This window comes from Streptomyces sp. NPDC001709 (assembly GCF_053596375.1).
On sequence record NZ_JBSFGB010000005.1, the window covers coordinates 169,518 to 225,882 of the forward strand.

General features: G+C 71.3%; 51 protein-coding genes and 3 pseudogenes (2 of these 54 only partly in view). 19 read left to right on the top strand and 35 right to left on the bottom strand.

Annotated elements, in window-relative coordinates; translation table 11 throughout:
• Together ACWC0C_RS09730 and ACWC0C_RS09735 are read left to right on the top strand one after the other, a co-directional pair.
• A protein-coding gene (locus tag ACWC0C_RS09730; protein WP_450862934.1) for an MFS transporter crosses the window boundary here: on the top strand, positions 1-1,454 show its 3' portion. Its footprint begins 58 nt before the window's first position; 1,454 of the gene's 1,512 nt are visible here — the last part of the coding sequence; its start codon lies off the left edge, out of view; its stop codon occupies positions 1,452-1,454.
• 275 nt (positions 1,455-1,729) lie between these two features.
• On the top strand, positions 1,730-2,905 hold the full coding sequence (locus ACWC0C_RS09735; RefSeq protein ID WP_450862936.1) for an epoxide hydrolase family protein: 1,176 nt from the start codon (positions 1,730-1,732) through the stop codon (positions 2,903-2,905).
• Positions 2,906-2,928: 23 nt separating this feature from the next.
• Here the strand turns inward: ACWC0C_RS09735 and ACWC0C_RS09740 are convergent, their stop codons facing one another.
• The 5 genes from ACWC0C_RS09740 to ACWC0C_RS09760 all read right to left on the bottom strand — a co-directional run bounded on the left by ACWC0C_RS09740 (position 2,929) and on the right by ACWC0C_RS09760 (position 11,796).
• Positions 2,929-3,945 carry a cytochrome c oxidase assembly protein gene (locus ACWC0C_RS09740; RefSeq protein ID WP_450862938.1) on the bottom strand — a complete coding sequence of 339 codons (1,017 nt, stop codon included), beginning with the start codon at positions 3,943-3,945 and terminating at the stop codon, positions 2,929-2,931.
• A gap of 130 nt (positions 3,946-4,075) precedes the next feature.
• Positions 4,076-8,221 carry a molybdopterin-dependent oxidoreductase gene (locus ACWC0C_RS09745; RefSeq protein ID WP_450862939.1) on the bottom strand — a complete coding sequence of 1,382 codons (4,146 nt, stop codon included), beginning with the start codon at positions 8,219-8,221 and terminating at the stop codon, positions 4,076-4,078.
• A gap of 297 nt (positions 8,222-8,518) precedes the next feature.
• Positions 8,519-9,115, bottom strand: a complete 597-nt coding sequence (locus tag ACWC0C_RS09750; RefSeq protein ID WP_450862940.1) for a lamin tail domain-containing protein — start codon at positions 9,113-9,115, stop codon at positions 8,519-8,521.
• Positions 9,116-9,317: 202 nt separating this feature from the next.
• A complete protein-coding gene (locus ACWC0C_RS09755) occupies positions 9,318-10,988 on the bottom strand; it encodes an alkaline phosphatase family protein (protein WP_450862941.1) in 1,671 nt (556 codons plus the stop codon).
• A gap of 184 nt (positions 10,989-11,172) precedes the next feature.
• Complete coding sequence (locus tag ACWC0C_RS09760; protein WP_450862942.1) at positions 11,173-11,796, bottom strand: TetR/AcrR family transcriptional regulator; 624 nt, start codon at positions 11,794-11,796, stop codon at positions 11,173-11,175.
• A gap of 124 nt (positions 11,797-11,920) precedes the next feature.
• On the opposite strand from ACWC0C_RS09760, the gene ACWC0C_RS09765 reads away from it, so the two are divergent.
• Entirely contained in the window at positions 11,921-12,379 is a 459-nt protein-coding gene (locus ACWC0C_RS09765; protein WP_449196470.1) for a cupin domain-containing protein, read from the top strand.
• Positions 12,380-12,426: 47 nt separating this feature from the next.
• Positions 12,427-13,209, top strand: coding sequence for an alpha/beta fold hydrolase (locus ACWC0C_RS09770; RefSeq protein ID WP_450862943.1), 783 nt, complete (start codon positions 12,427-12,429; stop codon positions 13,207-13,209).
• A 41-nt stretch (positions 13,210-13,250) separates the two neighbouring features.
• Here ACWC0C_RS09770 and ACWC0C_RS09775 read toward each other — a convergent pair whose 3' ends face one another.
• Entirely contained in the window at positions 13,251-13,604 is a 354-nt protein-coding gene (locus tag ACWC0C_RS09775) for a VOC family protein (RefSeq protein ID WP_449201872.1), read from the bottom strand.
• Positions 13,605-13,771: 167 nt separating this feature from the next.
• Between ACWC0C_RS09775 and dnaK the strand changes: the two genes are divergently transcribed.
• Both dnaK and grpE read left to right on the top strand, forming a co-directional pair.
• Positions 13,772-15,628 carry a molecular chaperone DnaK gene (gene dnaK / locus ACWC0C_RS09780; RefSeq protein WP_450862946.1) on the top strand — a complete coding sequence of 619 codons (1,857 nt, stop codon included), beginning with the start codon at positions 13,772-13,774 and terminating at the stop codon, positions 15,626-15,628.
• A 2-nt stretch (positions 15,629-15,630) separates the two neighbouring features.
• A complete protein-coding gene (gene grpE, locus ACWC0C_RS09785; RefSeq protein ID WP_450862948.1) occupies positions 15,631-16,155 on the top strand; it encodes a nucleotide exchange factor GrpE in 525 nt (174 codons plus the stop codon).
• A gap of 13 nt (positions 16,156-16,168) precedes the next feature.
• Here grpE and ACWC0C_RS09790 read toward each other — a convergent pair whose 3' ends face one another.
• Both ACWC0C_RS09790 and ACWC0C_RS09795 read right to left on the bottom strand, forming a co-directional pair.
• Positions 16,169-16,384 (bottom strand): hypothetical protein, encoded by a 216-nt coding sequence (locus ACWC0C_RS09790; protein ID WP_449201875.1) that lies wholly within the window; start codon positions 16,382-16,384, stop codon positions 16,169-16,171.
• Positions 16,385-16,452: 68 nt separating this feature from the next.
• On the bottom strand, positions 16,453-16,791 hold the full coding sequence (locus tag ACWC0C_RS09795; protein WP_449201876.1) for an antibiotic biosynthesis monooxygenase: 339 nt from the start codon (positions 16,789-16,791) through the stop codon (positions 16,453-16,455).
• A 170-nt stretch (positions 16,792-16,961) separates the two neighbouring features.
• Between ACWC0C_RS09795 and ACWC0C_RS09800 the strand changes: the two genes are divergently transcribed.
• The 4 genes and pseudogenes from ACWC0C_RS09800 (at position 16,962) to ACWC0C_RS09815 (ending at position 20,175) form a co-directional block, all read left to right on the top strand.
• The gene (locus tag ACWC0C_RS09800) at positions 16,962-17,804 is read left to right on the top strand and encodes a hypothetical protein (RefSeq protein WP_450862950.1); all 843 of its coding nucleotides are present in this window, start codon (positions 16,962-16,964) and stop codon (positions 17,802-17,804) included.
• Positions 17,805-17,966: 162 nt separating this feature from the next.
• A pseudogene (locus tag ACWC0C_RS09805) lies at positions 17,967-18,263 on the top strand (PAS domain-containing protein); the annotation flags it as partial.
• A 45-nt stretch (positions 18,264-18,308) separates the two neighbouring features.
• Positions 18,309-19,493, top strand: a pseudogene (locus ACWC0C_RS09810) (ATP-binding SpoIIE family protein phosphatase); the annotation flags it as partial.
• Positions 19,494-19,542: 49 nt separating this feature from the next.
• Complete coding sequence (locus tag ACWC0C_RS09815) at positions 19,543-20,175, top strand: MBL fold metallo-hydrolase (protein WP_450862952.1); 633 nt, start codon at positions 19,543-19,545, stop codon at positions 20,173-20,175.
• Between the two features lie 85 nt (positions 20,176-20,260).
• Here ACWC0C_RS09815 and argS read toward each other — a convergent pair whose 3' ends face one another.
• From argS to ACWC0C_RS09835, 4 genes are all read right to left on the bottom strand, one after another.
• Positions 20,261-21,922, bottom strand: a complete 1,662-nt coding sequence (gene argS, locus ACWC0C_RS09820) for an arginine--tRNA ligase (RefSeq protein ID WP_450862954.1) — start codon at positions 21,920-21,922, stop codon at positions 20,261-20,263.
• 85 nt (positions 21,923-22,007) lie between these two features.
• Positions 22,008-23,201, bottom strand: a complete 1,194-nt coding sequence (locus ACWC0C_RS09825; protein ID WP_450862956.1) for a DSD1 family PLP-dependent enzyme — start codon at positions 23,199-23,201, stop codon at positions 22,008-22,010.
• A 49-nt stretch (positions 23,202-23,250) separates the two neighbouring features.
• Positions 23,251-23,874 (bottom strand): helix-turn-helix transcriptional regulator, encoded by a 624-nt coding sequence (locus tag ACWC0C_RS09830; RefSeq protein WP_450862958.1) that lies wholly within the window; start codon positions 23,872-23,874, stop codon positions 23,251-23,253.
• Positions 23,875-23,893: 19 nt separating this feature from the next.
• A complete protein-coding gene (locus ACWC0C_RS09835; RefSeq protein ID WP_450862960.1) occupies positions 23,894-24,919 on the bottom strand; it encodes a helix-turn-helix transcriptional regulator in 1,026 nt (341 codons plus the stop codon).
• A gap of 164 nt (positions 24,920-25,083) precedes the next feature.
• On the opposite strand from ACWC0C_RS09835, the gene ACWC0C_RS09840 reads away from it, so the two are divergent.
• The gene (locus ACWC0C_RS09840) at positions 25,084-26,433 is read left to right on the top strand and encodes an APC family permease (RefSeq protein ID WP_450862962.1); all 1,350 of its coding nucleotides are present in this window, start codon (positions 25,084-25,086) and stop codon (positions 26,431-26,433) included.
• Between the two features lie 68 nt (positions 26,434-26,501).
• Here the strand turns inward: ACWC0C_RS09840 and htpG are convergent, their stop codons facing one another.
• Positions 26,502-28,412, bottom strand: a complete 1,911-nt coding sequence (gene htpG, locus ACWC0C_RS09845; protein ID WP_450862964.1) for a molecular chaperone HtpG — start codon at positions 28,410-28,412, stop codon at positions 26,502-26,504.
• 173 nt (positions 28,413-28,585) lie between these two features.
• Here htpG and ACWC0C_RS09850 point away from each other — a divergent pair, with 173 nt between their 5' ends.
• Complete coding sequence (locus ACWC0C_RS09850; protein WP_450862966.1) at positions 28,586-28,939, top strand: DUF1330 domain-containing protein; 354 nt, start codon at positions 28,586-28,588, stop codon at positions 28,937-28,939.
• A gap of 175 nt (positions 28,940-29,114) precedes the next feature.
• Here ACWC0C_RS09850 and ACWC0C_RS09855 read toward each other — a convergent pair whose 3' ends face one another.
• Entirely contained in the window at positions 29,115-29,672 is a 558-nt protein-coding gene (locus ACWC0C_RS09855; protein ID WP_450862968.1) for a HEAT repeat domain-containing protein, read from the bottom strand.
• An 82-nt stretch (positions 29,673-29,754) separates the two neighbouring features.
• Positions 29,755-30,201, bottom strand: coding sequence for an ester cyclase (locus tag ACWC0C_RS09860; RefSeq protein WP_450862970.1), 447 nt, complete (start codon positions 30,199-30,201; stop codon positions 29,755-29,757).
• A 184-nt stretch (positions 30,202-30,385) separates the two neighbouring features.
• Between ACWC0C_RS09860 and ACWC0C_RS09865 the strand changes: the two genes are divergently transcribed.
• Positions 30,386-30,706, top strand: coding sequence for a hypothetical protein (locus ACWC0C_RS09865; RefSeq protein ID WP_449201895.1), 321 nt, complete (start codon positions 30,386-30,388; stop codon positions 30,704-30,706).
• Between the two features lie 61 nt (positions 30,707-30,767).
• Here ACWC0C_RS09865 and ACWC0C_RS09870 read toward each other — a convergent pair whose 3' ends face one another.
• From ACWC0C_RS09870 to ACWC0C_RS09900, 7 genes and pseudogenes are all read right to left on the bottom strand, one after another.
• Positions 30,768-31,349: an NADPH-dependent FMN reductase gene (locus ACWC0C_RS09870; protein WP_450862971.1), complete on the bottom strand. Its 582-nt coding sequence runs from the start codon at positions 31,347-31,349 to the stop codon at positions 30,768-30,770.
• The gene (locus tag ACWC0C_RS09875; RefSeq protein WP_450862973.1) at positions 31,346-32,338 is read right to left on the bottom strand and encodes an RNA polymerase sigma-70 factor; all 993 of its coding nucleotides are present in this window, start codon (positions 32,336-32,338) and stop codon (positions 31,346-31,348) included. Before ACWC0C_RS09875 ends, ACWC0C_RS09870 begins: the two co-directional genes overlap by 4 nt.
• A complete protein-coding gene (locus ACWC0C_RS09880; protein ID WP_450863185.1) occupies positions 32,335-33,273 on the bottom strand; it encodes an NAD-dependent epimerase/dehydratase family protein in 939 nt (312 codons plus the stop codon). The genes ACWC0C_RS09875 and ACWC0C_RS09880 overlap by 4 nt, the downstream gene beginning before the upstream one ends.
• A gap of 741 nt (positions 33,274-34,014) precedes the next feature.
• Complete coding sequence (locus tag ACWC0C_RS09885; RefSeq protein ID WP_450862975.1) at positions 34,015-34,752, bottom strand: hypothetical protein; 738 nt, start codon at positions 34,750-34,752, stop codon at positions 34,015-34,017.
• A 156-nt stretch (positions 34,753-34,908) separates the two neighbouring features.
• A pseudogene (locus ACWC0C_RS09890) lies at positions 34,909-35,526 on the bottom strand (acetate uptake transporter); the annotation flags it as partial.
• A 184-nt stretch (positions 35,527-35,710) separates the two neighbouring features.
• Complete coding sequence (locus tag ACWC0C_RS09895) at positions 35,711-36,016, bottom strand: hypothetical protein (RefSeq protein WP_450862977.1); 306 nt, start codon at positions 36,014-36,016, stop codon at positions 35,711-35,713.
• Between the two features lie 40 nt (positions 36,017-36,056).
• Positions 36,057-37,181, bottom strand: coding sequence for a diaminopropionate ammonia-lyase (locus ACWC0C_RS09900; RefSeq protein ID WP_450862979.1), 1,125 nt, complete (start codon positions 37,179-37,181; stop codon positions 36,057-36,059).
• Positions 37,182-37,195: 14 nt separating this feature from the next.
• Here ACWC0C_RS09900 and ACWC0C_RS09905 point away from each other — a divergent pair, with 14 nt between their 5' ends.
• Positions 37,196-37,636, top strand: coding sequence for a LysR substrate-binding domain-containing protein (locus tag ACWC0C_RS09905; protein ID WP_450862981.1), 441 nt, complete (start codon positions 37,196-37,198; stop codon positions 37,634-37,636).
• An 11-nt stretch (positions 37,637-37,647) separates the two neighbouring features.
• Here the strand turns inward: ACWC0C_RS09905 and ACWC0C_RS09910 are convergent, their stop codons facing one another.
• The 5 genes from ACWC0C_RS09910 to ACWC0C_RS09930 form a co-directional block, all read right to left on the bottom strand.
• Positions 37,648-39,099 (bottom strand): purine-cytosine permease family protein, encoded by a 1,452-nt coding sequence (locus ACWC0C_RS09910; RefSeq protein ID WP_449201893.1) that lies wholly within the window; start codon positions 39,097-39,099, stop codon positions 37,648-37,650.
• A gap of 96 nt (positions 39,100-39,195) precedes the next feature.
• Positions 39,196-40,092, bottom strand: a complete 897-nt coding sequence (locus tag ACWC0C_RS09915; protein WP_450862983.1) for a polysaccharide deacetylase family protein — start codon at positions 40,090-40,092, stop codon at positions 39,196-39,198.
• A 187-nt stretch (positions 40,093-40,279) separates the two neighbouring features.
• The gene (locus ACWC0C_RS09920; protein ID WP_450862985.1) at positions 40,280-40,768 is read right to left on the bottom strand and encodes a hypothetical protein; all 489 of its coding nucleotides are present in this window, start codon (positions 40,766-40,768) and stop codon (positions 40,280-40,282) included.
• A gap of 186 nt (positions 40,769-40,954) precedes the next feature.
• Positions 40,955-41,776, bottom strand: a complete 822-nt coding sequence (locus tag ACWC0C_RS09925; RefSeq protein WP_450862987.1) for an ABC transporter permease — start codon at positions 41,774-41,776, stop codon at positions 40,955-40,957.
• Complete coding sequence (locus tag ACWC0C_RS09930) at positions 41,773-42,693, bottom strand: ABC transporter ATP-binding protein (protein WP_450862988.1); 921 nt, start codon at positions 42,691-42,693, stop codon at positions 41,773-41,775. Before ACWC0C_RS09930 ends, ACWC0C_RS09925 begins: the two co-directional genes overlap by 4 nt.
• A gap of 132 nt (positions 42,694-42,825) precedes the next feature.
• On the opposite strand from ACWC0C_RS09930, the gene ACWC0C_RS09935 reads away from it, so the two are divergent.
• From ACWC0C_RS09935 to ACWC0C_RS09950, 4 genes are all read left to right on the top strand, one after another.
• Positions 42,826-44,082 (top strand): sensor histidine kinase, encoded by a 1,257-nt coding sequence (locus ACWC0C_RS09935; protein WP_450862990.1) that lies wholly within the window; start codon positions 42,826-42,828, stop codon positions 44,080-44,082.
• Entirely contained in the window at positions 44,079-44,741 is a 663-nt protein-coding gene (locus ACWC0C_RS09940) for a response regulator (RefSeq protein WP_450862992.1), read from the top strand. The genes ACWC0C_RS09935 and ACWC0C_RS09940 overlap by 4 nt, the downstream gene beginning before the upstream one ends.
• Positions 44,742-44,852: 111 nt before the next feature.
• Complete coding sequence (locus ACWC0C_RS09945; RefSeq protein ID WP_450862993.1) at positions 44,853-45,767, top strand: dioxygenase family protein; 915 nt, start codon at positions 44,853-44,855, stop codon at positions 45,765-45,767.
• Positions 45,764-46,828 (top strand): maleylacetate reductase, encoded by a 1,065-nt coding sequence (locus tag ACWC0C_RS09950; protein ID WP_449194245.1) that lies wholly within the window; start codon positions 45,764-45,766, stop codon positions 46,826-46,828. The genes ACWC0C_RS09945 and ACWC0C_RS09950 overlap by 4 nt, the downstream gene beginning before the upstream one ends.
• A gap of 37 nt (positions 46,829-46,865) precedes the next feature.
• Here ACWC0C_RS09950 and ACWC0C_RS09955 read toward each other — a convergent pair whose 3' ends face one another.
• On the bottom strand, positions 46,866-47,642 hold the full coding sequence (locus tag ACWC0C_RS09955; RefSeq protein WP_450862995.1) for an AraC family transcriptional regulator: 777 nt from the start codon (positions 47,640-47,642) through the stop codon (positions 46,866-46,868).
• Between the two features lie 84 nt (positions 47,643-47,726).
• Here ACWC0C_RS09955 and ACWC0C_RS09960 point away from each other — a divergent pair, with 84 nt between their 5' ends.
• A complete protein-coding gene (locus tag ACWC0C_RS09960; protein WP_450862997.1) occupies positions 47,727-48,581 on the top strand; it encodes a TSUP family transporter in 855 nt (284 codons plus the stop codon).
• Between the two features lie 13 nt (positions 48,582-48,594).
• Here ACWC0C_RS09960 and ACWC0C_RS09965 read toward each other — a convergent pair whose 3' ends face one another.
• From ACWC0C_RS09965 to ACWC0C_RS09995, 7 genes are all read right to left on the bottom strand, one after another.
• On the bottom strand, positions 48,595-49,677 hold the full coding sequence (locus tag ACWC0C_RS09965; protein WP_450862998.1) for a fatty acid desaturase family protein: 1,083 nt from the start codon (positions 49,675-49,677) through the stop codon (positions 48,595-48,597).
• Positions 49,678-49,831: 154 nt separating this feature from the next.
• A complete protein-coding gene (gene gap, locus ACWC0C_RS09970; protein ID WP_450862999.1) occupies positions 49,832-50,830 on the bottom strand; it encodes a type I glyceraldehyde-3-phosphate dehydrogenase in 999 nt (332 codons plus the stop codon).
• Positions 50,831-50,939: 109 nt separating this feature from the next.
• On the bottom strand, positions 50,940-51,896 hold the full coding sequence (locus ACWC0C_RS09975; RefSeq protein ID WP_449194240.1) for a GlxA family transcriptional regulator: 957 nt from the start codon (positions 51,894-51,896) through the stop codon (positions 50,940-50,942).
• A gap of 103 nt (positions 51,897-51,999) precedes the next feature.
• Positions 52,000-53,448 carry an argininosuccinate synthase gene (argG, locus tag ACWC0C_RS09980; protein ID WP_450863001.1) on the bottom strand — a complete coding sequence of 483 codons (1,449 nt, stop codon included), beginning with the start codon at positions 53,446-53,448 and terminating at the stop codon, positions 52,000-52,002.
• Between the two features lie 79 nt (positions 53,449-53,527).
• Complete coding sequence (locus ACWC0C_RS09985; protein WP_450863002.1) at positions 53,528-54,085, bottom strand: YciI family protein; 558 nt, start codon at positions 54,083-54,085, stop codon at positions 53,528-53,530.
• 97 nt (positions 54,086-54,182) lie between these two features.
• Positions 54,183-55,841 (bottom strand): penicillin-binding transpeptidase domain-containing protein, encoded by a 1,659-nt coding sequence (locus tag ACWC0C_RS09990; RefSeq protein ID WP_450863003.1) that lies wholly within the window; start codon positions 55,839-55,841, stop codon positions 54,183-54,185.
• A gap of 216 nt (positions 55,842-56,057) precedes the next feature.
• Positions 56,058-56,365, bottom strand: partial view of a TetR/AcrR family transcriptional regulator gene (locus ACWC0C_RS09995; protein ID WP_450863005.1) — the 3' portion only. Its footprint extends 259 nt past the window's final position; only the last 308 of its 567 coding nucleotides appear in the window; its start codon lies off the right edge, out of view; the stop codon is at positions 56,058-56,060.

Consider the following 56,365-nt stretch of genomic DNA (forward strand, 5'->3'; position numbering starts at 1 on the left):
CCGATCCGCACCGGTGGCGGGCCCTGTGGGTCACTCTGGTGGCCGGATTCATGAGCCTGCTGGACGTGACGATCGTGGCGGTCGCCCTGCCGACCATCCAACGCGACCTGCACGCCTCCCCCGCTCAGGTCCAGTGGGTGGTCTCCGGATACGCGCTCAGCTTCGCGCTCGCCCTCGTCACCGCCGGACGCCTCGGCGACGCCCTGGACCGGCGCCGCATCTTCCTGCTGGCGCTCAGCGGCTTCGTGGTCTTCAGCGCGGCATGCGGAGCGGCCCCCGACATCACCCTGCTGGTGGTGGCGCGCCTCGCCCAGGGCCTGGCGGCCGGTTTCATGGCTCCCCAGAACTCCGCGCTCATCCAGCAGATGTTCCGCGGCGCCGAACGCGGCCGTGCCTTCGGCTACTTCGGCACCACCGTCGGCATCTCCTCCGCCGTCGGACCCATCACCGGCGGCGCGATCCTCGCCCTCGTCTCCGGCGAGATGGGCTGGCGGTGGATCTTCTACGTCAACGTCCCCATCGGCATCGTCGCCGTCCTGCTCGGCCGCCGCCTGCTGCCCCGCACCCGGCGCTCCGGGCGGGGCCACGTGGACCTGCCCGGCGTGCTGCTCCTCGGCCTCGGCGTGCTCGCGCTGATGTATCCGCTGGTCCAGGCGGACTCCGGCGGCATCGGCGACGTCTGGTGGCTGTTCCTCGTCGGCGCCGCCGTCCTCGCCGTCTTCACGCGGCGCCAGCACCGTTTGGTCGACCGGGGCGCGCAGCCGCTGCTCGACCCGCGCCTGTTCACCTCCGTACGCGGCTACGCCATCGGCGCCGGCGTGGGCACCTTGTACTTCATCGGCTTCAGCGGCGTCTGGCTGGTTTTCGCCCTCTTCTACCAGCACGGCCTCGGTTTCTCCCCGCTCCGGTCCGGTCTGGCCGTAACCCCGTTCGCCCTCGGTTCGGCGTGCGCCGCCGTGGTCGCCGGCCGGCTGGTGGACAGATACGGCCGGCTGCTCACCGTGTGCGGCCTGACGGGTGTGATCGCCGGCCTGGGCGGAACCGCGCTGCTGCTCCGCTTCGCGCCGCTCGACATCGCTCCGTGGATCGCCGCCCCGGTCCTGTTCCTGGGCGGCATCGGCGGCGGCTTCGTGGTCTCCCCCAACATCACCATGACCCTGCGGGACGTACCCGTGCGCATGGCGGGCGCGGCGGGCGGCGCCCTGCAGACCGGACAGCGGCTCGGTGCCGCGGTGGGGACCGCCGCTCTGCCCGGCCTCTTCTACCTGGTACTCGGCCGGAACCACGACTACCGCGGCGCCCTCGTCACCGCGCTGGCCGCGGCCCTCGTCGGCATGGCGGCGTCGCTGGCTCTCGCGGCATTCGACTGGCAGCGGGACAGGCGGATGCGGCCGCGGCACCGGAAGTGCCCGGACGAGGTCGCGCACAACCCGATGCACGCCCGGCAGACCTGACCATCCCCGGCGGCCCCTGAACGCGCAGGCGGAGAAGTTCGAGAACGAGCGGTCCGAGGCGAGCGAGGTACAACGGTCCATCGTGAAGATCGGTGTCTCACCGAGGCCGACCCCACCTGATCGCCGGAGTCGTGGTGATGAGCCGGTACGTCGTCGGGCTCGACCGGATCACGTCATGGTGCCGCACAGCCGGCGCCACCTCCACGCCGGGCGCCAGGCCCGGGCCGTCCTCGCCACCCCGCCGCAGGCGAGCTGCTGCCTGTAGCGTGCCTCCCATGCCGGACGCGACGCCCCGCCCCGAACCGTTCACCCCGCGGACCGCCCCCGCGACGCTCGAGGACCTCCGGACACGACTGCGTGCGACGCGCTGGCCGGACGCGCCCGAGGACGCCGGGTGGTCGCTCGGGACCGACCTCGACTACCTCCGCGAACTCGTCGCCTACTGGGCGGAGGAGTTCGACTGGCCGGCGCAGGAGGCCGCGCTCGCCCGGCTCCCCCACTTCCGCGTCCCGCTCGGCGGCCTCGGCATCCACTTCGTGCACGTCCGGGCCGCCGCTCCGGCCGGGCCCGTCCTCCCGCTGGTCCTCAGCCACGGCTGGCCGGACTCGTTCTGGCGCTACACGAAGGTCATCCCCCTCCTCACCGACCCGGGCGCGCACGGTGCCGACCCCGCCGACGCGTTCGATGTGGTCGTGCCCGACCTGCCGGGCTTCGGGTACTCCGACCGTCCCCTCGGCCCGCCGCTCGACGCCCTCGCGGTCGCCAGGCTGTGGGCCGACCTCATGGGCGTCCTCGGTTACGCGCGGTTCGGCGCGGCGGGCGGGGACCTCGGCAGTCACGTCAGTCGCTACCTCGCCCTCGACCACCCCGACCGGGTCGTGGCCGTCCACCGCATGGACGCGGGCCTGCCCGTCTTCACCGGCGACCCCGCGGATCTCACGCCCGAGGAGCGCGCCTGGCTCGGGAGCGCCGCGGCCTGGGGTGCGGCCGAGGGTGCCTACGCCGCCATGCACCGCACGAAGCCCCAGACCGCCGCCGTCGGGCTCACCGACTCGCCGGCCGCGCTCGCCGCGTGGATCGTCGAGAAGCTCCGGGCGTGGAGCGACTGCGGCGGCGACATCGAGCGGAGCTTCACCAAGGACGAGATCCTCACGAACGTCACGCTCTACTGGCTCACGGGCACGATCGGCTCGTCGATGCGCATGTACCACGCGAACGCCGCGATCCCGGCCGCGCAGCACGCCCGCCGGGTCGAGGTGCCGTCCGGTTTCTCGATCTTCCAAGGCGACGTCGTCCGCCCGCCTCGCGCATGGCTCGAACGCATGGCCAACGTCGTGCGGGTGACCGAACCCGCGCGCGGCGGCCACTTCGCGCCGTTCGAGGAGCCCGAACTCTACGCCGAGGAACTACGCGCGTTCTTCCGCCCCTACCGCGCGGCAGCGATGGGCTGAGTGCTGCGTCCCCCGTCGCCGGGTCACCTCTCCCGGTGCTGGTTTCGGATCCTCGCGGCCACCTCGTTCTGCTCGGTCTCCCACCAGGGCCGCACCCGCTCCGCGGACGGCGTCGGGCCCTGATCCGCGGCAGGCGCGGAGACGGGGGCGAGTTCCGCGTCAAGGCGGCGGTCGAGGGCCACGGTCTGGGCCCGCTCCGCGCGTGCCCACTGGAACAGGAGCGCCAGCAGGAAGGGCAGCGCGACCAGCTCGGCGATGCTGAGCATCGCCCCGCCGCCGATCTGCTGATCGTGCTGGACGTCCGGGGACCAGCTCGGCGCGTGGTGCAGGTACCAGGCGCCCGCGATCAACGTGCTGTGCGTCATCACCACCACACCCGGGACCGCGTCGACGACGCCGTCCAGGAACACCAGCGCCGCCCGTACCGGGTGGGTGCACCAGGTGGGCAGGGCCTCTTCGCGGGTCAGCACCGGTACGACGAACAGGCAGCCGGCCGCGAGCAGGTGCAGGTACATCAGCTCGTGCAGCCAGCCCACGCGCAGGGCCGTCTCGAAGTACGGCGTGAAGTACACCGTCAGCTCGGTGGCGAGCACCAGCGCGGTACTGACCAGGGGAAACGTCAGGACCCGCACCAGGCGGCCGGTCATGGCCCGGCGCACCCGACCGGCGGCGCCCTCCGGGAGCGCCTCGACCGCGAGCCGTAGCGGGTCGCCGAGGGCCAGGCCCAGCGGTGCGACGAGGTCGAGGAGGATGTTCTGCACGGCGGCCGGCCAGAACAGCACGTGATCGTAGACGGCCAGCGCGGACATCGTGGCCACCACCAGCGCGCCCAGCCCGAGCAGCGCGAACGCGACGACACGACCGAGCGGCCAGGCCTCGCCCCGCCGGCGCAGCCGCGCCACACCCCAGCCGTAGAACGCACCCAGGGCGATGACCAGCAGCAGCGCGGGGACGTCCAGCTGCCAGGTGGCCAGCAGACGCCCTGTCGTCAGCTCCGGGAGCTGGCCGGCCGACAGTTCGGTCAGCGCGTGACCACCCATGCAGATCGTCCTCTTCTGCCTAGACGCGGAAGAACCGGCTCGGATTCCAACGGGACGTTAGTCCCCCGCGGCTCCAAGGTCCGCATCGGGGTCCCGCACGGCCGCTTTCGCGGCGTGGATCCGGTCCCGGTCAGTACACGTCCCGTACATAGCGCTTGTCGGTGGCGAGCTGCTTGACGTATACCGCCGCCTCCGTCTCGTGCAGGCCGCCGTGGACGATGGCGATCTCCCGTAGGGCCTGGTCGACGTCCTTGGCCATGCGGGAGGCGTCGCCGCAGACGTAGAAGTGGGCGCCGTTCTGGAGCCAGGACCACAGCAGTGGGCCGTGTTCACGCATCCGGTCCTGGACGTAGACCTTGGCGCGCTGGTCGCGGGAGAAGGCGGTGTCCAGGCGGGTGAGCGTGCCCTGGGCCAGGAACTCCGTCAGCTCGTCCTCGTAGTAGAAGTCGGTCGCGCGGTGCTGTTCGCCGAAGAACAGCCAGTTCGGGGCGCGGTGGCCGCGGGCCCGGCGTTCCTCCAGGAAGCCGATGAAGGGGGCGATGCCGGTGCCGGGACCCACCATCACCGCCGGTGTGGCGGGGTCGGCGGGTGGGCGGAAGTGCGGCGCCCGCTGGACGCGGACCGGCACCGGGGTGCCGGGCGCGGCGTCGGCGAGGAAGGGGGAGCACACGCCCTGGCGGGGCCGGCCGGCCAGGTTCTCGTACCGGACGACGGAGACCGTCAGCGACACCTGGTGGGGGTCCGTCAGGGGGCTGGAGGATATCGAGTACAGGCGGGGCTGCAGGCGCCCCAGTACATCGGCCCACTCCTGGGCGCCGGCCCGGATGCCGAACTCGGCGACGACGTCGACGGCCTGGCGTCCCCAAGACCACTGGGCCAACTCGCCCTTGTTGTCCGGCCGCAGGAGCTTGCGCAGCTCGCGCGGGTCGCGGGTGCGGGCGGCGGCGAAGCGCAGCAGGTCCGGGGTGATGCGGGTGATGTCCAGGTGGCGCTGCAGGGCCTCGGCGAAAGGTACGTCTCCCACGTTCTTGACCTGAACGGTCGCGTCCGCGTCCAGGCCGGTTAGGGCGAGCCACTCCGTCACCAGTTCCGGCTGGTTGACCGGGTGTACCGCCAGGGCGTCCCCGGCCTCGTAGACCAGCGGGGTGTCGCTGTCGCTGGTGTCGAAGGTGAAGCGCCGGACCTCCTTGCCCGCCCCGGGCAGGCTCAGCAGCCGGTTTCCGGTGAGGCGGGCGGTGACGGGAGCCGGCCGGGACGGCCGGGGAGCCGTCGGGGCTGCGGGGGCGGGGGCGGGTACCGGCTGCTCGGCGCTGTTCAACGCGGTGAGCACCTGGTCGAGCCAGGCTCCCGCCGTGGTCTCGTAGTCCGGCTCGCAGTCGGTGCGCGGGGCCAGCCGTACCGCGTTGAGCTCCGCCATGCGCCGGTCGAGGCGGCGGCCGTGGCCGCAGAAGTCGTCGTAGGAGGAGTCGCCGAAGGCCAGGACGGCGTAGCGCCTGCCGTTCAGGTGCGGGGCGTCGGGCGAGGTGAGGGCGTCCCAGAAGCCGACGCCGTTGTCCGGGGCGTCGCCGTCGCCGAAGGTGCTCGTGATCAGCAGCAGGTCGGATTCGGACGGCAGCGCGGCGGGGTCCGCCTCCTCCATGGGCAGGAGGGATGCGGCGTGGCCGTCCGCGCTGAGCCGCTCCGCCGCCGTGGTCGCGAACTCCTCCGCGTTTCCGGTCTGCGACGCCCAGAGGATCATGACCTGGCGGCGAGCGGAGTCGGCCCGTGACTGGCGGGTGCCGCCGGGGTCGTACGCGGGGGAAGGCGTCGCCTGGGCCCTGGAGTACATCCCGGCCAGTACGCCGTTCACCCACAGGGCGTGCTCGGGGCTGAACGGGGCGTCCGGAGGCAGCACGGGGACGCCCGGGTAGCCGGACGGGATGCCGGCGAGGAAGCCGGTCAGGTACCGGCGTTCGTGTTCGGCCAGGACCGGCGGCAGCGCGGGTTCCAGCCCGAACGGGCTGGGCACGGACACCGTGGAAGGCGCGACGGGCGCCGGCGCGGCCTCGGTGGGCGCCGGGGGCGTGGCCGCGGCGGCCGCCGGGGCCGGAGGCCGGACCGTCACCGGGGTGGCCGCCTTGGTCAGCGAGACCGCGCACACCTTGAACCCGGGCTGGAAGGACAGCGGGTCGACGGCGTCGCTGGTCACCGCGTTGACGCTCAGATACTCCCCGAACAGGTCGTTCCAGTGGAACGGCGCGAAGCAGCAGCCCGGGCGCACCCGGTCGGTGACGACGGCGGGAAGCACGGCGCGTCCGCGCCGCGAGGCGACCTCCACCGAATCCCCCTCGGCGAGTCCCAGCTCGGCCGCGTCCTGCGGGTGCACCTCCACGAAGGGACCGGGGTTGAGCTTGTTCAGCTTGGCCACCTTGGCCGTCTTGGTCAGCGTGTGCCACTGGTGCTGGAGGCGGCCGGTGTTGAGGACGTACGGGTAGTCCTCGTCGGGCATCTCAGCCGCCGGGATGTGCGGGCGGGCGTGGAAGACCGCGCGGCCGGTCGCGGTCGGGAAGGTCGGCGAGCCGACCGTTCCGTCCTCGCCGACGTACCGGATCGGGTTGCGGTCGGGGCCGTCGACGCTCGCCGCCGGCCATTGCACGGGCCCCTCCCGCAGCCGCTCGTGGCTCACACCGCGCAGGTCCCACCCGGTCGCCGGGTTCCAGGCGCGCTTGATCTCCTCGAAGATCTCCTCGGCGCTGTCGTACGCGAAACCCTGCTCGTACCCCATCTCACGGGCCACGGCGGCGATGATCCGCCAGTCCGCCGCCGCCTCGCCGGGCGGGTCGGCGGCCGGCCGAGCCAGGGTGAGGTTGCGCTCACTGTTGATCAACACGCCCTCGCACTCGGTCCACAGTGCGCCGGGCAGGACGACATCGGCGTACGCGTTCGTCTCCGTCTCGGCGAACACGTCCTGGGTGACGACCAACTCGGCGGCTTCCAGGCCCTCGATGACCGTCTTGCGGTTCGCGACGGAGGCGACCGGGTTGGTGCAGATGATCCAGCACGCCTTGATGTCGCCGTCGGCCATCTTCCGGAACATCTCGATCGTGCCCTTGCCGACGCCGTCGGCGCGCAGGGCGCCCGGCTCCAGCTCCCACAGCTCCTCCACGAAGGCACGGTCGGCGTCGACGAGGACGGAGCGCTGTCCGGGAAGGCCGGGCCCCATGTAGCCCATCTCCCGGCCGCCCATGGCGTTGGGCTGGCCGGTGAGGGAGAAGGGCCCGCTGCCGGGGCGGCAGATCGCGCCGGTGGCGAGGTGGAGGTTGACCAGGGCGTTGGTGTTCCAGGTGCCGTGCGTGGACTGGTTCAGGCCCATGGTCCAACAGCTCGTCCACTCCCCTGCCTCGCCGATCAGCCGTGCCGCCTCCCGGATGTCGTCCTCCGGGATGCCGGTGATCTCCGCGACGGCGGCGGGCGGGTAGTCGGCGAGGAAGGCGGGCATCGCCTCCCAGCCCTCGGTGTGCGCGGCGATGAAGTCTGGGTCGGTGTGGCCGTTCGCGTGCAGCAGGTGCAGCAGACCGTTCAGCAGCGCGAGGTCAGTGCCCGGTTTGATCTGCAGGAACAGGTCGGCCTTTGCGGCGGTGGCGGTGCGCCGCGGGTCCACGACGATCAGTTTGGCGCCCGCCGTCTTCACCCGGTCCAGCAGCCGCAGGAAGAGGATGGGATGGCAGTCGGCCATGTTGGAGCCGATGACGAGGAAGACGTCGGCCCTGTCGAAGTCCTGGTACGAGCCGGGCGGCCCGTCCGCGCCGAGCGAGAGTTTGTAGCCGGTGCCTGCGCTGGCCATGCACAGCCGGGAGTTCGACTCGATCTGGTTGGTGCGTATGAAGCCCTTGGCCAGCTTGTTCGCCAGGTACTGCGCCTCCAGGCTCATCTGCCCGGAGACGTAGAGGGCGACCGCGTCGGGGCCGTGCTCGTCGATGATCGTGCGCAGGCGGCGGGCGGTCTCGGTGACGGCGGCGGCCAGGGGCGCGGGCTGTGGCTCTTCGCCTCGGTCCGGCCGGACGAGGGCGGTGGTCAGCCGGCCCGGGGCCGCGAGCATGTCGGCGGTGGTCGCGCCCTTGGTGCACAGCCGCCCGAAGTTCGCCGGGTGCTCCTTGTCCCCGCTCGCCTTCAGGACGGTACGCCGCCCGTCCGGTCCCCTGCCGATGTCGAGGACCAGGCCGCAGCCCACCCCGCAGTACGAGCAGACCGTCCGCACCTTCGTCGTGCCCTCACCCTCGGAGCCCGGCGCGGCCACGGGCGCCTCCCCTCTTCTGTGCTCGACCTGATCCCACCCTTCGTGACCGTACGAACCGCTCATTACGCGGGTGTCTCCGCGCCTGATCACCAGGGGTTACGCCTGCCGCACAGGGTCTGGGAGGCGGGTGTGAGCAGGAGGTTCGGCGCGCGGTGCGGGAGGGTTGGCGCCCTTCGGTGGCCGGTACCCGGCCCTCGGGAAGGGGACAGCCCCGGTCGGCGAGGAGGCCGCCCGGGGCTGGGCCCGTACAGGGGTGTCAGCCGTATGGGGCCTGGGCGCGGGCCGCGGGCCGACGGGTCAGTGGAGGTGGCCGTGGGCGTGGTCGCCCTGGTGGTTGTGGGCGGAGGAGTTGTGGCGGACAGCGGCCTGGTGGCGGACAACGGTGTGGTGCAGGGCGGCCCCTGCTCGGCGGCCGGTGCCCTGACTGCGGTGGCTACGGCCCCAGGCGTAGGTGTCGACGAGGCGACCACGCGCGTCGCGCAGGGTCGCGGTGTCGGCGTTGACGTCCCACACGCGCGTGCGGCGGTCCTGGTACAGGTCGGTCTTGGTGTCCCGGCCGACACCGGTGTGGACACGGACGGTGGCCCGGCCCGCGAGGAGCACGTGATGGAAGGTGTAGGTGTGGCCGTTCGCGTCGGACAGCTTCCAGTTGTCCAGGTTCACCGCCCGGCGCGTGTTGTTCGTGACGTCCACCCATTGCTTGTTCAACGAGCCGTTGGAGTGGGCGGCCCTGCCCTGCCAGGCGTGCCGTACACCGCTGATGAACACCACTCCGTGGTGCGTACCGCCAGCCTGGTGACCGGTGGCCGCGGCCGGGAGGGCCAGGGCGCCCACCACGGCGGCGGCCACGGCGGTGACAGCGGTCGTACGACGGACGGTAGAGGAAACGGACACGAGGTCCCCCTTCACGAGGATGCGCGACTCAGCGGCCGGTCGGCCGCACAGCCACACCCTGCAACCTGCGTCCCGTTTTGCGCGGGAAACGCGCATGGCATTACCGATCCAGCAGCAATCGATAACTCTCGCTTGGAATCGCCATTTATGTTCCGAATGCAGGGGATTGAACCCAGCACCGAAACGGCAGGACGGGCGAGGCTCAGCGCACGGGGAGGGTCCGCGTGTGTTCGATGCGTACGGCGTCCAGGTCCCGCGGGTCGAAGCCCAGCAGCCGCAGGATCGTCGGGGCGATCTGCGTGGTGCGCACCGGCCCGTTGACGCGTACGCCGTGCGGGGTGGCGGCGCCGGCGACGACGAGCGGCACGTCGAGGTCGTCGGCGTGGGCGCCGCCGTGCTCGGCGATCTTGCCCTTGCCGCCGGTGTAGACGACGCCGTACTGGGTGACGCCGACCAGGTCGGGCACGCGGGAGTCGCCCGGCCGGGCGCCGAAGTACCGGGCGGCGTCCGCACCCGCGTAGAGGGTTTTCAGGCCGCTCGCGGTGAAGGGCTTGGGCTTGCCGTCGATGTCGTTGCCCGTGCCGGACCGGGCGAGCAGATAGGCCTTGGCGAAGTCGGTTGCCGCCGTGGAGCGGTCGGTGAGCCAGATGAGCATGGCGTCGTCGTCCACCGCGTGGGCGACGAGGTCGCCGGAGCCCGGGTGGGCGGTCTTCCAGGCGGCGTTGAGGCCGTCGAGCAGCGGGCCGTCGTCGATGCGGGTCAGCGCCTTGGGGTCGGTGGGCGACTGCCCGTGCTTGGCGGACAGGATGACCGTGGTGCTGTCGGCGAGGTGCTGCTTGCGGAGTTCGGCGAGGAAGGCGCCGACCTGCTGGTCGACGAAGTCGAGGTTCTTGACCACAAGGGGCCCTGGCACGCCCTTCGCCTGGTAACCGCCCGTCAGCCCGTCGGAGGTGGGCAGCTTCTGGGCGGTCGAGACGGACTGGAAGTTCATGCCGTAGACCGCCGGGGTGCCGACCTTGCGGTTACGGCTGTGGTCGTACCCGTCGATCTCGTTGAGGACGGCTTGCGCCTTGTAGCCGTCGTACTGCTCGGTCGCGGCGTTGTCCTTCGTCCAGTCGCCCGCGGCGTAGCCGATGGCCTTGCTGTTGATCTCGGGCGTGAACAGGTCCTGGATGCCCTTGCCGGAGGGGCCGTTGAGGATGTCGTAGGCGGCGTGCTTGTCGGACCACGCGGTGCGCAGGCCGGCCGTGCGGACCACGTCGAAGACGGTGTTCACCCGCAGGTAGGAGTGCGGGTAGAGGGGTCTGCAGGTCTTCGGGTCCACCGGGAGCTTCGACGGGTCGATGACGCTGGTGGGGTCGCCGGTCATCCGCAGGATGCTGCCGGGCAGGCCGCTCAGGCCCTGGCCCGCGTCGAGGGAGTCCTTGTCCTTGTCGAGGTCCTCGGTGAGGTCGACCTCGGCCCCGGGCTTGGCGCCGGTGCACTTGGGCGTGCCGGCCGGCAGGAGGGCGGAGCTGTAGGTGTCGTCGTAGTAGACGCCTGTGGTGCCCGGGTCGCCGCCCGTGAGCTGGCCGACCATGCCCGGGAAGGAGTCGGAGGGGTTGGTGGTCGCCGCGTGGATGTACTCCGCGCCGCCCGTGGTGAGCCGGGTGAGCGCCGAGTGGGGGTGACGGGCGATGTACCAGGCGAGGTCGGACTGGTGCAGGCCGTCGACGGACAGCAGCAGGACGTGCCGGGCGGCGGGGTGCGGGTGCGGGGATGCGGGGGTGTGCGCCGAGGCCGGCGCGGCCACCGCGGTGAGCGCGCCTATCGCGGCCAGCGCGGCCGCAGCCGCCGTGACGGAACGTGCGGTGTGGGCCGGACGTCGGGACATGGCTTCTCCTCGGACTGTGTCGGGTCGGTGCGAGCGTCGGGCTGTGCACCGACATCCGAGAGGCAGAACATGTACGCAAGCGGACCGTCATGTCGTGGTCAGCCCAAGAAACGCATCCGGCCGTGCAAAGAGCCCGGCTTCCGACGGCCGTTCGGGCAGCGGCCGCCGTTGGGGGTGCTCCTGTTCAGCGGCGGTGATCAGGCGCGCCGGTCGCGCGTACCGCCGCCTCCGTCAGGGTCGTCGCGGTGCGTACGGCGCTGGCGACCGCCTCGTCGGGGGTGAGGCCGCACAGGTCGGTGAGGGAGAAGAGGGCCTCCGCGCTGACGACGACGGCGAGGTCCCGTTCGAGCTGTGCGAAGGCGTCCGGGTCCGTTGCCCGCAGCGTGTCCTTCAGTGGTTCGAGCGCGTGGTCGATGAGGCCGAAGCGGATGCCCGGGCGCATCTTCACCGTCTCGGGACGGGTGATGGTCGCGGCGATCATCGCGCGCACCGCGCCCTGCCGGGCGAGTATCCCCCGCAGCAGGAACTCGCAGGCGTAGGCGACGCGTTCGACGGGGTCGGGCGAGTCCGCGACGGGGCGGAGCGCGTCGGCCGGTGCGGGCCAGGTGCCGGCCAGGGCTTCGCTGATCAAGGACGGGAGATCCGGGAAGTACCGGTAGGCGGTGGCCTCGGACACCAGGGCCGTACGGGCGATGGCGGGCATGGTCACATCGGCGCCCCTGCCGATGAGTGCGCGGGCGGCCTCGACGATCGCCATGCGCGTGCGCTTCTTCTGGTTGCTGCGGCCGGCGCCGAGCTGCGTCGCCATCCTTGGGCCCTCCTTCGTCGTTCCGCAGCCATATTAGCAGTCCGCTCTCTTTATGAGAGTTGACTTGCATGAAGAAGGCAGGCCCTCTAGATTCATGAGAGTCAGCTCTCACGAAGGAGCCGTGATGGCAGAGGTTTCCCTGGTTGGTCCGCACGACGGCGAGACGATCCGTCTGGGACCCACGCGCATGCGCATCCTGGAAGACGGAAGCACCACCGAACACCGGCTCGGAATCGGCGAGATCACTCTCGCCCCGCACACCCAGGGCCCGCCGCAGCACCGGCACGCCCAGCACGACGAGGGCTTCTACGTCGTCTCCGGCACCGTGCACTTCACCGTCGGGGACACCACCCACGCCGCCCCGGCCGGCACGCTCGCCATGATTCCGCCCGGCGCCCCGCACACCTTCGCCAACCTCGGTGACGAGCCGGCGGTGCTGCTGAACACCTTCACGCCCGACCTTTACGTGCAGTACTTCCGCGACCTGCGGGACATGATCGCCGGCGGGCAGGAACTGACTCCCGAATCGACCGCCGCCGTGATGAGCCGGTACGCGACAGCCCCCGCCACCGACTTCGCCTAGCGGCCGGCCCACCCTCCCGAACCACCACGACACATACGGAGACCCCGATGACCAGCACCATCCATAGCCCCGCCCTCGGCTCCGGCGACCTCCAGGTCACCGTCGACGACCTGGGTCACGGCCGCCCCTTCCTCCTGCTGCACGGCGGCGGCGGTCCGCAGACCGTCGGCCCGTTCGCCGGCCGGCTCGCCGAGCAGCGAGCGGCCAGGGTCGTCACCCCCGTTCACCCGGGCTTCGACGGGACCGCGCGGCCGGAGTGGCTGACCGATGTCCGCGCCCTCGCCAGGGTCTACGAGCAGCTGCTCGGCGAACTCGGGCTCTCGGACGTCACCGTCGTCGGCAACTCCATAGGCGGCTGGATCGCCGCGGAACTGGCCCTGCTCGGCAGCGACCGGATCAGCGGGGTCGTCCTCGTGAACGCCGCCGGTATCCGGGTCCCGGGCCACCCTGTCGCGGACCCGTTCTCCCTCACCCCGGCCGAGCTGTCCACTCTCGCCTTCCACGAGCCCGCGAAGTTCGCTGTCGATCCCACGACGCTCCCGGAGTCCGCCCGGGCGGCCATGGCCGCCAACCGCGCCACCCTGCAGATCTACTCCGGCCCTCACGCCATGCAAGACCCCACCCTCCGCGAGCGCCTGGCCAAGGTCACGCATCCGACGCTCGTCGCATGGGGCGAGAGCGACCGGGTCGTCGACACCGAGTACGGGCGCGCCTACGCGGCAGCCATCCCCGACGCCCGGTTCACACTCGTCCACCGCAGCGGTCACATGCCGCAGATCGAGACCCCGGCCGAACTCCTCCACATCGTCTGGGAGTTCGCGGAGGCATGAAAGTGAGTCGGCAGCACGTCATCGCCTGCGCGAAGACACCGTCACGCGGGCTGCCACAGTTCGACCCGATTGCCCTCAGGGTCGGTGACCCAGCCGAATCGACCGACCCCCTCCATGTCCTGCGTTTCCTTGGCCACGTCCGCTCCCTTGGCGCGCAATTGCGCGAGCATCGCATCCAGGTCGCGGACCCGGAAGTTGAGCATGGTCTGCTGGGCGCGGGACCCGAAGTAGTCGGTCTCGGACTCGAACGTCGCGAACACCGTCGGCCCGGCTGCCTGACGCCACAGGCCGTTCTCATCGGCGTCCAGGCCCAGGCAATCGCGATACCACGCACTCAGGGCCGCCGGGTCGGCGGCCCGCATGAAGTGTCCACCGATTCCAAGCACACGTTCCATGCCGCCATCTTGCCAGGACAGCGATAGGGCGGGCCCGCGACGGCGAGGTGAAGTCGATGCCGCCGCGGCAGCCACTTGCGCAAACTTGACATAGTCAGACTCAAGTTTTATTCAGGGCTATAGGCACCTCAAGCCGAAGCAGGCAGGCACGAGGAGGGTGAGTCCAGATGGCGCGTCCGGTCGGTATCGATCTCGGTACGACGAACTCGGTGGTCTCGGTCCTCGAAGGCGGCGAGCCCACCGTCATCACCAACACGGAAGGGGCGAGGACCACCCCGTCGGTCGTGGCCTTCGCCAAGAGCGGGGATGTGCTCGTCGGTGAGGTCGCCAAACGGCAGGCCGTGACGAACGTCGAGCGCACCGCGCGCTCCGTCAAGCGGCACATGGGCGACCACGGCTGGCGGTTCCCCGAGCACGGCGACATCGAAGGCAAGCGGTACACGGCGCAGGAGATCTCCGCACGGGTGCTGCAGAAGCTGAAGCGGGACGCGGAGGCGTACCTCGGCGAGGACGTCACCGACGCCGTGGTCACCGTCCCGGCCTACTTCGACGACGCCCAGCGGCAGGCGACCAAGGAGGCCGGGGAGATCGCCGGCCTGAATGTGCTGCGGATCATCAACGAGCCGACGGCGGCGGCGCTGGCATACGGCCTGGACAAGGAGAACGACCAGACGGTCCTCGTCTTCGACCTGGGCGGCGGCACCTTCGACGTGTCCCTGCTGGACATCGGCGAGGGCGTCATCGAGGTCAAGGCCACCAACGGCGACACGCACCTCGGCGGCGACGACTGGGACCAGCGGCTGGTCGACCACCTGGTCCAGACCTTCAAGAACAACTACGGCATCGACCTGGCCAAGGACAAGATGGCCGTGCAACGGCTGCGCGAGGCCGCCGAGAAGGCCAAGATCGAGCTGTCCAGCGCAACCGAGACGAACATCAACCTCCCCTACATCACCGCCTCCGCCGAGGGCCCGCTGCACCTGGACGAGAAGGTCACGCGCGCCCAGTTCCAGCAGCTGACGAGCGACCTGCTCGACCGCTGCAAGGGCCCGTTCCACAACGCGGTCAAGGACGCCCGGATCAAGCTGTCCGACATCAACCACGTGATTCTGGTGGGCGGTTCGACCCGCATGCCGGCGGTGACGGATCTGGTGCGGGAACTGACCGGCAAGGACCCGCACAAGGGTGTCAACCCCGACGAGGTCGTCGCCGTCGGCGCCTCGCTCCAGGCCGGTGTCCTCAAGGGCGAGGTCAAGGACGTCCTGCTGCTCGATGTCACCCCGCTGTCCCTGGGCATCGAGACCAAGGGCGGCATCATGACCAAACTCATCGAGCGCAACACCACGATCCCGACCCGCCGTTCGGAGATCTTCACCACCGCCGAGGACAACCAGCCCTCGGTGACCGTGCAGGTCTACCAGGGCGAGCGGGAGATCGCCTCGTACAACAAGAAGCTCGGCATGTTCGAGCTGACCGGCATCGCGCCCGCGCCGCGCGGAGTGCCGCAGATCGAGGTCGCCTTCGACATCGACGCCAACGGGATCATGCACGTCTCCGCCAAGGACCTCGGCACCGGCAGGGAACAGAAGATGACCGTGACCGGAGGCTCCGCGCTGCCCAAGGACGACATCGACCGCATGGTCCGCGAGGCCGAGCAGCACGCCGAGGAGGACCGCAGTCGGCGCGAGGCCGCTGAGACCCGTAACCAGGCCGAACAGCTCGTCTACTCCACCGAGAAGCTCATCAGGGACAACCCCGACAAGATCCCGGCGGACGCCAGGAGCGAGACGGAGAGCGCGCTCACGGAGCTGAAGGAGAAGCTGAAGGGCGAGGACACAGCGGCAATCCGGCAGGCCATGGAGCGTGCGGCCGAGGCGGCACAGAAGATCGGTACGGCGCTGTACGAGAGGTCCCGCACGGAGAGCCAGGCGCCCTCCGACTCGGGCACGGCCGCCGCCTCCGCCGGGGACCAGGACGTGGTGGACGCCGAGATCGTCGACGACGACAAGCCGGAGGCGGGCTGACGATGGACGAGGGCCGGCTGCACGGCACGGACCCCGCCCGGCTGCAGCGTCTGCTGGAGGAACGCACGGCCGACCTGCAGCGGGTGAAGGCCGAGTACGACAACTACCGCAAGCGGGTGCACCGGGACCGCTTGGCCGTGCGCGAGATCGCCGTGGCCAACGTCCTGCGTGCCCTGCTGCCCGTGCTGGACTCCGTCGACCGCACCTGCGCACACGAGCCCATGACGCCGGGCCTGAAGGACATCGTGGACACTCTCCGGACCCAGTTGGGTTCCCTGGGACTCGAGGGGTTCGGGGAGGAGGGCGACCCTTTCGATCCGGCGTGCCACGACGCCTTGACCCATCACGTCTCCCCGGACACCGACCAGCTGATCTGCACGAAGATCCTCCGCCCCGGCTACCGGCTCGGTGACCGGCTGGTGCGTCCGGCTCACGTGGAGGTCACGGGGCCGCCCGCACCCACGAGCAATCCGCTCGGTCACGATCGAGGGGACCCCCGACACGGCCCTGGCCCCGCGATGTCGTAGCCGCGGACGCGGGTCACTCGCCCCCCGGCCAGGCCTCCGGCCCGCCGCCGCGCCACTCGATCAGGTCGGGGTCGTCGAGCGTCGTATCGGTCTCGGGCAGGCCGCGTCGGCGCAGATACTCGACCAAGTCCAGCAGGTGGTACGCAGTGCCTACGAACTCACCACGGATCGTGACCCGCCGGCCACCGTCGGGGCTCGGCGGCTCCACGATGACGGGCGCGCCTTCCATAGCTACTGGATTCCCGCTGCTGAGCCGCTCATGCCGGAGTACCGGTCACCGCGGACAGGGGCGGTGACTCACCCAGGGCTACCGGTGGGGATGGCGAGTTCGCGGCCGCGGTAGAAGCCCTCGCGCTCCTCCACGACGTACGGGGCCATGCCGGCCCGCCGCTGTGTCTCGGGCTCGGAGGTCCGCCAGGCGTCGCACGCCTCCTTGGAGTCCCAGAACGACACCCCGGTGATCTCCTGTCCGTCCTCGGACCAGTACGCATAGGCGCGGCGCATGCCCTCCGGGTGGGTGGCCGGCCGCCACGCATTCTCGAAGTCCTCCAGGGTGCCCGGCTTGATGCGGCGGGTTGTCACCCAGACGAAGTGTTCCTCCATCGCGGCCTCCTCGGCTGAGGCGGTTCGGGTCATCGGCGCCACTTCGACCACCGTAGATCCACCGCGCGCATTGCGCCTGCGCTCCGGCCGTGGGCCACCGAACGCACCTGTGCGCTCCCGTATGCCGATCGTGCCGACATCGCAAGCTGCGCGAGGCGAGACATGATGGGGGTACGGATGTGTTCTGCGAGGAGGGGTACGGCATGGCGGGCTCGGGCTCTGGCGGTACCGACGGTGTGGCGGGCGGCAAGTCGCGCTTCGACGACATCTACGACCAGCCGGACCCCCGCATGTACTTCCGGCGGCTGGCCCCGCTGGAGTACGAGATCCCGCACCACGCCCAGCCGGTCTTCCGGCGGGCCGCCGCCGAACGGGCCGCGCTGGACGACGGCCACCCTGCCAGGCCGGCGGTCCTGGACCTGTGCTGCTCGTACGGGATCAACGCAGCGCTGCTCAACCACGACGTGACGCTGGCGGAGATGTCCGAGCGGTACACCTCCCCTGCCTGCCAGACGATGTCGACGGCGCAACTCGCGGCACAGGACAAGGAGTTCTACGCGGAGCGGCGCCGGTCGGAGGCGGTGCGGGTGTTCGGCCTGGACGTCTCGGCCCCCGCAGTGGGCTACGCGCTCGAGGTGGGGCTCCTGGACGCCGCCTTCACCGACGACCTGGAACAGGGATCACCCGGTCCCGGGCTGAGCCGTGCGCTCGCCGAGGTCGGTCTCGTGACGCTGACGGGCGGTGGCAGCTATATCACCGACCGAACGTTCACGGCACTGCTGGGCGGTGTCCGCAGACCCGTATGGGTCAGCGCCTTCGTGCTGCGGACGGTGTCGTACCACCCGATCGTCCGGGTCCTGTCCGCGCACGGCCTGAGCACGACCGTCGAAGTGTCCCGCACCTATCCCCAGCGCCTCTTCACCGACGAGCGGGAACAGCGGTACGCGATCGAGGCGGTGCGGGCCCTGGGCGGCGACCCCGCCGGGCGGGAGGAAGCCGGTCGTTTCCACAGCCTGCACTACGAATCGCGCCCCGATACGCGGTGACCGCCGGGGATCCGAGGTGTCATCGGGCGCCGCCAGGCCCCGGTGATCCCGATCCGCAGGGGAATGCTCGGTTGCCGGTCGGCGTTTTGGCTTACTGGCCGTCGTGACCCGGCGTTCACGGCTCCCTCGCCGCTCGCCGGGGCTCATGGGGGACTGAGAGCGATGCGTACGGACAGCACTTCGCGGGTGGCGGAGGCAGCCGTGGTGGCCGTCGACGCGCAGGGTGTCGTGACCGCCTGGAGCCGCGGTGCCCGGCTGCTGCTCGGCTACGCGGCGGACGAGATCGTAGGCCGTCCGGCGGTGAGCCTCCTGGCCGCCGACCTGCCCGAAGCCGCCCGGCAGAGCGCCGCCGGGCGGCAGGCGTGGGCGGGGCTGGTCACACTACGTGACCAAGCGGGGCGCCGGGTGGAGACCAATCTGCGGGCGTGCCCGCTCATGGACGCCGAGCAACACGTCCAGTGGTTCCTCCAGGCCGACCTGCCGCAGGAGGGCGACGGCGCCGATCTGGTCCTGCAGCGCAGTCTGCTCTCGCACGACCGCCCGGCCCAGCTGGCCGTGGAGACGGGAACCCGCTATCTGCCCGCCGATCCCCAGGCCGGTGTCGGTGGCGACTGGTTCGACGTCATCCCGCTCTCGGGAGCCCGGGTGGCCCTGGTCGTCGGCGATGTCGTGGGTCACGGCATCCATGCCTCCGCCGCCATGGGCCGGCTGCGCACCGCGGTCCGTACGCTCGCCGACGTCGACCTGGCCCCCGACGAGCTGCTGACCCAGCTGGACGACCTCATTCTCGAAGAGATCGAAGAGGGCATCGAATCGGTCGGCGAAGTCGGCGCGACCTGCCTGTACGCCGTGTACGACCCGATCTCCGGCCACTGCACCCTGGCCAGCGCCGGCCACCTCGCCCCCGCCCTCGTCGCCCCCGACGGCACGGTGCGCTTCCTCGCCGTGGCACCCGGGCCGCCCCTGGGCGTGGGCGGGCTGCCGTTCGAGGCCACCGACACCCGGATGCCCGAAGACAGCCTGCTGGTTCTCTACACCGACGGGCTGGTCGAAACCCGCCACCGCGACATCGGTTCCGGGCAACGGGCCCTGCTGGACACCCTGACCCGAACCGCCCCCTCACTCGAGTCGACCTGCGACCGCATCGTCGAGGCGCTTCTGCCCGGCCGGCCGGACGACGACGTCGCCCTGCTCGTCGCGCGCACCCACATCATGGGAGCCTCGCACGTGGCCGCACGGGACCTGCCCGCCGATCCGGCCGCCGTCGCGGTCGCGCGCCGGTGGGCCGCGGGCCAGCTCTCGGCGTGGGGACTGCAGGAGGCCACCGCCGTCACCGAACTGATCGTCAGCGAGCTGGTCACCAACGCCATCCGGCATGCCCAGCCGCCGATCCAGCTGCGCCTCATCCACGACGCAGCGCTGATCTGCGAGGTCTCCGACGCCAGCAGCACGACCCCACACCTGCGCCGGGCCCGCGACCTGGACGAGGGTGGTCGCGGCCTCTTCCTGGTCGGCCAGCTCGCCGAACGCTGGGGCACCCGTCACACGGCCACCGGCAAGACGATCTGGGCCGAGCAGCCCCGCCCCCACACCACCGGCTCCAGCCACGCCGTGCTCCGACGGCGGGGGCGGCCCCCGCGGACGGCCGCACGACAGCGCCGAGGAACGACCGGCAAACCGACCCCATGAAGCGGACGACCCGCCGGCACCGGGCACGAGAGCGCGCTCGGGAGGCCTGATGAACCACTGGCTGAGGCTGACGCTCCTCGGTGTGGGCGCGATGAACTCGCCCCGGTTCGCCCCGGCGGGCCTGCTGCTGCGGTGCGCGGGGTACCGGGTGGCCTTCGACGGCGGGCCCGGAGCGGAACCGCCACCCGGGCGGCTGGACGCGTGGCTGGTCACCGACGAGAGTGCCGAGCTCAGGTCGGTACTGCGGCGCAGCGCGGCCCTGCGGGATGTCCGCATACTCGCCACCGACCTGCGGGTCGGCGAGGTGTCGGTGCGCTGCCGTCCTGTCGTTCACACCTCGCACCCCGCGTACGGGTATCGCATCGAGGCAGGGGGCGTGGTGGCGGTCTGGGCACCGGAGTTCTGGGAATTGCCGGCCTGGGCGGCGGGGGCGGACTTGATGTTCGCCGAGGCAGCCGCCTGGGACCGGCCCATACGGTTCCGGGGCGGCGTGGGCGGCCACGCGAGCGTCCGTGCCGTTGGTGAGTGGGCCACGCAGCATGGAGTGCGGCGGCTGGTCTACGCCCACATCGGGCGGCCCAGCCTGCGTGCGATCGATGCCGGGCTGAAGCCGTCCACCGGGGAATGGGGTGTCGAGGGCCGTACGTACTCCCTGCGCTTCAGCCATGAGCGGCAGGGGTGACGGGCCGCTCGTCGCCCCTGCTTCACGCCCCTGGTGTAGCGAGGATCCTGACCACTACCGGGCCGGCAGTGGCGGCCCGACGTGTCTACATCCGTTCCGGTGCCGAGACCCCGAGCAGCGACAGGCCGTTGCGCAGCACCAGCCGGCTCGCCTCCGTCAGCCACAGCCGGGCCCGGGTCCGGGCGTCCGGGGCTTCGTCGGCCCGCGGCAGGACGCGGCAGGCATCGTAGAAACGGTGGTACGTGCCGGCCAGTGCCTCCAGGTAGTACGCCACCCGGTGTGGCTCGCGCAGCGTGGCCGCGGTGGCCACGACCTGCGGGAACTCGGCCAGCACGCCGAGCAGGTCCGACTCCCGCTCATGGGAGAGCAGGGCGGGGTCGAAGTCCTCGGGGGCACCCTTGTCGATCCCGGCCTCCTTCGCCCTGCGCAGGACGGAGCAGGGCCGGGTGTGCGCGTACTGGACGTAGTACACCGGGTTGTCGTTCGACTGCCGGGTCAGCAGGTCGATGTCGAGGTCGATCATCGCGTCCACGCTCGCCCGCGCCAGCGCGTACCGCGCGGCGTCGACGCCGACCGCCTCGGTCAGGTCCTCGAGGGTGAGCACGGTACCCGCCCGCTTGCTCATCCGGACCGGCTTGCCGTCCTTGACCAGGTTGACCAGCTGGCCGATGAGGATCTCCAGATTCCTGTCCGGATCATCGCCGAAGCAGGCCGCCATGGCCCGCATCCGGCCCACATAACCGGCGTGGTCGGCGCCGAGCATGATGACGACCCGCTCGAAGCCCCGGGACCTTTTGTTCAGGTAGTACGCACAGTCCGCGGTGAAATACGTCCAGGAGCCGTCGCTCTTGACCAGGACCCGGTCCTTGTCGTCGCCGAAGTCCGTGGTGCGCAGCCAGAGCGCGCCCTCGTCCTCGAAGACATGGCCGCCGTTGCGCAGCCGGGTGACGGCCGCGTCCAAGTCCCCCTGGTCGTGCAGGAGTTTCTCGTTGAAGTAGGTGTCGAAGCGGGTTCCGAACGCGGCGAGTGACGACTTGATCTCGTCGAACATCAGCTCCGTGCCCACCGCCCGGAACACGGCGTACCGCTCGGTGTCCGGCAGATCCAGGGCGCCGGGCCGCCGGTGCAGCACGGCGGCCGCGATCTCCTCGATGTACCCGCCGCTGTAACCGTCTTCGGGCACCGGCGAGCCGTGCGCCGCGGCGAGCAGTGAGCGGACGAACCGGTCGATCTGCACGCCGGCATCGTTGAAGTAGTACTCCCGCGACACGTCCGCGCCCGCGGCCTCGAGCAGCCGGGCGAGGACATCGCCCACGACCGCCCAGCGGGCTCCGCCGATGTGGACCGGGCCGGTGGGGTTGGCGGAGACGAACTCCAGGTTGAGCCGCAGCCCGCCCAGCCGGTCGGTGCGGCCGTACGCCTGCCCGGCCAGGACGATGTCCCGGGCCAGGACCCCGATCGCCGCGCGCTCCAGCGTGATGTTCAGGAATCCGGGTCCCGCGACCTCCGCCTTCGCGACTCCGGCGGCCGCGCTCACCAGCGGAGCCAGCGCCTCGGCGACGGCACGGGCGGGCAGGCCCGCGGACTTGGCCAGTTGCAGGGCGACGTTGGTCGAGTAGTCGCCGTGGTCGCGGTGGCGGGGGCGCTCCACGCGGATCTCCTCGGGCACCTCTGCCGAGATGCGTCCGGACTGGATGGCCGTATGGATGCCGTCGGAGATGACGGCCGCGAGATCTGCTGGAGTCACGGCGCCGACGTTAACGTAGGCGACGGCGCCACTGACATCGAATTTCCGCGGGCTCGCCGGTGGTGCCCGGTGTGGGAGGGAGGGCTCACCAGCCGGTGACTCGCTCCCAGAACGTCTCGATCGCCGGTGCCGGATCGGCGGGGCCGGTGCCGTCGACGATGTGGTAGCCGCGGTGCTGGGCCGCGGTGGCGCAGGCGTGGTTGGGCAGGATGCGCAGGCGGGTGCCGACCGGCAGGTGGGGCAGATCGGCGCCGTCGCGGGCCGTGAGGGTGCCGTGCTCCTGGCTCGCGGCCGTCATGACCAGGCCCGGGATGAGACGGCCGGCGAGGTCGGTGACCAAGCCGTAGCCCTGGTCCTGTGGCTGCGCGGCGGTCCCGCGGTCGCGCGACATGGCCATCCAGCCACCGTCGGTCATGATCCACCCGTGGTCGGGGCGGTGACCGATGACGGTCACGACCACCGACAGGGCGATGTCCTCGACCCGGCAGACACCCAGACCGGCCATGACGAGGTCGAAGAAGACGTAGTTCCCCGCGCGTAGTTCGGTGACGCCGGTGAGGTCGTCGGCGGCGTGAGCGGTGGGGGTGGAGCCCACGCTGACGACGTTCACGGGCAGGCCGGCCGCGCGCAGCCGCTCGGCAGCGGCGACGGCGGTGTCGCGTTCGTTCCTCGCCGCCGAGCGCTGTTCCTCGGCGGTGAACGCGGAGTAGGACTCGCCCGCGTGGGTCAGCACGCCGTCCAGGCATCCCGCGTCGTGCAGGACCCGGCCGATCGCGAGGAGCGCGGGGTCGTCGGGCGTGAGTCCGCCGCGGTGGCCGTCGCAGTCGATCTCGATCTGGGCGGGAAGGGGGGTGCCCGCCCGGCGGGAGGCCTCGGCGACGGACGACGCCTGCTCGGCGCTGTCCAGCAGCAGGCGCAGCGTGACGCCGCGGCGCAACAGTGCGATGACGCGCGGGAGTTTGTGGGGGCCGATGCCTACGGCGTAGGTGATGTCGGTGTAGCCGCCGTCGGCGAACGCCTCGGCCTCCGCCAGGGTGGAGACGGTGACCGGGCAGGGTGCGCCGGAGTGCAGGAGGGCGGCGACGTCGAGGCTCTTGGCGGTCTTGACGTGCGGGCGCAGGGTGACGCCGAGCCGGTCGGCCCGGTCCTTCAGGCGTGTGATGTTGCGCCGCACGACGTGGGCGTCGACGACGGCGAACGGGGTGTCGGGGTCGGACAGGGTGGTCCGTGCGGGGGTGGACGGGGTGGTGCTCTCACCGGTGTTCGCAAGGGGGTTCACAGCGGGATGTCTCCTAGGAGGCGTGCAGCGGACTCACCTGCCGCCGACGCTACTTCGCGTAGTTGTAGACGGTCGCCCGGGACACACCGAGCAGGTCCGCGATGGTCTGTGCGGCATCGCGCGAGTCGAAGTAGCCGTCGCGCTGCAACTGCCGTACGAGTGCCTTCTTGTCCTCCCGGCTCAGCGACCGGGGAGTCGCCGCGCGCTCGGCGGCATGCGCCTCCACCGTCCGGCGCAGTTCGCGCGCGTTGCGGTCCCGGAGGGTTTCGAGGGGCTGTTCACGGTGCTCGGTGTCCGTGGCCACCAGATTGGACAAGGCGAGTGTCACCGGTGACAGGACCGACACGTCCAGGTTCAGGCAGAGTGCCGCGATGTACTCCCCCGCGGCGTTCTTGATGCCGATGGACGTGCTCTTCGCGGGGCGGCCGTCGGGGAACTGATTGGGGTAGTTCTGGATGACGCTCGGGTAGTCGGGGTCCTCGATGCGGGCCAGGCCCAGCTCCGTCGTGGAGTCACCGACCTGGCGGCCGGACAGGTTGTTCTCGATCGCCCGGATCGAGTGGTCGGGATCCCGCAGGTCGTGCAGGAGCACTTCGCACAGGCCCGGGAACATACGGCCCAGCGCTACGGCGATCTTCTCGGCCTCGCGAATAATGTGCTCGTCGGCGTCCACGGGAAGCCCTTCGACTGACCTAGACCGATTGTCCATCTCTATATCGATAGTCTAGATCAGGCTCTCCGTTTGTCCAACCGTAGGTGGCGGCAAGAGCGGTGACCGTCCGTGTCATCAGCGCCCGCAATGCGGCGGGCGCCACCACCTCCGCCTCCGCCCCGAGCCGTAGCAGCGTGCCGACGGCGTGTTCCGGGGACTCGATGGGGATGACGGCCTGGACTCGGCCGTCGGGGCCCGGTGGCCCGGCGCTTTCCTGGGCGGTGCGGGCCACTGCCGGTTCCATGAGGTCGGGCAGCTGCCTCAGGATCCGCGGTGTCAGTCGTACGACTGCCGTCCCCCGGAGGCGGCGGGCGTCGAAGTCGGTCAGGTACGACTGCCAGTGTGCGGCGAGGTCGAAGCCGTGGGGACGCTCGACGTGGTCCGGCAGTACCTGGACGCGCAGGATCTGGGAGACGCGGTAGGTACGGACGCGCTCCTTCCGGGCTGCCACGAGGTACCAGCGGCCCGACTTGAGGACCAGCCCGTAGGGGTCCAGCGTCCGGGTCACCTCCTGGGGAGCCTTCCACCGCCGGTAGCGGACGCGGATGCGGCGCTGCCGCCACACCGCGTCGGTGACGGAAGCCAGGTGCGGGGTGGTGTCCGCCTCGGCGTACCAGCCGGAGGTGTCGAGGTGGAAGCGCTGCCGTATCTCGCCGGTCCGGTCGCGCAGTTCCTCGGGCAGGGCCGCCGCCAGCTTGAGCTGGGCGGTGGCGAGAACGGTGCCGAGCCCCAGGTCCGCGGCCGGTCCGGGCAGCCCGGCCAGGGAGAGCGCCTCCGCCTCGCCGCGGGTCAGTCCGGTCAGGCGGGTGCGGAAACCGTCGACCAGCCGGTAGCCGCCGTCGTGACCGGGATCGCCGTAGAGCGGGACACCTGCCGCGGCGAGCGACTCCATGTCCCGGTACACCGTCCGCACCGACACCTCCAGTTCGTCGGCCAGCTCCTGGGCGGTCATCCGGCCGCGGGTCTGGAGCAGCAACAGGGCGGACAGCAGTCGGCTCGCACGCATGCCGCAAGTCTGCCGCAGTCCCCTGACACGGGTTGTCAGGGGACCCGGGCTACTTTCCGGCCGGGCGTGCGCCCAAGGTACGGACGGAGCGAAGGGTATGTGCAGATGAGGATCCTGTTCGGCGGGGCCGTCGGCCTCGACGCCGACGGACGAAAGGCCTCCGCGTGACCGGGGCGCCGGCCGCGCGGGAGCTCCCGGCTGGGCCGGTCGGGAGTCTGACCGTCTGGCAGGGGGCAGCCCTGTACGTCGGCGCGGTCCTCGGCACCGGTGTGATCGGCCTTCCCGCGCTGGCCACCCGGGCGGCCGGGCCGGCCTCGCTGCTGGCCTGGCTGGGGCTGGTCCTGCTGTCGGTGCCGCTCGCGGCCACGTTCGCCGCGCTCGGCGCCCGGTACCCGGACGGCGGCGGTGTCTCCACCTACGTTCGCCATGCCTTCGGCGCGCGGGCGGCGGCGGTGGTCGGCTGGTGTTTCTACTTCGCCGTACCGGCCGGTGCACCGGCGGCGGGGATGTTCGCCGGGGCGTATGTCTCCGGTGCGCTCGGCGGCGGCCGGCGCACCGTGGTGGTCACGGGGGCGGTGCTGCTGATCCTCGTGTCGGTGGCCAACGGATTCGGGGTGACCGTGTCCGGCCGTCTGCAACTCGCGCTCGCCGTGCTCCTTGTCGCGTTGCTGCTGGCGGCGGTGGTGGCCGCACTGCCCCACGCCCACCTGCGGAACCTGCACCCGTTTGCGCCGCACGGCTGGGCCGCGGTCGGCTCGGCCGCGGCCCTGCTGGTGTGGAGCTTCGCGGGCTGGGAGGCCATCACCCACCTGGCCGCCGACTTCCGCCGACCGGCGCGCGACCTGCCCCGCGCCGCCGCCGTGGCGGTCGCCGTCGTCGGCCTGCTGTATCTCGCCGTAGCCGTCACCAGTGTCCTCGTGCTCGGCCCGGCCGCCGGTACCTCGGACGCTCCGCTGGCCGAACTGCCGGCCCTCGGCATCGGCGGAACGGTCCATGTGCTGGCCGCGGCCGCAGCTCTGCTGCTCACGCTGGGCACGATGAACGCCTACTTCGCCGGAGCCGCCAAACTGGGCGCGGCGCTCGGCCGGGACGGCGCGCTGCCCGCCTGGCTGGCCCGGGGCGGCAGCGTCGGCGAGGTGCCTCGCCGTAGCCTGGCGGTCGTGTCGGGGCTGTCGGGCCTCGCGCTGGCCGCCACCGCGGTCGTGGACGTGGGCCCACAGCCGCTGGTGCTGCTGACCACAGGGTCGTTCGTCAGCGTGTACGCGCTGGGCACGGCCGCCGCGCTACGGCTGCTGCCCCGCGGCAGCCTGCCGCACCGCTGCGCGCTCCTCGCCCTCGTCGCGGTCGCCGCTCTTCTCGTCATGACGGGCTGGTATCTGCTGTGGCCGTTGGTCGTCACGGCGGGCGCCCTGTGCTATCTGCGACGGCGCCGGTCGACACATCCCGTTCGACCTGACGGCGGCGCAGGCCCGGCACAGCACGTCAGGGCAGGCGCCGAGCGCTCTCACGACTGACGACTGACAGACGGCCGGCGGCCTGCCCCACTCCCTGGGACAGGCCGCCGGCCACAGGCGGAACCGGGTTACAGCGCGCGCTCCAGGCGCTCCGCCATCAGCTTGACGAAGCGGGCCGGGTCCTTCGGCTGGCCGCCCTCGGCGAGTACCGCCAGGCCGTGCAGGACTTCGGCGGTCTCGGTGAGTTCCGTGCGGTCCTCGCGCTCCTTGTACGCCTGGTTGAGGCCCTTCACCAGCTGGTGGTCCGGGTTGAGCTCCAGGATCCGCTTGGCGCGCGGCACCTCCTGGCCCATCGCGCGGTACATGTTCTCCAGCGCCGGGGTCAGGTCGTTCGCGTCGGAGACGACACAGGCCGGGGACACCGTGAGGCGGGAGGACAGGCGCACGTCCTTGATGTCCTCGTCCAGCTGCTCCTTCATCCAGCCGAGCAGGCCGGCGAACTCCTCGGTCTGCTTCTCCCGCTCGCCCTCGGTGCCCTCGTCGTCCTTGGCGTCGAGGTCGATCTGCCCCTTGGCGACGGACCGCAGCTTCTTGCCCTCGTACTCGCCGACGGCGTCGGCCCACACCTCGTCCACGGGGTCGGTGAGCAGCAGCACCTCGATGCCCCGGTCCCGGAAGGCCTCCATGTGCGGGGAGTTCTCGATGCTCTGCCGGGACTCGCCGGTCAGGTAGTAGATGTCGTCCTGCCCCTCCTTCATCCGCTCCACGTAACCCTTGAGCGTGGTCGGCTCGGTGTCGTCGTGCGTGCTCGCGAACGACGCGAGGGCGAGGATGGCGTCGCGGTTCTCCGGGTCGGTGACCAGTCCCTCCTTCAGGACGGTGCCGAACTCCCGCCAGAACGTGGCGTAACGCTCCTGTTCCTTGGCCATCATCTCCTTGACCGTGGACAGGACCTTCTTTGTCAGTCGTCGCCGCATCATCTCGATGTGGCGGTCCTGCTGGAGGATCTCGCGGGACACGTTGAGCGAGAGGTCGGCCGCGTCGACGACGCCCTTGACGAAGCGGAGGTACGGCGGGAGCAGCGCCTCGCAGTCGTCCATGATGAACACGCGCCTGACGTACAGCTGCACGCCGCGTGTGAAGTCCCGCGTGAACAGGTCGTGCGGGGCGTGTGCGGGGAGGAACAGCAGGGCCTGGAACTCGAAGGTCCCCTCCGCCTGGAGCCGGATCGTCTCCAGCGGGTCGCGCCAGTCGTGGGCGATGTGCTTGTACAGCTCGTGGTACTCGTCGTCGGACACCTCGTCACGCGACCGCGCCCACAGCGCCTTCATCGAGTTGAGCGTCTCGGGTTCGGGCGCCGCGTCCTCGCTGTCGTCGGCGGCGGAGCCCACCGGCACCATCCGGATGGGCCAGGTGATGAAGTCCGAGTACCGCTTGATGATCTCCCGGATCTTCCACGCGGCGGTGTAGTCGTGGAGCTGGTTCTCCGGGTCTTCGGGCTTGAGGTGGAGCGTGACCGAGGTGCCCTGCGGCGCGTCGTCGACCGGCTCCAGCGTGTACGTGTCCTCGCCGCGCGAGGTCCAGCGCGTGCCCTGGCTCTCGCCGGCGCGCCGGGTCACCAGGGTGACCTCGTCCGCCACCATGAAGCCGGAGTAGAACCCGACTCCGAACTGGCCGATGAGCCCCTCCGCCCCGGCCGCGTCCTTGGTCTCCCGCAGTTCCTGGAGGAACTTCGCGGTACCGGAGTTGGCGATGGTGCCGATGAGGTGCCCGACCTCGTCGTACGACATCCCGATGCCGTTGTCCCGCACGGTGAGGGTGCGGGCGTCGCTGTCGATGTCGATCTCGATGTGCAGATCGGACACATCGGCGTCCAGCGAGTCGTCCCTCAGCTTCTCGAGACGCAGTTTGTCCAGCGCGTCTGAGGCGTTGGAGACGAGCTCCCGCAGGAAGACGTCCTTGTTCGAGTAGACCGAGTGGATCATCAGCTGCAGCAGCTGACGGGCCTCTACCTGAAACTCGAGCGTTTCAGTCGGCATGTTCGCGCATACCTCACAGGTGATATCGCCGGATATTGCTGCCAGCCACTGTAAAACACCATGTCAGAACGCTGGCGGGGATCCGGCAGGGGTGGCTGGATTCCGCCCCCTCCGCACCGGCCCGTGCGGCAAGATCGTGGACATCAGCAGCCAACGAGCCGGAAGGACCCACGATGTCGGCCTACGCGATAGCTCACCTTCAGGAGTCCGCCCCGCACCCGGAGATCGCCGAGTACATCGCGCGCGTCACCGCCACCTTCGAACCGTACGGCGGCCGTTTCCTCGTACACGGCGCTCAGCACGAGGTGAAGGAGGGCGCGTGGCCCGGGCACGTCGTCGTGATCGGCTTTCCCTCGATCGCCCAGGCGCGCGCCTGGTGGGACTCCGACGCGTACCAGGCCATCGCACCCCTGCGGTCCCGGCACATCGAGGGCGACATCATCCTGGTTCCGGGCGTCCCCGAGGACTACGACGCGACCGTCACCGCACGGACGATGCTGGACGCCCTCCCCGCCCGCGACCAGTGAGCTGCCCCCGGGTCAGCGTCTGCCCGGTGAGCGATGACGGCGCCACCCGGAACCGGCTCGCCGCCCTGCTGCCGGGGCCCGGGCCCCGGAGCCTGGACGAGTGCCCGGGGCCCGCGGCCGGCCTTGGATCCCGGCGGCGCCGCTTCAGCCTGACGTCGTGATCCGCGCGTTTCCGTCATCTGGGCGTGGGCGGTCTGCGCCCGGGCGGAAGGGACCGTTCGTAGATGGCCCCGCCGGGTGTGAACCAGCCCGACTTCTTGCGCACCGCGGGGCTCGGGTCGTTGGCGTGGGACCGACTCAAGGCAGCGGCGGCGCGTGCGTCGGAGCGGGCGAACTTGCCGACGAGTTCGGCAGCCATCGCCCGGACGTGCGGGTCGGGGTCCGAGGCCAGGTGGTGCAGCGCGGGTTCGAGGACCTGGTCCGGGCCGGGGGCGCAGGTGTCGCCCTTGCACCGGTCGCAGGCCAGGGCGTGGAATGCGGCGATCCTGACGCGGGCGTCCGGGTCGTCGGCCATGGCGACGAGTTCGCCCATCGACTCGGTGTCGACCAGGTGGTCGAGAAGGCGGCAGCAGCCCTCCCGGACGGACGGGTGCGCGTCCCGAAGGCCGGCGCGGATGGCGCTCACCGCGTACGCCCCGCGTCGCAGCAGCTCGCGGTAGGCAGCGGTGGAGCGTTGTGGGTCGCCCAGGCACGCTACGAGCGCCGCGTTGTCGGTCCTGACGAATCCGAGCATGATCCCAGTGTCGGGTCACGCGGCAAAGACGGCAAAGGGGTTTCCCGCGCCGAACGGGCCATCAGGACCGGCAACTTGGTGATCAGGGGCTGGGGGGCGCCACTTCGACGCCGAGCTGCCGCATTTGTGAGAAGACGTCGACGACGCCCCAGACCTCGGCGATCCTGCCCTCCTCGAAGCGAAGGATGAATATCTCGCCGTAGGTGACGGACCTGCCGGTCGGCGGCAGACCCCGGAACTCGCCCCGGTGGGTCCCGGTCACCGTGTTCCTGGCCACGACCTTGTCCCCCTCGGCGATCACATCCTCGACCGCGACATGAATGTCGGGAAACGCACGGAGAAGCACGGTCCACACCTGCTTGAGTGCCTGCACCCCCGTCATACCCATCGGTACCGGCGCGTGGAAGAGCAGGTCCGGCAGGGCGAGTTCATCGATCGTCTTCGAGATGACCTCCGGATCGCCGGTGTTCACGGCGTCATGCAAGCGCGCGGACGTCGCCTTGTTCCGAGTCGCCTCATCCGTTGACACAGCGCCTTCTCCTCAAGTCGGTAGCAATTGACTGCACACATACGACGAGACAGCGTGCCGCGATGTGACACGACCGGAGCCCGGGGCCGTCAACTCCGTTGGCCGAACGCCTGACTGCTCGCGCAGAGATAGGGTCGACGGCATGTCCCTGCGTCTGCATATGCGTCAAGCCCTGCGGGAATCGATGCGTGCCCGCGACAAGGTCGCGGTGAGCGCCCTGCGTTCCACACTCGCCGCTCTGGACAATGCCGAGGCGGTGCCGGTGGGCGCGGCCGAGCTGCGTGGCCTGGCGCTCGAGCAGGTGGCGGTCGGTGTCGGCACCACCGAGGCCGCCCGGCGTGAGCTGAGCGAGCAGGACATCGCCGGCATCGTGCGAGCCGAGGCGGATGAACGGCTCACGGTTGCCGCTCGGTTCACGGCCCCCGCGCAGGCCGACCGGGCGGCGCAGCTGCGCGAGGAGGCCGCCGTACTGCTCCGGCTCCTCGACGGCCCCGGCAGCGCATAGCAGGTCCGCGGCCGGCTCGGGCACCCGTCGTGCGCGAGCCGGCCGCTCTCCTTTCGGCCGTTCAGGCAGTGGCCGGAGTCGTCGCGCGCAGCGGGGCGAGTGCCTGGGCCCACGTCAGCAGTTCGTCGACCAGCCCGTGCACCTCGGCCGCGCGCACCTCCTGCGGACGGAAGTCGGCGAAGTCCACGAAGTCCTCGCGCAGCGACAGTGCCACCTGCGGTCCGATGTCCGCCATGCGCAGCACGCCCGCCTGGGCACGCAGCTTCTGGACGGCCATGACAGCGCCGAAGACGCCGTAGCCGACGTAGCCGACCGGCTTGCCGCCCCACTCCGCGTGGAGGTAGTCGATCGCGTTGGTCAGCGAGGCGGGCGGGGCGGTGTTGTACTCGGGGGTGACGACGACGAAGGCGTCGTACGAGCCGATCCGCTCGGCCCATCGCCGGGTGTGCGGCCGGGTGCCCGCCGCCATGCGCGCCGGTACCGCCTCGTCGAGCAGCGGTAGCGCGTGCTCCTTCAGGTCCACGAGCTCGAAGTCGGCTGCGCTGCCCGCGTGTTCGGTCGCCAGGTCCTGTACCCACTGCGCCACCCGCTCGCCCTTCCGGCCGGGGCGTGTGCTGCCGATGATGATGCCGATCCTGATCATGTCCGACTCTCCTGATCCGCTTCCGGTGCGAAGGTGGGCGGGATGGGCATGTGTGCGGGTTCCGGGCAGCCCATGTCCCGGCGAACCTGCTGGGCCTCGCGCAGGAGTGCCCAGGCGTCCGCGACGGGGCCCATGTGACCGAGCTTGTCGGGATTGCTGACCGTGCGGATCGTCTGGATCCGCCCGTCGAGGACGTCGAGGGTCCAGGTGTTGGCGACCTTTCCGTCGCGGTCGCGGAAGACCGCGCCGGGCTGGCCGTTCACCTGGCAGGGCTCGACGACGCCGCCGATGCCGAGGAACGGCAGGAGGAGCACGTCGAGCATCCGGCACACCTGGTCGGCGCCGAAGACTCCCTCGGCGAACCGCGGAGCCTTGCCGCCGCTGTCCGCGACGACCGACACATCGGCGGCGAGCAGTTCCCGCAGCCCGTCGACGTTGCCCTCCTTCAGGGCGTCGAAGAAGCGTCCGGCGAGTTCCTCGCGTTCCTTCCGGTCGGCCTCGAAACGGGGCCTGCCCGCGTCCATGTGGCGGCGCGCGCGGACGGCGAGCTGGCGGCAGGCCGCCTCGGAGCGTCCCACGGCGGAGGCGATCTCGGGGAAGCCGAAGGCGAACACCTCCCGCAGGACGAAGACCGCCCGTTCCAGCGGGCTGAGCCGTTCCAGCAGGAGCAGGGAGGCCATGGACAGCGAGTCGGCCAGCTCCGCCGCGTGCTCCGGGTCCTGGTAGGGGTCGGTGAGCAGTGGCTCGGGGAACCACGGTCCGATGTACTCCTCGCGCCGCACCCGGGCGGAGCGCAGTACGTCGATCGCGATCCGGGTCACCGTGGCCGAGAGAAACGCCTTGGCCGACACGGGTCTGGTCGGGGAGAGGTCGTAGCGCAGCCAGGTCTCCTGGACCGCGTCCTCGGCCTCGGTCACGCTGCCCAGGATGCGGTAGGCGATGGAGAACAACAGGGGCCGCAGCTGCTCGAACTCCTCGACTCTGCTCACGCCAGACCCTCCTTGAAGCCCTGGCGCCACGAGGAATAGCGAAGCTGCCAGCCGAGCTCCCGCTTCGCCTTGGCGTTGGAGAAGCCGCGGCCCTCGGTCATCATCGTCACCACCACCTCCCCGGCCAGCAGCCGCGCCAGCCACTTCGGCACCCGCCTTGGTGGCTTGGCGCCCGCGCACGCCGCCAGGTACGGCAGCCATGCGCTCTCCGGGGCCGGTTCATCGTCGACGATGTTGAACACACCCCTCGCCTTCTGCTCCACGGCGAGGACGGTGGCGCTCGCCGCGTCGTCGAGATGCACCCACGAGGCGTATCCGGTGCCGTCCCCGACCAGCGGGAACTGCCGTTTGCGTACGAGTTCGAGCTGGTCGTCGGTGGCGCCCGGCCCGTAGAACCCGCCGTAGCGCAACACCGCGCCGCCGGCCCTGCCGACCGCTTCCTCGACGTGGCGCACCGCCGCCATCGCCGGGAACGCGGGCGTCCCCTCGTGCAGGTCCAGCGGGTCCTCCTCGGTCTTCACCCAGCCGCCCTCGCGGATGCCGTTCCAGTTGGCGTAGCCCTGGGCGACGATGTGCGGTACGCCGGTAGCCTCCGCCGCCGCCAGCAGGTGGTCGGTTCCCTCGGTGCGCAGCCTGATGGTGGGCGCGGCCCATCGGTCGAAGTGCTTCAGATCGGGTTTGCCCGCGTGCGCGAGGCTGATCCCGGTCATCTGGTGCACGATCACGTCGGGCCGGGCGGCCGCGACCGCCTCACCGACGGATATCGCGTCCAGTCCGTCCATGACGACGCCTTCCGCCCCCAGTCGCTGTACCAGACCGAGCTTGGCCGCGCTGGTCGTCGTGGCCGTCACCTGGTGACCGCGGGCCACGAGCCGCGGTACCAGCCGCCGCCCCAGAACCCCGGTTCCGCCCGCCACGAACACGCGCATGACCATCACCTTCCTGATCCTCAAGTCGTTCTCCGCGATCTGAGACGAGACAGCCCGGCCGTCTGTGACACGGGCGCAGCCGACCTTCGAGACCGAAGCCACCAACGGGCGTTCACCGGCGGGAACTTCTGCGACGCGCCGGTCGTCTTCCTGTTGCCGGCGGCAGAGGGCGGCGTGCGCGGCCTCGGCCGCCTCCGCCGTCATGCCCTGTGCGAGCAGCGCCGACGGGGCCTCGATGCCGGGCGACCGGGAGAGCGCGTCGTACGCCGCCTCCTGCGTGGACAGGGCCCGTTCGTATGGGCGGGGATCCGGCTCCGCGGCACGCGGCGGACCATCCGCGTCGCACCGGCCTCCAGCACCACGCCAGTCGTCCTCGACGGGGAGGAGATCGGCACGGTGTGGCTGGAGCGTCCCGGCCCGGCGAATCCGCTGGACGAAGTACTGCTGGACCGGCTCGCCATCGGTTTCCGGCGGGCGTGCGGGCGGGCATCGGTGCCGTGGAGAGCCCCGAGCGGTCCTGGCGGGAACCGTACGTGCCTCCGCTTCACCGGCGGGCGGAACCGGTCGTCCGCTACGCCGACCTGGGCGCCCTGGCGTTGCCGGCCGAGGCACCTGTGCGAGCCTTGCTCGACAACCACGGCGTGGCCGCCATCGAGCGCATGGCCGGCCATCCGGACGATCTGGAGACCTGGAGGCCTACTGCGCCACCGGGTCCCTGCTCGGGGCCGCCGGCCTGCTCCACCTGCATCATTTCAGGATGTTGACCGCCCGGGCGACCACGAGGACCACCGTCACCAGGGACACCGAGGACTGCAGCATCATCAGCATCTTCGCCCACCGGGACAGCGGCATGACATCGGTCGGGCTGAAGGCGGTGGCGTTGGTGAAGGACAGGTAGAGGTAGTCCGGCAACGCCGGTTCCCAGTCGGGCGGCGCCACGTCCGGACTCTGCATCTGTACGAAGAGGAAGTCGGCGTACCGGTGCTGCCCCCGGACCCGGGCCATGGGGCCGCCCCGGTCCCATTCCCAGTACCACAGGGCGAACACGATGACGTTCGTCACCCAGATGACACCACCGGTGAGCAGGAGCGGGACCGCTCTGTCTCCCCCTTTGCCGTTCACCAGGTCCCCCACGAGCCGGACCGCCGCCCACCCGTTGGCCAGGCTGATGACTCCGGTCAGGGCCAGACCCAGATACCGCAGCAACCGGGTATGGGGCTCCACTCGCCGGGGATTGCCCGCGATCAGTCCGGCCAGCAGCAGCAACTCCAGTGCGGGCAGGGCCCAGACGGGGTGGAGCAGGATGAGGCGGTGCGGCAGGCTCAGCTGCAGGGCGACGGCCGCCAGGATCACCGCCGTCACCGTCCAGCGCGGCTCGCCATGGGTCGCCCGGCGCCAGGCGGGGACCAGTTCGCGCTCGCCGCTCTCCAGCAGCCGCTCGATCCTGGCCAGTCGGCTCTCGGCGTCATCCATGTCGTCGTTCATGACGAGGATTGTCCCGGTCGGCTGCCGCCCGGCGAGAGCCGGGACCGGCTGGCTCCGGGCGCCCTCTGTGCGGGAGCTGCTCCAGCGGGCCGGGACGGCGCCGCTCCGCAGAAGCCACCGTGCGGAAGCCGCCCACCAGTCCGGTCCGGCGGCCGGTCAGGCGGGCCGCTCGTCCCGTACCGGCGGGGCCGTGCCGGGCGGGCGCGGCCCCACGGGCAGCACGGTGCGGCCGTGGGTCTCGTTGATCACGGTCGCCGCCGAGGTGTACCAGGCGACGAGTCCCGTGGCGATGCCGAACCAACCGCCCACCTGGGTCATCGCGTGCGGCTGCGCGCCGGTCTGGAAGGCGCCGATGGCCAGGAAGAGGTAGGTGAGCGTGAGCAGGGCCAGCACCATCAGCACGGCGAGGCTGACACGGAGCGCCGCGGCGGCCATGTAGGCGGTGAAGATCGCCCACCCGAGCAGGAACAGACCGAGCGCGTTGTGGGTGTCACCGGCGTACGCCAGGCGCGGCGCGATCCACCAGTAGGTCATCCAGAAGGCGGCGTACGAGACGAACACGGTGGCGCCGAAGGTGTTGCCGCGGCGGAACTCGAACAGGCCCGCGGCGAACTGGGCGAGGCCGCCGTAGAACAGCGCCAGGCCCAGCACCGGCACGATGGCGCCGTTCTCCTTCAGCAGGTTGGTGTTGACGATCGAGAGCAGCAAGGTCGTCAGAGCGAAGCCGGCCAGGCCCAGCGGGGCCGGGTCGCCCCACGGCGCCGGGCGCGGGGTCTGCGCGGGGGGGCTGCTCCGGGTGGAGGCTCCTCGTGTCCTCGTTCATGACCGGCATCCCTTCGACCAGGGCGGAGGACCAGCAGCCGACGCTCGCCGTGACGACAGTCGAGTGCCGCCTGCGACCACTGTTACAGAAGGTACCCGTTTGTCGTATTTATTAGCCTTCTCCGGATGCGTTTGTTCAGCCGGCCGTGGTCGCGACGACGAGGAGGGCCATGGCCCAGGCGGCCGGCAGGTGCGGCGGGGCGAGCAGACCGGTGTAGAAGACGGCGATCTTCGGATTGAGCACGTTGCTGATCAGCCCCGTCCGCCACGCGCTCCCGGCCGCCTTCGGAGTGCCTGTCTCCGTCCAGGCCGCCGGTGCCGCGGCGAGCGCGTCCGCGCCGCCGGACGCCAGCGCCCGGCGGGTGACGACCGCCATGTCGGGGCCGGGCACGATGGTCAGCAGGCCGAGGACGCGGATCGCGGCCGCGAGATGGGTCATCATGCCACGGCCCTCCTCCGGAGAGCTTTCAGGTCTCGCATGTTCACCGACCGGCCGTGTGGCGGGGATTGGCGGCCGCTCCCTCGGTGTTCAGCAGTACGACGACCGAGGTCGCGTCGAGTCCCAGTGCCCTACGACGCTCGTCCGCGCCGGGGCCGGTGAGCGCGGCGCGGAGGCCGGCGAGTGAGGCCGCGCCGCAGGGCCCCGAGGAGACACCGAGGGCCGCGAGGCGTGCGGCCGCGCGGTCGGCGGCGGAGTCGGGGACGGCGACGGCGGCGTCCAGTCCGCCGCGCAGGTAGGGCCAGGCCAGGCTGGATGGGGTGCCGCAGTTGAGCCCGGCCATGGTGGTCTCCCGGGTGCTGACGGTGACCAACTCGCCCCGGATGAGGCCGGCGAGTACACAGGCCGCGGCCTCCGGCTCCACGGCCAGCAGCGCCGGAGCGCGTCCGGGGTGGCGGCTGCGGTAGTGGCTGATGACGGCTTGGGCCAGTGAGCCCACGCCCACCGGTACGGAGACCAGATCGGGGCCTTCGGCCACGCCGCGGACCGCCAGTTGCTCGTCGATCTCGGCGCAGAGGGTGGAGTACCCCTCGACGATCCACCCCGGGATCCGCTCATAGCCCGGCCACGCGCTGTCCTGGACCAGGACCGCCCCCGGTCCGGCCGCCGCCCCGGCCGCACGGCGGACAGCCTCGTCGTACGCCCCCGGAACCTCGGTGACGTCCGCCCCTTCGCCGGCGATCGCCGCGATGGCCCGCGGATGTACTCCCCGCGGGACGAAGACGTGGGCGCGCTGTCCGTGCAGGCGGGCCATGCGGGCCACAGCGCGGCCGTGGTTGCCGTCGGTGGCGGTCACCAGGGTGACCGGGCCCGGCTCCGTGGCGCCAGCGGCCCGCTCCACGAGGACGCGGTGAACCGCCCAGGATGCGCCGAGCGCCTTGAACGCGGGCAGGCCCAGACGGTCCGACTCGTCCTTCACGAAGACCCGACCCACCTCCAACTCCGCCGCGAGGGGCGGGAGTTCGGTCAAGGGCGTGGGCGCGTAGCCGGGCAGCCCGGCGTGGAAGGTGCGCACCTCGGCGGGCGCGGGCGCGCATCGCCAGGTGCGGGCACCGGGGTGCACGGACCAGGGCAGCGCCGGGAGGGGGGAGACGGCGTTCTCGGACACAGGAACAGGGTCCGATGTCGTCCTACGATCGGTCCAGCGAATGTTTGCACCTCGCGCTGCCCGAACCGGCCGGAAAGCCGGTCGCCCGCGGCACGTTGGGTGCTCTGCGCTCGCTCGCCCGGCATCCCTGGGTGCTGGAGCCCGAAGGCACGGCCGCGCGGCACTGGTCCATGACGCTGTGCCGCAACGCCGGCTTCGAACCCGATGTGCGCTTCGAGACCACCGATCTCCTGCTCCACCTGCGCCTCGTGGAGCAGGGACATGCCGCCGCCTTCCTTCCCGCTCTCGTCTGGGACGGCAGGCCTGCCACCGTGGCTCTGCGCCGGCTCCCCCGCGGCCGGCGCACCCGCCGGATCCACACCGTCGTACGCCGCGGCGGCAGCCGGCACCCCGCGGTCCTCGCCTGCCGGGACGCGCTCCGGCGCGCGGTCGCCCTGCGCACCCACGTGTCGTAGAGTCTCGCGATTCAGGGCTCGCGGTGCTCGTGTGCGGCCTGCTCCAGCGCCTCCGCCTCGGCCAGCGCCACGCGTGTCTCGGCCGCCACGTCGATCGAACGGGTCAGCCACCAGTACAGCAGCGCGGAGACGGGGAGGCCGATGAACAGGGAGATGTCGGCTCCGTCCAGCGCCTTGGCGGCGGGGCCGACGTACAGGGTGCCGACGGAGAAGAAGGGGACCATGACGGCGAAGCCGACCAGGTAGGAGATGATGCCGTGCCAGCCCCAACGGCCGTAGATGCCGCGCGGGTTGAAGATCTCGGCGATGGCGTAGTGTCCGCGGCGCACGACGTAGTAGTCCATGAGGTTCACCGCGGTCCACGGGATGAACAGGTAGAGCACCAGCAGCAGGAAGTTGTTGAAGTTCTCGAGGAAGTTCGTGGTCGCGGCCAGTGCGCCGACCAGGGACAGCGCCGCGGTCAGTCCGATGGTCAGCAGGCGTACGCCCAGGGTCGGGCGCACCCGCTTGAACGAGTCGATGCCGCTGATGAGGGTCAGCGAACCGCCGTACATGTTCAGTGCGGTGACGGACACCAGGCCCAGGGCGGCGAACAGCAGCACGATCGCGCCGAAGCCGCTGAACACCTTGTCGCCGGCGGCGTTGATGGACTTGATCGTCTCGAAGTCCTTGCCCGCCCAGGCGGCGAGCAGCGTGCCGAGGACCATCAGCCAGATGCCGCCGAGCGCGGAGCCGAAGTACGTCCAGTAGAAGGTCTTGCGGACCGTCACGTCCGGCGGGAGATAGCGCGAGTAGTCGGAGACGTAGATGGCCCAGCTGATCTGGTAGCCGGCCACCACGCCGAACTGGGCGAGGAATGGGGTCCACTTGAAGCCGCCGAGGTCGAAGGAGCCCGCCGGGTAGTGCAGGGTGACGAGGACTCCGACGGTGAAGATCCCGAAGACGATCAGGAAGGTGTACGTCAGGATCCGCTCGGCCTTGTGGATGATGTCGTAGCCCACCAGCGCGACGACGAGCGCGACCACGGTCACCACGACCACCCACAGCTTGGCGTTGCCGTGCAGGGTGGTGTGCAGGGAGTCGGCGGCGAGGACGCTGTTGAAGACGTTGAACCCCGCGTACTGGACATAGGCGAAGAGCCACACCAGGAGGGCGCCGACATAGCCGAACTGGGGGCGCGACTGGATCATCTGCGGCAGGCCGAGCTGGGGTCCCTGCGCCGAGTGGAAGGCCATGAAGAAGGTGCCGATGACGGTGCCGGCCACGATGGCCAGCAGCGACCAGATCAGGTTGCCGCCCTCGGTGATGCTGGTCAGTCCCACGGCCAGGGTGGCGATCTGCGCGTTGGACATGAACCACAGCGGGCCCAGATGCCATAGCTTGCCGTGCCGCTCGTCCAGGGGGACGTAGTCGATGGACCGGACCTCAAGGCCGGAGACTCGTGGCTCAGCTGATGTGCTCATGACGCCTCCCGGCGGCCGGTCTGCCTCTGGGACACATTGTTCTCCGAGGTGGACGCGGTGACGAGTGGTGGGACGCGCGAACTGCCCGCAGGCGCGTCAGGCGCGGTGCAGGGCGTCCGAGAGACGGACGAAGCGGTGGCCGCCGGCCAGCAGGTGCGGGACGGCGCCTGCGATGCCCCGGGCGGTGCCGCCTTCGGGGTGGTTCATGTGACACAGGACGATGGAACCGGCCCGCGCGGAGGCCACGGTGGTGTGGACCTGCTCGGCGGTGAAGGTGGCGCCGCCGTCGCCGTTGACGGAGAAGCTGACGAAGCGTTCTCCGAGGTCGGTGACGATCCGCGCCGCGACGTCGTCGCAGTAGGCGGTACCGGAGCGGAAGAAGCGGGGCGGGGCGCCCAGCAGGCGGGTCAGCTTGGCCTGGTTGCCGGCGATCTCGTCGTACACCTCGCCGGCGCCACGGGTGCCGGGAATGCCGTACGCGGAACGACCCGTGACCGACAGCGGGCGGTGCCGGGTGCCGTGGTTGGCGATCTCGAAGAGCGGATCGGCGGCCAGTCGGTGGAACTCCGCCGGGTTGGCGTCGATCCAGCGGGAGTTGATGAACAGGGTCGCCGGAACGTGCCGTGCGCGGAGGAACTCGATGAGCGCCCGGTCGTAGCCGCTGCCGCCCGGGCCGCCGCACGCGTCGAAGGTCAGCGCGATGTCGCGCGTCGTGCGCGGCAGGGAGTGCACCACGCCGGGGGCGTCGAAGCCCCACGTGTGCGGCATGCTGCGCCCGTAGCGGGCCACGATATCCGCGCGGGTGACGGGAGGGTGCGTGGCGGAGGGTGTGGCCGAGGGAACGGAGCCGGGAGTCGGTGGGGCCGCTGTCCCCGCGCCCGTCCCCGGCGCGGCGGAGGAGGCGGGGGCGCCGCTGCCGTTCTTCGGGCCCGCGCAACCGGCGAGCAGTCCTCCCGCCAGGGCAGCCAGCACCGCACGGCGACCAGCCGTCATCCGCTCCCCCACACCTGATCAGAGGCCGCCACGGCCGACGACCAGCTACGACGGCAACCGTACGCACCGGACCACCGGCGGCCGTGAAGACACCGGTAAGAGATCATCCAGAATCGGGCGCGAGTCGACGACGGTAGCGGTCGTGCCGTCCTTGCCCCTTGGCCATCCCCCGGCCCGGAGCCGCCGGCTAGCCCTCGGCCCGGAGCCGCCGGGTGTACGACCAGGTCACCGCCGTCAGCAGAACCGGCACCGCGAGGAGCGGGGCGTAGGCGAGGGCCCATACGATGCGCGGTGTGCCGCCCGCCAGGTACGTCCGGTTGTCCACGGTGAAGGCAGCCACCACCTGCCACAGTGCCACCAGGATCGTCACGGCCGATGCCGTCCAGGCCAGCCGTGCCAGCGCGCGGGGGTGTCGCGGTCGCCGGTCGCGGACGAGCAGCAGGGGGAACAGCGCGGCCAGCTCGGTCAGGAGCGACAGGCCGACGACGTACGCAACTCCCCACCCCGGTATGGCGTAGACGTCGCGCAGCACCTTGTCGCTGTAGCCCACGTAGATGCCGGACGCCATGGCAAGGCGCCACAGGCCCGAGGGCGCCGCGCACCAGGCGATGGCGTGGGCGGCGCGGCGCACCCGGACGGAGACGTGGGACGGAGGAGTCGTCGTAGTTCTGGCCATGGCGAACATGCTGGTCCGGGGAGGCGTGCCGGCGCCTCGTCCGCCCGGTCCGACCGTCTCCGCCGCGGGGCGGAGACGGTCGGACCCGAGGGGGGACTTGAGGCGGGCCGAGCTGCCGGATCAGGAGTAGGAACCGCGTCCGTATTCCTCCGGGTCGACCAGGAAGTCGTCCGGGCGGGTCGGCTGTCACACGTCCCGTTTCCTGACGACCAGCACTGCCACGGTGACGGCGATCAGGGGCCAGAGCCCGTATGCGATCCAGGAGCCGGAGACCGTGGCCGTGAACATGCGGGAGCCGGGATCCGGTTGCCAGTTCTGGACCAGGCGTTGCCAGGCGCTGAAGAGCATGGCGTGGCGGATGTCGGCGGACCACCGTTTGCCCTGCGAGAAGACCGTGGGCAGCATCAGCAGGGTGAAGGCGCAGGTGGCCATGGTCGCGGCGCTGTGCCGGATCAGGGTGCCGAGGCCGAGCCCGGTCAGTGCGCAGACCGGGGCCAGCAGTGCGGATGCCACGAGCGCCCTGGGCACATCCGGGTGCGTGATCGAGACTCCCGCGTGCTGTCCGTTCAGGATGGCCTGGGAGACGAGGAAGGAACCGGTGGAGACGGCCGTGCCGACGGCGGTCCACAGCGCGGCGGTGACGGTCGCCTTGGCCAGTACCACCGAGCCGCGGGCGGGGACCGCCACGGTGGTGGTGCGGATCAGGCCGCTGCTGTACTCGCTCACGATCGTGATGGCCCCGACACTGCCGGCGACGAGCATCAGCGTCATGTAACCGGCCGGCGGACAGGCGTCGAAGGGCCGGAAGTCGGCGGGCCGGTGCCCGGTCGTGGCTGCGGCAGCGAGAAGGCGGGAGTCCGCCAGTGCCGCAACGGCGGCGGAACCGATGACGAACAGGCTGGTGAGTGCGATCGTCCACCAAGTGGAGCGCAGGGACCGTGTTTTGATCCACTCGGAGGCGATCAGATCGCCGAAGCGGGCGGGCGAGGGGGCGGTGAGTGTGGTCATCGGGGCTGTCCTGCCAGGTATTCGACGCTGTCGGCGGTGAGTTCCATGAACGCCTCCTCCAGTGAGGCCGTTCTCGTGGTCAGTTCGTCGAGCGGGATCCGGTGTTCCAGGGCGAGTGCTCCGATCCGGTCCGCGGGCAGCCCGGTCACGGTGAGTTTCCCGGCGCCGGACAGTTCCATCGGCTCGACCGACGCGCCGGCGGTGGACAGGACCGCCGCCAGCTCCGCGGCCCGCGGGCTGCCCACCAGGACGCTGCCACGCGTGCTGCGGGCCGCGAAGTCCGCGAGCGACTCGGCGGCGATCAGCCGGCCCCGGCCGATGACGACGAGTTGGTCGGCGGTGCTCTCCATCTCCGACATCAGGTGGCTGGAGAGGAAGACCGTGCGTCCCTCGGCGGCCAGGCGGCGGAAGAGGCGCCGTACCCAGAGCACACCTTCCGGGTCCATGCCGTTGATCGGCTCGTCGAACATCAGCACGGGGGGATCGCCGAGCAAGGCGGCGGCGATGCCGAGCCGTTGCTTCATGCCGAGCGAGAAACCGCCGATGCGCCGCCGCGCGACCTCGGCCAGCCCGACCTCCTCCAGCACCTCCTCGACCCGGCGCGCCGGGATGCCGTTGCTGCGGGCCAGGGCGGACAGATGGGTCGCCGCGCTGCGTCCGCCGTGGACCCGGGTGGCGTCCAGGAGCGCGCCGACGTGCCGTAGACCACGCGGATGGCCACGGAAGTCGGCCTTCCCGACCGTGGCGGTGCCGCCGGTGGGCCGGTCCAGGCCGAGGATCATCCTCAAGGTGGTGGTCTTGCCCGCCCCGTTGGGGCCGAGGAAGCCGGTGACCCGGCCCGGCCGGACGGTGAAGGTCAGTTCCTCGACGGCCGTCTTGTCGCCGTAGCGCTTGGTGAGTTCGTTGACTTCGATCACGGCGACCACGGTGGCGGAGCATGCCCCGTGCGGGCATGGGGCCGTGGGCGGCAATGTGTCCGGCGCATTGGCCCACGGGTGTACGTCCCCGGGCCGATGCCGTGCGCCCGGGCGCCTGGTTAGTCTCGCGGCATGACCACGACACCGATCACCCGGCTGCCCGCACGTCCGGCGCGGCGCGACGTCCGCGCCGGAAAAGGCGTACCGGCGGTGACGCGAGCGACGGTCACGGCCTGGGCGGGGGCTCTGCTGTATGTCTTCCTGCTGCTGGTGCTGGTGACGAACGCGCCCCGGAACACAGGTTCCTTGCTCGCCGTCGGATCGCTGCCGGCGGTGAGCCTGCTCGTCGGGGTGCTGCGACGGAGGCCGCTGACGGCTCTGGTCCTGGCGCTTCTCGGTGCCACCGCCGTGGTGGTCGTCCCCGCTGACACCACCCCTGCGAGCCTGACCCTGTCCCATCAGGGCCGGTTCCTGTCGTACCTGGCAGCGGACCTCGTGCTGGGGTACATCGTCGCCACCTGCGGGCGCCGGGTCTCGGTCGTCGCCGTGTCCCTCGCCTTCATCGTGCAGTCGGTGACGATCGGCCTCTTCGCACACGGCCCGGACTTCCTGGTCGTCGACGGTGTGATCGGCCTCCTGACGATGGCGGCGTCCTGCATGTCCGGGCTGCTGGGCCGCGAGCGGCGCGAGCACGCGGTGGCACTACGCGCGCAGGAGGTGGCCGAGGCCGTCACCGCCGAACGGCTGCGGATCGCACGGGAGTTGCACGACGTCATCGCGCACAGTGTCGGCATCATCGCCATCCAGGCCGGGGTCGGCAGCCGGGTCATCCACACCCAGCCCGACGCGGCCCGCGAAGCCCTGCACGCCATCGAGACCACCAGCAGGCAGACCCTGTCCGGCCTGCGCCGCACCCTGGTGGCACTCCGTCGGGCCGAGCCGGACCCGGCGACGGGCGAACAGGCGCCGCCCGCGCCCGCGCCGGGTCTCGCGGACATCGAACGGCTGGCCGCGGCAACGGCGGACGCCGGGGTACGGGTCGAGGTGCGCATCAGCGGGGAGCGGCGGCCCCTGCCGGCCGACGTCGATCTGTCGGCCTACCGTATCGTTCAGGAGGCACTGACCAACGTGGTCCGCCATGCGGGCACCGGGCGCTGCACGGTGGGCCTCGACTATGGGAACGAGGAGCTGTCGGTGGAGGTCGTCGACGACGGGCGCGGCGTCGCCGGGGACGGCCCGGCCCACGGCTTCGGCCTCATCGGCATGCGGGAACGGGCGGCCCTGCTGCACGGCCGGTTCAGCGCCGGACCACGTCCCGAGGGCGGCTTCCGGGTGGCGGCCCGACTCCCACTGCCCGAGCCCGTCGGCAGCGGGCCGGTGACCCGATGAGGGTCCGGGTCGTCCTCGCCGACGACCAGCCGCTGGTACGGTCCGGTCTGCGGGTCCTCATGGCCGATCACCCCGACCTGGAGGTCGTCGGCGAGGCCGCCACCGGCGTGGAGGCCATCCGGCTGGCCCGGGAGAGCAGCCCCGACGTCGTGGTCATGGACATCAGGATGCCCGGCATGGACGGCATCGAGGCCACGCGCCGCATCACGGCGGCCTCCCTGCCGACCCGCGTGCTCATCCTCACCACCTTCGACGAGGACGACCACGTCTACGGCGCGCTCCGGGCCGGCGCCAGCGGCTTCGCCGTCAAGGACATGGCGCTGGACGACATCCTCACCGCGATCCGGGTGGTCGCCGCCGGCGACGCACTGATCGCGCCGAGTGTGACACGCCGTCTGATCGCGGACTTCGTCGAGCGCCGCCCGGCCGCTCCGGAGCGCTCCGCCCGCCGGGTCGAGGGCATCACCGAGCGGGAACGGGAAGTGCTGACCCTGATCGGGCGCGGGCGGTCCAACACCGAGATCGCGCAGGACCTGTGCATCACGGTGGCCACGGCCAAGTCCCACGTCTCCCGGCTGCTCACCAAGCTCGACGCCCGGGACCGGGTGCAGCTGGTGATCACCGCGTATGAGACGGGGCTGGTCACGCCGTCGGGCTGAGCAGCGTACGACGACGTCCGGTGGGCTCGGCGTCTCGGCGTTCATACTGATCCCGGTCGCGCCGCGTTGCGCCGGTCCTGCCGTAACCGCCACGCACAGGAAGCAGGAGAGATGACCGAACTTCCCCAGGAGTCCGGCACGGCCCCGCTGCCGGGGCTGTTCGAGGCGGAGCGCTCCGCGGAGATCGTCGCCGCGAGTTTCGCCGGCGCGAGCGACGAGCGGCTGAAGGAGATCCTCACCTCCCTGGTGCGGCACACCCACGCCTTCGTCAAGGACGTCGGACTCACCGCCGAGGAATGGGCGGCGGGCATCCGCTTTCTCACCGGGACCGGCCAGAAGTGCGACGACACCCGGCAGGAGTTCATCCTGCTGTCCGATGTGCTGGGTGTGTCGATGCTGGTCGAGACGCTGAACCAGCCGGCCGACGGGCAGTTCACCGAGTCGACCGTGGAGGGCCCCTTCCACCTGGTCGACTCGCCGCCGCGCGCCCTCGGCGACAGCATCGACGAGGCCGGGCAGGGCGGCGAGCCGTGCCTGGTCACCGGACGGGTCACGCACGGCGACGGCCGTCCTGTCGCGGGCGCGCGCGTCGACGTGTGGCAGGCCGACGCGGACGGCTTCTACGACGTCCAGCGGCCCGGCGAGGTCCCGGAACGGAATCTGCGCGGCCTGTTCGCCGCGGACCAGGACGGCAGGTTCTGGTTCCGTACCATCGTGCCGCGCTACTACCCCATCCCCTCCGACGGGCCGGTCGGCCGCCTGCTGAAGGCCGGCGGACGCCATCCGAACCGCGCCGCGCACATCCACGTCGAGGTCTCCGCGCCCGGCATCCGCACCCTGACCACGCACCTCTTCGTCGACGGCTCGCCGTACCTGGACTCCGACGCCGTCTTCGGCGTCAAAGAAAGCCTGGTCCGGGACTTCGCCCTGGTCGACGACCCCGCCCGGGCCGCCGCGCACGGGCTGCCCAACCCCTTCCGTCACGTCGACTTCCCCGTCACCGTCCGGCGAGGCGCACAGCCGTGACCCTTCCCCACGACGCCGGCACCGGACATGTGACCGTCCACGAGACACTGCCCTCCCGGATCCTCGTGGGCGCCGGTGCCCGTCATGCCGTCCCCGAGGAGACCGAGCGGCTCGGCTCCGGCCGGGTGCTGCTCGTCGCCACGGGTTCGGCCCGGGCGGCCGCCGGCGAACTGGCCCGGGCCCTCGGCCCCCGTCTGGCGGCGCGTTTCGACCGGCCCGTCGTGCACACCCCGGTCGCGGTCACCGAAGAGGCGCTGGAACTGCTGCGGAAGGCGGACGCCGACAGCGTGGTGGCCCTCGGGGGCGGTTCGGCCGTCGGCCTGGCCAAGGCGCTGTCGGTGCGCACCGGGCTGCCCCAGGTGGCCGTGCCCACGACCTACGCGGGCTCCGAGGTGACGCCCGTGCTGGGCGAGACGAAGGACGGCGTGAAGACGACCCGCCGCGATCCGGCCATCGCACCGGGCACCGTCGTCTACGACCCCGAGCTGACCCTCGGCATGCCGCCCGGTCTCACCCTGACCAGCGCCCTGAACGCCCTCGCCCATGCGGTGGAGGCGCTGTGGGCGCCCGACGCGAGCGCCGCGAGCGACGCCCTGGCGACCGAGGCCGCCGACGGCATCCTCACCGTGCTCCCCGAGGTGCTCACCGACCCTGCGGGCCTTGCGGGCCGCGCACGCCTCCAGCAGTCCGCCTGGCTGGCCGGTCTCTGCCTGGCCCGGACCCGCATGGGCCTGCACCACCAGCTCGCCCACGCCCTCGGCGGCACCTTCGACCTCCCGCACGCCGAGCTGCACGCGCTGCTGCTCCCGCACGTCCTCGCCTTCAACCTGCCGGCCGCGCCGAAGGCCGCCGCCCGGCTGGAGCGGATCACTGGCGGCGATCCGGTGGGGGTCGTCGGCGGCCTGGCCCACGGCCACACCGGTCCGACCACACTGCGCGCCCTCGGGGTGCCGCGCGAGGGGCTGCGGGCCGTCGCCGAGCGGGTCGCGGCCCGGCCGTACCCCAACCCTCGTACGCCGGAGGTGGCGGCGGTGACACGGCTGTTGGAGGGCGCCTGGTGACCGGGTGTCCGTCTCCACGGGATGAACGGGCTTGCGGTCAGCCGACGTTGCGTTGGCCCGTGGTGAAGCGCGACGGGGGCATGCCGAAGGCGCGGGTGAAGGCGGCGGTCAGTGCGGCGGGTGAGGCATAGCCGAGACGGCCGGAGACCTCGGTGACGGACGCCGTACGCAGCAGCGGAAGGGCGGCGAGCAGACGCGCACGGGTGCGCCAGACAGCCGGGCTCTCCCCGGTCTCGGCCCGGAAACGCCGGGTGAAGGCCCGTTCGCTCAGGGCCGTCCGCGCGGCCCATGCCGTGTTGGTGACGCCGGCGTCCGGGGCGGCGAGGTACTCACGGCAGATCGCCGCCAGGTCGGGGGCGGCGGGGATCGCGACATGGAACGGGAGCGGGGTGAGTGCGGCGATCTCGTGCAGGAGAAGCGCCACGACGCAGCCCTCCCGCCCGGAGAGGCTGTAGTCGGCCTCGAACTCGACGGCGGCCAGCAGCAGTTCGCGCAGCAGTGCCGGTACGTCCACGACCGTGCAGGTGGCAGGCCACCACGGTACGGCGTCCGGTTCGATGTACAGGCTCCGGGTGCTGACCTCCAGCATGCGGACCCGGTGCCGGGTGGTGGCCGGTATCAGCACGGCTCGCTCCGGCGGGACGGTCCAGGTGCCCTCGGGGGTGTCGACGACCATGACGCCGGTGGCGCCGTAGAGGAACTGCGCGCGCCGGTGCCGGTGCCAGTCGAGCACATGGCCGGGCGGGTAGTCGGTGCCGATGGGCAGGACGGCCCGGTCGACGTGGTCGAGGCCGTCCAGGGAGACGTTCTTCACGCGGCCACTGTAGGGGCCGAGTCTCGAAGGAATGGTGCCGGGCATCGCATGCGGGAAGATCGCCGGAGCTGGTGAGGTTGCGGTGTGGATCTCTTGGCACTGCTCGGCATCGGACTCCTCACCGGGGTGACGACCGTCCTGTTCGGGTTCGGCGGCGGGTTCGTCGCGGTCCCGGTCGTGGTGTGGGCGAACGCGGCCCTCGGCGCGGACGCGATGCGGGTGGCGACGGCCACCTCGGCCCTGGTCATGCTCGTGAGCGCGGCGTTCGCCACGGCGGTCACACCCCGGCGTGTCCTCGCCGCCCTGCGGGGCGGCGGCGCGCTGCTGCTCCTGCTGGCGGCCGGCGCCGCGGCCGGTGCGCTCGCCGCCCGGCACGCCCCGGCCGGTCAGGCCCACTGGGGCTTCGTCGTCTACGTCGCTGTCACCATCGTCGATCTGCTGCTGCGCCCCGGCTTCCTCCGGCCACACGGACAGGTCGGAGAGAACCGCGGCGGACGGGTCGGAGGGAACCGCGAGCGAGCGGTCGAGGAGACCCGCAAGGCGGAGGCGGCCCGGCCGCTGCCCGCCGTCCTCGGCGCACCGATCGGCGCGGTGGCCGCCTTCCTCGGCGTGGGAGGCAGTGTGATGACCGTTCCCGCGCTACGACGCGCCGGACACCCGATGCGTCTGGCGACCGCACTGGCCAATCCCCTCACTCTCGCCATCGCCCTTCCCGCCACCGCGCTGTCCCTGAGCGGCACGGACGCTGTCGCCGCGCACGCACACCTGCACCTGGTCGGCCTGGTCGACCTCCGCGCGGCCGGGGCACTGCTCGCCGGTGCCCTGCCCGTCATCGCGGTGCTGCGGCGACGCCCGCCCCGGATCCCGGACCGCACCTACGCCTGGGCGTACCTCGCGCTGCTCGGTGTGGTGGAGGCCGCGATGCTGCTCGCGGGCTGAGTGAGACGGGCCCTCATGGCCGGGCGGCCCTGCGCTGCCGCCTGATCGGTTCTCCCACCCGGTGCATGTGGGTGAGGGCCTCGCGGTAGGACTGGATCAGGCCGGTCTCGTGGTACGGGACGCCGATCTCCGCGCAGTACTCGCGCACGATGACCTGGGCCCGCCGCAGATGAGGTGTGGGCATACTCGGGAAGAGGTGGTGCTCGATCTGGTAGTTGAGCCCTCCGAGCATGACATCCGTGAGCGGGCCACCGCGTACGTTGCGGGAGGTGAGGACCTGGCGGCGCAGGAAGTCGGGTCGTTCGTCCCCGGTGAGCGTGGGCATTCCCTTGTGGTTCGGTGCGAAGGTGCAGCCGAGGTAGACGCCGAACAGGCACTGGTGCACGGCGAGGAACGCGACCGCCTTGCCGGGCGTGAGCACCAGGAACAGTGCCGACACATAGGCCGCGAGGTGCAGGAACAGCAGGCCGCCTTCCAGCGTCCGGTGCTTCATGGACGGCGAGCGCAGCGCCCGCACGCTCGCGACGTGCAGGTTGAAGCCCTCCAGGGTCAGCAGCGGGAAGAACAGCCACGCCTGGTGGCCACCGATGAGACGGGCCAGGCCACGGCTGTCGCGGGCCTGGGCCTTGGACCACACGAGGATGTCCGGGGCGACGTCCGGGTCCAGTTCCTCGTGGTTGGGGTTGGCGTGGTGGCGGGTGTGCTTGTTCATCCACCAGCCGTAGCTCATGCCGATCCCGAGGTTGCCGAAGAGCCGACCCCAGGTCTCGCTCGGCCGGCCGCGCCGGAAGACCTGACGGTGCGCCAAGTCGTGGGCGACCAGGGCGACTTGACCGAAGACCAACGCCAGGAAGGCGGCCACGGCCAGCTGCCACCAGGTGTCTCCGAGGGTGAGGAAGGCCCCCCAGCCCGCCGCCAGCAGCGCGATGACCAGACCGAGCCGCATGGTGTAGTAGCCGGGGCGGCGCTTCAGCAGGCCCGCCTCGGCGATACGCCGGTTCAGCCGGGCGAAGTCGCTGCCGGCTCCGGAACCGGACCTGTGGGAACGGGCGTCCGGTGCTCCGGCCGCGACCGGGGCATGAGTGGAAATCGTCATGCCGTCGAGTCTCGGGATGCCCCTGCGGCCGGAACAGCCTGCCAGTCACCGGACCCGACGGGGGGCTTTCCCTACGGCACCCCAGGGTGCTGCCACCACTCCAAGCCGCTGACCTCGGTCTTCTCGGAATGCCACGCCCGCTCCCCGGCTCCGGTCAGCGCCCGGCGAGGAGTTCGAGGGTGTCGATCACGCGGTGGGAGAAGCCCCATTCGTTGTCGTACCAGGCGACCACCTTGATGTGACGGCCGTCGACGCGGGTGAGGGCCGAGTCGAAGATCGACGAGGCCGGGTTGCCGGTGATGTCGGACGACACGAGCGGGTCGTCCGAGTACTCGAGGATGCCGGCGAGCGGCCCCTGGGCGGCGGTGCGGTATGCCGCGAGCACGTCGTCGCGGGTCACGTCGCGTGCGACGGTCGTGTTGAGTTCGACGATCGAGCCCACCGGAACGGGCACGCGGATCGAGTCGCCCGACAGCTTGCCGTCGAGGTTGGGCAGCACGAGACCGATCGCCTTCGCCGCGCCCGTCGTGGTCGGCACGATGTTGACGGCGGCGGCGCGGGCACGGCGGGCGTCACGGTGCGGACCGTCCTGCAGGTTCTGCTCCTGGGTGTAGGCGTGCACCGTCGTCATGAAACCGTGCTCGATCCCGGCGAGTTCGTCCAGCACGGCGGCCAGCGGCGCGAGCGCATTGGTGGTGCAGGAGGCGTTCGAGACGATCGTGTGCAGGGCGGGGTCGTAGGCGTCGGTGTTGACCCCGTACGCCAGCGTGACGTCGGCGCCGTCGGACGGCGCGCTGACGAGCACCTTCCTCGCCCCGGCGGCGAGGTGTGCCCGTGCGGCCTTCGCCGACGTGAAGCGGCCGGTCGCCTCCAGGACGATGTCCACGTCGAGTGCGGCCCACGGCAGTTGGGCCGGTTCGCGCTCGGCGAGGACCTTGATGCGCCGGCCGTCGACGACGAGGGTGTCCCCGTCGACGGTCACGGGGCGGCCGAGCCGGCCTGCTGTGGTGTCGTAGGCGAGCAGCCGGGCGAGGGTGGCGGGCTCCGTGAGGTCGTTCACGGCGACGACCTCAAGGGCGCTGTCGCGTTCGAGGAGTGCGCGCAGCACATTGCGTCCGATGCGGCCAAACCCGTTGATGGCTATGCGAGTCATGCGTGGTGTCCCTTCGAGTCCCTCGGTTCCCCACCAGCGTCGCGTGCCGCGTCCGCTCATGGCCGTGTCGAGAGCGCCACGGTTCGCAAGGATCGCGCCAGCGGGCCGGCTACTCGCCCTGGGTGAAGGTGCGCCGGTATTCGCTCGGGGTGGTGCCGAGGATCCGCTGGAAGTGGGTGCGCAGGTTCGTGCCGGTGCCGAGACCGACGTCGGCGGCGATCTGCTCGATGCTGCGCTCCGAGCGTTCGAGCAGCTCCCTGGCCAGGTCGATGCGGGCGCGCATCACCCACTGCATGGGCGTGTACCCGGTGTCCTCGACGAAGCGCCGGGAGAGCGTGCGCGGCGAGACCGCGGCGTGCCGGGCGAGCACGGTGAGGGTGAGGGGCTCGCCGAGGCGGCGCAACGCCCACTCGCGGGTCGCGGCGAACCGCTCGCCGAGCGGCTCGGGCACGCTGCGCGGCACGTACTGGGCCTGGCCCCCGCTGCGGTAGGGGGCGGCCACCAGGCGCCGCGCCGCGTGGTTCGACACGGCCACCCCGAGGTCCTTGCGCAGGATGTGCAGGCACAGATCGATGCCGGAGGCGGCGCCGGCCGATGTCAGTACGCTGCCCTCGTCGACGAAGAGCACGTTCTCGTCGACCCGGACGAGCGGGTGCTTCTCCGCGAGGGCCCGCGCGTAGTGCCAGTGCGTCGTCGCGCGCTTGCCGTCGAGCAGGCCCGTGGCCGCGAGCGCGAAGGCTCCCGTCGAGATGGCGGCGAGCCGTGTGCCCCGGGCGTGGGCGGCGAGCAGCGCGTCGACGACGGCTCGCGGCGGGTCCTCGCGGTCGGGGAACCGGTATCCGGGGATGAAGACGATGTCGGCCCACGCGAGCGCGTCGAGGCCGTGGGCGACGTGGTACGACAGCCCGTCCCCGCCCGTGACGAGCCCGGGCGCCGCCCCGCAGACCCGCACCTCGTACGGCATGCTCGCCCGCGTGGTGAACACCTGCGCGGGAATCCCGACGTCCAGCGGCTTCGCACCTTCGAGCACGAGGACGGCGACGTGTTGCGGGCGGGGGGACGGCACGGGACTCAGGGTACGAGCCGGCCCGGGCACCGTACGACGACGGGCCCCGCCGGTGGGAACCGACGGGGCCCGCTGCCCAAGGGGGTACGGCCGGTGACCGGGGTCAGTCCGTGCCGGACTCCATCGCGGCGCGGTCCAGCAGCTCGTCCTCCTCCGAGACCTCGCCGCGGGAGGCGATCGCCTCGGCGCCGCCGGAGGGCATGGCGCCGATCAGACCGGTGGAGGCGGCCTGGGCGGCGCCGATCAGGGCCGGGTGCTCGGTGCCGACCATGCCGAGGCCCGCGTACTGCTCGAGGCGCGCACGGGAGTCGGCGATGTCGAGGTTGCGCATGGTGAGCTGGCCGATGCGGTCCGACGGGCCGAAGGCGGAGTCCTCGGTCCGCTCCATGGACAGCTTGTCCGGGTGGTAGCTGAACGCCGGGCCCGTGGTGTCGAGGATCGAGTAGTCCTCACCGCGCCGCAGCCGCAGCGTCACCTCGCCGGTGACCGCCGCGCCGACCCAGCGCTGCAGCGACTCGCGGATCATCAGCGCCTGCGGGTCCAGCCAGCGGCCCTCGTACATGAGCCGGCCGAGCTTGCGGCCCTCGTTGTGGTACTGGGCGAGGGTGTCCTCGTTGTGGATCGCGTTGACCAGGCGCTCGTACGCGGCGTGCAGCAGCGCCATGCCGGGCGCCTCGTAGATGCCGCGGCTCTTGGCCTCGATGATCCGGTTCTCGATCTGGTCGGACATGCCGAGGCCGTGCCGGCCTCCGATGGCGTTCGCCTCCATGACCAGCTCGACCGGCGAGGCGAACTCCTTGCCGTTGATCGTCACCGGGCGGCCCTGGTCGAAGCCGACCGTCACGTCCTCGGCGGGGATCTCGACCGTGGGGTCCCAGAACCGCACGCCCATGATCGGCTCGACGGTCTCCACGCCGGTGTCCAGGTGCTCCAGGGTCTTGGCCTCGTGGGTGGCGCCCCAGATGTTGGCGTCGGTCGAGTACGCCTTCTCGGTGCTGTCGCGGTACGGCAGCCCGTGCACGAGCAGCCACTCGGACATCTCCTTGCGGCCGCCCAGCTCGGTCACGAAGTCGGAGTCCAGCCAGGGCTTGTAGATCCGCAGGTGCGGGTTGGCGAGCAGGCCGTAGCGGTAGAACCGCTCGATGTCGTTGCCCTTGAAGGTGGAGCCGTCGCCCCAGATCTGCACGTCGTCCTCGAGCATCGCTCGGACCAGGAGGGTGCCGGTGACGGCGCGGCCGATGGGCGTGGTGTTGAAGTAGGCACGCCCGCCCGAACGGATGTGGAACGCACCGCAGGCGAGCGCGGCAAGACCCTCCTCGACCAGGGCCGCGCGGCAGTCGACCAGGCGCGAGATCTCGGCACCGTAGGTCGCCGCACGGCCCGGCACCGAGGCGATGTCGGGTTCGTCGTACTGGCCGATGTCGGCGGTGTAGGTACACGGGACGGCGCCCTTGTCGCGCATCCACGCGACGGCGACCGACGTGTCGAGGCCGCCGGAGAAGGCGATGCCGACGCGCTCGCCGACCGGAAGGGAAGTGAGGACCTTGGACATAGGAAGAGTATGCATCATTCTGTATGGCCATGCATAGCCTGAGTCCATAGCCGCCCCACATCTGTCTGTGCAGCTAGCCTTACCGACGGCCGCCGAACGTCCAGGCGTGGACCTCGATGTCCGCGTAACGCCCCGGAGCCAGGACGGCTCGCGCCGTGTCCGGGTCCGGCGCCCGGAGCAGTGCGGCCGTGCCGAGCCAGGTGGTGCCGTCGTCGGACAGCAGCGGTCCGTACGCGATCAGCTCGTCCCGGTCCGGCGGCGGTATGTCGAGGCCGGCCTCGGCCCGCCGCGCGGTGCCGAGGCCGAGCACCAGGTACCGGTTGCCACCGGCCCGGCCACCGGGGAAGTCCCACATGGTCCGTCCCAGCACGTTGCGCCACCGGCGCAGCAGCACATCCCGGTACACGCCGGCCTGGTAGTTGGGTTCGTCGAAGGCGAAGGCCCTCGCGGCCGCGGAGTCCGGCAGGTCGAGGATGTGCACACTGCCGGTGGGCGTCTCCTCGTCGGCGGTCAGGGTCGGGCCGCGGGCGATCATCTCCTTGGCGTACTGGTCCATGTAGGACCAGTGCCGTTCCAGCAGCTCGTCACGGAGGGGCAGGGAGCCGGGCCGGTCGCGGTGGTAGCAGAAGAACTCCATGGCCCCAGACCCTCCCCAACCGCAGGGCGGTGCTTCAACTGCTTTTGCCGACCGGTGGCCCGCCCCCAAGTGCCGGGCGGGCCAGGACCGTTGGGGATCAGCTGCCGGTCAGCAGCTGTCGTACGACATAGCCCGCGGAGTCCACGCCCGAGCTGCCGCCCTCGACGAGCGCAGCGACGGAGATACGGGAGTCGTAGGCGGTCAGCCAGCCGTTGGTGTGGTCCCCCTCCTCCGCGGTGCCGGTCTTGGCGCCGACGCCCGCCAGTCCGCCCAGTCGCGGAGCCGCCGTGCCGCTGGTGGCGACGTTGCGCATCATCGACTGCAGATAGCCGGCCGTACGGGCGGAGATGGGCCGGGCCGCGGTCTGCTGGTGCTGTTCCGCCAGGATGACCGGCTGCTTGAAACCGGCGTTGCGGACGGTGGCCGCCACGGACGCCATGAACAGCGGCGTGGCGGTGACCTTGCCCTGTCCGATGAACTGGGCCGCTTGGTCGCCGCCCTGGACGTCCGGCGGGATGCTGGGGTCGGTGGTGGCGACCCCGCCGCCGATGGACCAGCTGCCCATGCCGAAGACGTTCACCGCCTCGTCGTTCAGGGCGGAGGCGTCGCCGTCGTGCACCAGGTTGTGGAAACCGTCCTTGATGAAGGAGGTGTTGCACGAGACGGTGAACGCCTGGGCGAGGGAGGAGCCGGGGTTGGCCCGTACGCCGGAGTCGTTGTGGAACAGCTGGCTGTTGGCCGTCAGCGAGTCCGTGCACGGCGCCGGACTGTTCGGGGTGAGGCCCGCCTTGTCGAAGAGGGCCGCCGAAGTGATGATCTTCATCGTGGAGCCGGGCGACTTGATGCCGTTGATGGCGATGTCGCCGTCGTCGCCCGTGTGGGCGATCGCGAGGATGTGCCCGCTGCGCCAGTCGAGCGCCACGGTCCCGGCGGGCTTCTGCTGGAGATGGGCGTTCTTCACCGCGCGCTCGGCCACCGCCTGGAGACCGGCGTCGATGGTGGTCCTGACGACCGCGGGGCGCCCCTTCACGAAGGTTTTCAGCGTCTTCACGCCCGCTCCCCCGTCGTCGACCACGGCCACGCCCGTTCCGGGGCTCCCGCCGGTGGCCTTCGCGTTCTTGCCGATCGTCGTCGCGATGTCCCGCAGCGACGCGAAGCGGGAGAGGTCGGTCTTGCCGTCGCTCGCGACGACCTTGGCACCGCCGGACCCGGCCGGCAGCTTGCCCGCGGTCAGCGACTGGCCTTCACCGAGGCCCGGATACAGCACCGAGTTGTTCCAGTGGACCGCGAGCCCACCGTTGGTGCTCTTCCGCACCGCGACCGCACCCGGGTAGCTCCAGGTGCCGCCCGCGACCTGTGCGGTGACGTCGAAGGTGATCTTCGTGGCTCCCGCCGTCACCGACGAGGGCCCTGCGGACAGGACGTGATCGAACGACAGCTTCTTCAGGTGCAGTCCGTCGGCGTAGCCCCGCAGCGCCTGCGCGGCGGTGTCCGGTACGTCGGTATAGCCGGCCGCGCCGTCCAGGTGCCGCTGGGACCAGTCGTCCAGGAACGCGCGGGTCAGCTTCAGCGCCTCGGCGTCCGACGGGGGCGTGCTCGCCACCGCCGAGGGGTCGAAACCGCGCCCGTCCTGGGAATTGCCGTCACCCGCGGACCCGGAGGCCAGACTGTGCAGGATGTTGTAGGTACCGATTCCCCCAAGAGCGAGCAGCGCGGTGCAGGTACCGGCGAGGCCGATCTTCACAGCTCTGTTCATACGCGGGATCGTATGTACGTTCCATGGATATACGTGCAGGTCTTCGGTAGATCGTTATCGGAACGTCAAGCAGAGGCAAGGGGCGGGCGGGCGAGCCGCTCAGGGGCCGGAGGTTCTCGTCCGCTCCGGCTCCCGGCCCGGCCTCGTCATCGCCCCGGTCGGCATCCCCGATGCCCGGCCCGGCATGGGGCCTGCCGTAAGCGCCCGCGGGTGAGGCTAGGCGCCCGAGGTCATCGCCTTGAGTTCGGTCAGCGACTCCCGGGTCAGCTGCCGCAGCGTGCGGTCCTCGTCCGGTGCGATCCAGCGCTCGAAGGCGATCTTGAAGACGGCGACCGCCGCCTCGGCGGCCAGGCTCGCCGCCGGCTCCGCGACGCCGCGGCCGCGCAGGGTCTCGGCGAGCGCGGACGCCATCGAGGCGAGCTTGATCAGTTCGCGCTCCTGGAGTTCCGCGTTCGCCGTGATCACGGCATGCCGCCGGCGCGCGTGTTCACGCCGGTCGGCGAACTCCTCGGCGACGACGTCGA

Bases quoted from the DNA above. Each gene is read 5' to 3' on its own strand.
- ACWC0C_RS09735 (WP_450862936.1), top strand. From the start codon at position 1,730: ATGCCGGACGCGACGCCCCGCCCCGAACCGTTCACCCCGCGGACCGCC.
- ACWC0C_RS09740 (WP_450862938.1), bottom strand. From the start codon at position 3,945: ATGGGTGGTCACGCGCTGACCGAACTGTCGGCCGGCCAGCTCCCGGAG.
- ACWC0C_RS09755 (WP_450862941.1), bottom strand. From the start codon at position 10,988: ATGTCCCGACGTCCGGCCCACACCGCACGTTCCGTCACGGCGGCTGCG.
- ACWC0C_RS09760 (WP_450862942.1), bottom strand. From the start codon at position 11,796: ATGGCGACGCAGCTCGGCGCCGGCCGCAGCAACCAGAAGAAGCGCACG.
- ACWC0C_RS09765 (WP_449196470.1), top strand. From the start codon at position 11,921: ATGGCAGAGGTTTCCCTGGTTGGTCCGCACGACGGCGAGACGATCCGT.
- ACWC0C_RS09770 (WP_450862943.1), top strand. From the start codon at position 12,427: ATGACCAGCACCATCCATAGCCCCGCCCTCGGCTCCGGCGACCTCCAG.
- ACWC0C_RS09775 (WP_449201872.1), bottom strand. From the start codon at position 13,604: ATGGAACGTGTGCTTGGAATCGGTGGACACTTCATGCGGGCCGCCGAC.
- dnaK (WP_450862946.1), top strand. From the start codon at position 13,772: ATGGCGCGTCCGGTCGGTATCGATCTCGGTACGACGAACTCGGTGGTC.
- grpE (WP_450862948.1), top strand. From the start codon at position 15,631: ATGGACGAGGGCCGGCTGCACGGCACGGACCCCGCCCGGCTGCAGCGT.
- ACWC0C_RS09790 (WP_449201875.1), bottom strand. From the start codon at position 16,384: ATGGAAGGCGCGCCCGTCATCGTGGAGCCGCCGAGCCCCGACGGTGGC.
- ACWC0C_RS09795 (WP_449201876.1), bottom strand. From the start codon at position 16,791: ATGACCCGAACCGCCTCAGCCGAGGAGGCCGCGATGGAGGAACACTTC.
- ACWC0C_RS09800 (WP_450862950.1), top strand. From the start codon at position 16,962: ATGGCGGGCTCGGGCTCTGGCGGTACCGACGGTGTGGCGGGCGGCAAG.
- ACWC0C_RS09815 (WP_450862952.1), top strand. From the start codon at position 19,543: ATGAACCACTGGCTGAGGCTGACGCTCCTCGGTGTGGGCGCGATGAAC.
- ACWC0C_RS09835 (WP_450862960.1), bottom strand. From the start codon at position 24,919: ATGCGTGCGAGCCGACTGCTGTCCGCCCTGTTGCTGCTCCAGACCCGC.
- htpG (WP_450862964.1), bottom strand. From the start codon at position 28,412: ATGCCGACTGAAACGCTCGAGTTTCAGGTAGAGGCCCGTCAGCTGCTG.
- ACWC0C_RS09850 (WP_450862966.1), top strand. From the start codon at position 28,586: ATGTCGGCCTACGCGATAGCTCACCTTCAGGAGTCCGCCCCGCACCCG.
- ACWC0C_RS09855 (WP_450862968.1), bottom strand. From the start codon at position 29,672: ATGCTCGGATTCGTCAGGACCGACAACGCGGCGCTCGTAGCGTGCCTG.
- ACWC0C_RS09865 (WP_449201895.1), top strand. From the start codon at position 30,386: ATGCGTGCCCGCGACAAGGTCGCGGTGAGCGCCCTGCGTTCCACACTC.
- ACWC0C_RS09870 (WP_450862971.1), bottom strand. From the start codon at position 31,349: ATGATCAGGATCGGCATCATCATCGGCAGCACACGCCCCGGCCGGAAG.
- ACWC0C_RS09880 (WP_450863185.1), bottom strand. From the start codon at position 33,273: ATGGTCATGCGCGTGTTCGTGGCGGGCGGAACCGGGGTTCTGGGGCGG.
- ACWC0C_RS09885 (WP_450862975.1), bottom strand. From the start codon at position 34,752: ATGAACGACGACATGGATGACGCCGAGAGCCGACTGGCCAGGATCGAG.
- ACWC0C_RS09895 (WP_450862977.1), bottom strand. From the start codon at position 36,016: ATGATGACCCATCTCGCGGCCGCGATCCGCGTCCTCGGCCTGCTGACC.
- ACWC0C_RS09905 (WP_450862981.1), top strand. From the start codon at position 37,196: ATGTCGTCCTACGATCGGTCCAGCGAATGTTTGCACCTCGCGCTGCCC.
- ACWC0C_RS09910 (WP_449201893.1), bottom strand. From the start codon at position 39,099: ATGAGCACATCAGCTGAGCCACGAGTCTCCGGCCTTGAGGTCCGGTCC.
- ACWC0C_RS09915 (WP_450862983.1), bottom strand. From the start codon at position 40,092: ATGACGGCTGGTCGCCGTGCGGTGCTGGCTGCCCTGGCGGGAGGACTG.
- ACWC0C_RS09920 (WP_450862985.1), bottom strand. From the start codon at position 40,768: ATGGCCAGAACTACGACGACTCCTCCGTCCCACGTCTCCGTCCGGGTG.
- ACWC0C_RS09925 (WP_450862987.1), bottom strand. From the start codon at position 41,776: ATGACCACACTCACCGCCCCCTCGCCCGCCCGCTTCGGCGATCTGATC.
- ACWC0C_RS09935 (WP_450862990.1), top strand. From the start codon at position 42,826: ATGACCACGACACCGATCACCCGGCTGCCCGCACGTCCGGCGCGGCGC.
- ACWC0C_RS09940 (WP_450862992.1), top strand. From the start codon at position 44,079: ATGAGGGTCCGGGTCGTCCTCGCCGACGACCAGCCGCTGGTACGGTCC.
- ACWC0C_RS09945 (WP_450862993.1), top strand. From the start codon at position 44,853: ATGACCGAACTTCCCCAGGAGTCCGGCACGGCCCCGCTGCCGGGGCTG.
- ACWC0C_RS09965 (WP_450862998.1), bottom strand. From the start codon at position 49,677: ATGACGATTTCCACTCATGCCCCGGTCGCGGCCGGAGCACCGGACGCC.
- gap (WP_450862999.1), bottom strand. From the start codon at position 50,830: ATGACTCGCATAGCCATCAACGGGTTTGGCCGCATCGGACGCAATGTG.
- argG (WP_450863001.1), bottom strand. From the start codon at position 53,448: ATGTCCAAGGTCCTCACTTCCCTTCCGGTCGGCGAGCGCGTCGGCATC.
- ACWC0C_RS09985 (WP_450863002.1), bottom strand. From the start codon at position 54,085: ATGGAGTTCTTCTGCTACCACCGCGACCGGCCCGGCTCCCTGCCCCTC.
- ACWC0C_RS09990 (WP_450863003.1), bottom strand. From the start codon at position 55,841: ATGAACAGAGCTGTGAAGATCGGCCTCGCCGGTACCTGCACCGCGCTG.